The following is a 57,045-nucleotide window of genomic DNA, read 5'->3' as shown; positions in this document are numbered from 1 at the left end:
TCCGCGACCGCGAAGCTTCCGTGCGCATCTGCCCCGTGTCTGACATGAGCGACATTGCCAAGGCCGCTCAATTCAACTTCGAATTCCGTGCGGCCGACGCAGCCGCCAGCCCGCATCTGCAGCTGGCAGCCATAGTTCACGCCGGCATCCAAGGCATTGAAGAAGAACTGCCTACGCCCGATGCGACCACCGAAGATCTTTCGCTCCTCGATGCCTCTGCACTGGAAGGCCGAGGGTATGTGAGGTTGCCAACGACCCTGGCCGATGCTCTTGAACGCTTTCGGGCCAATCCAACGGTGGCCGGTTGGTTTCCGGCAGGATTTGCCGAGGTCTATTTCAAGCACAAGAAGGGCGAGCTGGCCTTCCTGGAAGGCAAGGAAAAGGACGAGATTTGCAATCTATATGAGCAGGTTTACTAGACTTCCCCTAGCTCGTACGGGAACAACATGCGTCATTGAAGCTTGATCAGATCGACCTCAAGATACTTAGCGCCATACAGCGTAACGGCCGTATCACGAAATTGGCTTTGGCGGAAAAGGTGGGGCTCTCGTCGAGCCCGCCTGGATACGGCTACGCAAGCTGGAGCAAGCAGGCATAGTCGACGGCTACCACGCGCGCATCTTTCTTCGCAGTGTCATGCCCTTCTCGACCGTGATGATGGAGGTCACGCTGGCCAACCATCGCCAGGCAAACTTCGACAACTTCGAGCGTGCGATACGCAACATCCCCGAAATCGTCACCTGCTGGGCGATTGAGGGCGGCATCGATTATTTGCTGAAGGTGGTCGCACGGGATATCGATGCCTACCAAAGGCTCGTCGATGAACTTCGGGATCTTTCCCCTGGCGCAAAAACCGCGCCATTGGGAGCATGATTGGGAAAAGCCCTTCCTCGAAGCATCCAGGCGCGGCATCTTCAGAAATACCTTTGCCGACATCGAGCCTATCGTCGGCGAACTGAGCGCTCTCGGCACCCGGTTTCGAGTTCGAGTGCTACGATATCGGTCACCTATATACCCTCGCCTATTTTCTTGAGTCCGGGCTCGTCAAGCCACCGCTGTTCATCCAGTCGGTCGTCGGCATCTTGGCGGCATCGGTGGCGAGCATGAAGCACTGTACTTCATGAAGTCGACCGCCGACCGGCTATTCGGAGACCGTTATCAGTGGTCGGTATTGGCGGCTGGCCGGCAGCAAACGCACTTGGGTACCATGGCCGCCATCATGGGCGGTCACGTTCGTGTTGGCCTTGAGGACAATCTCTGGCTGGACAAAGGAACGCTCGCCAGCCGCAACGCAGATCAGGTGAAGAAACTTTGCCGGATTCTCGCCGAACTGGGCATTGAGGTAGCCACGCCTCAAGAAGCACGAGCAATGATCGGTCTGAAGGCGCCGCGATAGATATGGAGATTGCACTTGATCGCCTCACGGCCATGCGGGAAGGTCGGCTCGCCCTGCCCCCCTTTACGACTGCTCGCAGGCCAACAGCCAGTCTCGGCAAAGGGGATGCACCGAGGGGGCCATGTCGGTGACGAACAGTTCGCCATTGCCGCCGCGCATGGCGTTGCCGCCTCGCTCGGAAGTCTCGATCGACCTGAAGAAAGGCAGCACGTCATCCCAACCCCATCCGGGATTGCCGGCTTGTCTCCAATGATCGAAGTCGTGCCGCTGGCCGCGCACGTAGACCATTGCGTTGATGGGGGAGGAGCCGCCGAGCACCTTGCCGCGTGGCCAATAGCTGCGGCGCCCGGCAAGTGCATCTTGGGGGCTGGTCTCGAATTTCCAGTTCACCTTGGAATTGTAGAAGCTATAGCCGATGGGCATGCGGATCATGAAGCGGCGGTCGCTGCCGCCAGCCTCCAATAACAGGATGCGATATTGGCCCGAACGGGTCAAACGATTAGCGAGCACACAGCCCGCCGAGCCCGCACCCACCCCAATGAAATCGAACTCGGCCACTGTCAGTCCTCTGAAACCAATTCCGTTCCTACAGGAGGCAGGCACGCCGCAAAGGAGCCATTTCAGGAAGAGTTCACAACCAATTTGAGCCCTGGGTGATAGAAGTGTCTGTCGCCTCTACGAGGATGAGCCGGAAGGACCAGGATATTTGAAGCTTTCTGGCCGTGCCGATCATGAAAGATCGAACTCCAAAATTGCGCACGTGACTGAACTTTATGGGGCAATACGCCCTTCGTCACAGGCGCATCTCATGGCGTCTCGCCGACATACGCGGTCAGCAGGCCGAGAACGCGCTCGCCGGCAATCTCCTGACGTCCGGAATTGTCGATATGGACGACGTCCGGGCCTTCGACGGAGTGCTGCTCACCTCGCATCAAACGCTGCCTCACACTCTCCAGGCTTTCGCGTCCTCGCTCGACAAGGCGCTTTGCCAGAATGTCCATGGGCGCGGTGACGTTGACGACGATGAGTTGCGGGTAGCGCAATCGCGCGTCCGCCAGGATGGCGCGAGAGCCGTTCGCCACGACGACATTGCCGCGTTCCAACCAATGATCGATCTGCGAGGGGACGCCGTAGGAAAGGCCGTGCGCCTGCCAATGAAGGGAAAAGCCGCCTTCGAGAACGCAACGGTCGAACGCCTCCTGGTCGACGGGTTCATGGTCCTCGCCAGGGCTGGCTGGCCGGCTGATGATCCGGCGCACGAAGCGGACCCGTGGATCGTCCCGGAGGCGGTCGCGCGCATAATCGATGAGGGTGTCCTTGCCCGCGCCGCTGGGGCCAACGACAAGGATAAGACGGCCAGATACCATGGGATCACCCAGCCATCTGGAGGACCGCGCCGGTCCGCAGCGGAAACTGCGAGCGGACGACGAAGTCGGCACCACGATGTTCCTGCACGAAGAGCGAGAGCGCGTCGATGTGGTAATCTTCGCCAAGATGCGGCTCGAACACCTCTTCCAGCCGCGCCTGCATTGGCGCGCGCTGGTCTTCGGGGACACGGTCGGTCAAGGTCATATGGAAGCGAAATCGCGATCGGACGTAAGGATAACCCCAGGTCACGAGATTGGTCATCTCGACGTCGTCGAGCCCACCGTTCATGCGCCGCTTGAGATCGTCTGCATCCATCGGCGCCCGGAACCGATCGAATTCCTCGACAACGCGCGATGCGAACCCGCGCAAGGACGGCAACGGCTGTGACGGGACGAGCGCGAAGAAGCCGCCGATGAGGTCGATCCGCAACGGGCCGATCGGGCATGCGGGTATGTTGGCCGCAAAGCCGCGCAGCGCCCGCTCAAGAGCTTCAACGCAGGCTCCGTCGCTGAGCCGGAACGGCGCCTTGAGCGTGGCGTGGAATCCGTATCGCCGGGGTTGCGATATCAACGCTCGCTCGCCTGCATCGGCGGAACATGCGCCCGGGGCAAAAGCGTCTCGCCCCAGCCATGTCGTCGCCGCCGCCGTCAGCGGGTGTTGCGGCGCCGGCGTATAGTAGATCGCGAAACGCGGCCGGTCCGGCGCGCCGGAAGGCATTGCGGTGGCATCTCCCGATTTCGAAGGCTCGAGGTGTTTCAAAGTGCCACCTCTTTCAGACGGTCGCGGATGAGAACGGGTCTTGCTCTTTGCGTGAGGGTCCCGTCCGACCAGATCACGCGACCGCCGCGAAGCGTGGCCCGCAGGCGCGGCATGCGCCCGCGTTCGGCAATGACCAGGTCTGCGCGCAGGCCTTGCGCGATCCGGCCACGGTCATTCAAACCGAGAGCCCTGGCGGGATTGGCGCTTGCAAGCGCAACCGAACGGGCAAGCCCGCCCTCGCCGCGATCGGCAAGCGCGATGGTGGCCGGCAGGATTGCCGAAGGATGATAATCACTGGCCAGGATATCGAGCACGCCCGCGTCATAGGCTTCACGCGCCGACAGGTTTCCGGAATAGGAAAGGCCGCGAAGCGCGTTCGGTGCCCCCATTGCGGTGGCAAGACCGAGCCGTCTCGCCTCGGCGGCCGCCTCGATCGTGATCGGAAACTCGCTGATCACCGCGCCGAGACTGTGCAGCAAGGCGACCTTCTCGACCCTGTCGTCGTCGTGCGAGGCAATGGCGACGCCGTGCCGGCGTGCCAGGTCGGCAAGCCCGGCTATGATGTGAAGCGCATCGCCTTGCCCGTCGCGGTCGGCCATGCGCTGTCTTACCAGTTCAGCCGCTTTGGCCTCGTCGATCTTGCGATCCTTGGCCAGGTGCGCGACATGCCTTTCGATGTCGCGGTATTGTCCCTGTCCAGGCGTGTGATCCATGAGCGAGACCAGGCCGAGCGCACCGGCGCCCATCAGTTTTTCGGCGATGGCAAGTGCCGAGGGGAACGTCACTTCGAACCGGGCATGGACGCGGTGATCAATCAGCAGGTCGTCCCGCATGGCCGCAAGCGCCTCGATCATCGCGGTCGTGTGCTCGACCGAGCGCAACAGCCCGTAGGTCGCAGGCGTGAAGGCGAGCGCGGCATAGGCCGTGGTGATGCCGCAGGCGGCGAGTTTCTTGTCGAGCTCGTAGATCCCGAGTTCGAGGGGCATGCGGACATTGGTGCGCGGCTCGACCTCCTTCTCGATCATGTCACCATGCATATCCACGAAGCCGGGCAGCAGCAGCCTGCCGCCGCCATCGATCTCGGCATTGTCGACCGGAGCCTCGCGGACCTCGGCGATTGTCCCTTTCTCGATCCGGACCGCACCTCGTTCGATGACACGATCTTCCAGAACGATCTCGAAATCATTCAGCCACATGGTCCGCGCCGTCCTCGATCTTGATAGCTTTCAGATGGATTTCCCGGTCGATCAGGTGTTCGACATCTTCGGGGTGATGGAAGACGCCGATCATCGCGACACCGGCGGCCTTGAGTTCGGCGAGACGTTCGACCAGCGCCTTGCGGGCGTCGCGGTCGAGCGAGGCGGTCGGCTCGTCGAGAAGCAACAGGCGTTGCGGCAGGATTAGAGCACGGGCCAAATTGACCTTCTGCTGTTCACCGCCGGAGAAGGTCGAGGGATAGGCTGCCCAGAGCTGCTTCTTGACGCCAAAGGCGGAGAGCCAACGGCGAGCCTCGACGAGTGCGGCTTGATGCGGTGTGCCGGCGAGACGCAACGGTTCCGCGACAAGTTCTTCGGCCGCGACCCTTGGCCGGGCATTGAGGAACTGGGTGACGAAGCCGATCTCGCGGCGGCGCAGGACGGCGATGTCGACGTCGGCGGCCGAGGCGAGATCGATGATGCCTTCCTTGGTGTTGTAGAAGACATGGCCGGCGCGCGGCAAATACGAGCGGTAAAGCGTTCTGAGCAGCGTCGACTTGCCGGCGCCGTTCTCGCCCTTCAGCAGGATGAACTCGCCTTCACCCAGTTCGAAGCTGATGTTCTCGAAGGCAAACAGCGTGCGTTTGAGGTGATGCATCTCGAACTGCTTCGAGAGCCCGTCGACACGAAGCACGGGGGGCATTTTTGGGATGGGAACCTGGATGTTCATGTCGATGTCCCTCAAAGCTTGGCGTGCACGAGCTGCTGGGTATAGGCGTGCTGCGGATCCTGGAAGATCTGGTCGGCAAGGCCCTGTTCGACGACGATCCCTCTCCGCATGACCATCACGCGATCGGCCATCGTGCGGATGACGCCGAGGTCGTGCGAGACCAGGACCATGGTGATCGCCCGGTCTCGCTGCAGGCGCTTCAGCGTGTCGAGCACCAGCGCCTGGACGCTGACATCAAGGCCGGTGGTCGGCTCATCGAGCAGGAGCACGGCGGGTTCCAGTGCGATGGCCTTGGCGAGCTGCACGCGCTGCTGCATGCCGCCGGACAATTCATGCGGCGTCGCGTCCATGCGTTCGATTGGAAACTCCGACGCATCGAGAGATTCACGCGCCCGATCACGCAATTCGGCGAAGTTGCGCTTGCCGGCAATCAGCAGGCGTTCGGCGACATTGCCGCTGCTGGTATGGTTCATCAAAAGGCCGAGATGCGGATTCTGGTAGACGATGCCGATATGATGCGCTCTCAGCATGCGCCGCTCGAAGCGATCAAGACTGAACAGATCGCGGTCTTCTTGGCCCGGCAGCGCTAGATGATAGGAGCCGGTGTCCGGAGTCTCCTCCAAGTTCATCATCCGAAGCAGCGTCGACTTGCCCGAGCCGGATTCGCCGACGATGCCCAACACCTCGCCGGGATAGACGGTGATGTCGACGCCGCCGAGCGCCCTGACTTCGCCGAAGTTCTTGGTGATGCCTCGCATGGTTAGCATCGGCTCGGTCAGCATCAGACGCGGCGGCTGGAGTGTCAGGCCCGCCGCGTTTGGTATGTTCAGGCCCGCCATCAATCCATCCTTCCTTGTCTGTACCAGGTCTCGCCGATGACCACCGGCTCACCTCCCGCCTTGCGGATGTGCTTGATTCCGAAGTGGCTGTCGGAGAGTTCGTAAGCGGAGGAACCGTCGTCCTGCGGTAGCTCGTTCATGAAGAAGCCGGTGACCTGGCTGCGATAGCAGGTCTTGTCCTGATGATCCTCGACCCGGTAGGGCACGTCGTCGAACACCAGCGGCTCGACCTTTGTGTACGGAGGAACGGCGTAGAGGCGCTTCTCGCGACCGGCCGACAGAATGGTCAGGTGATCGGCTTGATTAAGCTTCTTGACGTCCCAGCGCGGGATGGGGGACGGCGATATCACATAGCGGCCATTGACAAGGCTCGGGTAACTCGCCCCCTGCATGATGCGCCCGGATTTGACCAGCTGTTCGTAAAGCACGAGCCACATCTGACCGTAGTCGGCGTCGCCATGCATGTCGCGGGCTACCGACATGTCCGATTGGACGGCCCGCAGAGGTTCCGGATCAGGCACCTGCAGGACGAGCACCTGGTTCTCACGCAGCTTCTCCTCAGGGATGCGGTGGCGCGACTGGATGATCGACGCCTTACCGGTGTCTTCTGTCTCGACCGCTCCGCCCACGCGGCCGAAGAACTTGCGGATGCTGCAGGCATTGACAGAATCGTCCGCCCCCTGGTCGATGACCTTGACGACAGAGGTCGGCTTTAGGAGCGTCAGCGTTACCTGCAGGCCGCCGGTTCCCCAGCCGCGCGCCATCGGCACCTCGCGACTGGCATAAGGCACCTGGTAGCCTGGGATGGCGATTGCCTTCAGCATCTTGCGACGCAGCTCACGCTTGGCGGATTCGTCGAGGAAGCCGTAGTTGAAGGCCGCCCAGGGCTTGGTCAGTTCATTGAGTGTCACAGCGCGACCTCTTCCTTTTTGGCTGGTTCCTTGATCACCGGCTTTGAGCCGCTAGCCTCTCCATCGGCTTTGACGCGCCGATACGCATCGAGGGTCGACTGGAACGTGACGTAGTGGGGAAGCTTGAAGTGGATACAGAAGCCGGAGCTTTCGACCGGCTCGGTGTGATAAAGCACGAACTCCTCAGTCGAAGCCGCATGCGGATTTGGCTGGCTTGTGGCCCGATCCAGGATGGCCGCCGAGATCACCTTGACCTCGTTCCAACCGAAGGTGGCCGAAAATCCGAGCTCGAGGTTCTTCGACTTGGAAATGATCTCTGCCTGACTGACCCGCACACGGCCCGCGCTGAAGACCGTGCCGCGCGGGTGGCGCAACAGGACCGGGGCTTCGGCAAGACGGACTTCATTGACTGTCGGGTGGATGTCGCCGTAACCGCGTGTCGTCGCATAGCCGAGCGCCAGCGTTCCGCCCGTGTCGGCGCGCGCCAGGCTCTGCAGCTTGTGAGCGCGCGGCACCGGAAACAGCAATGGCTCGCGGGTTAGATCGGGGATCTCTTCCGGCGCGATCGTCTCGACCGGATGTTCAGCGATCAGCCCTTGCGCCTTCTGCCAGTCCGTCAGGGACGGCTGCGTGGCGGGAGCCGGCTTTGCCGCCGGGATCACAGGCTCGGGCGTGTAGTCCTCGCCGGTCAGGACGCCGACCTGTAAGAGGCGGTGCGAATAGTCTAGGGTCGGTCCCAGAATCTGACCCCCCGGAATATCCTTGAAGGCCGCCGAGATACGGCGGACCGTAAACAGGTCCGGTTGTTTCACCGGCTCGGCGATGGCAATGCGCGGCTGCGTCGTCCGGTAGGCCCTGAGAAGCAGGACTGCTTCGTAAAGATCTCCGCCGGCCTGGGCTAGTGCCAGTGCGGCAAGATCGGGTTCATAGAGCGAGGCTTCGCCCATCAGACGATCGACCAGATAAGGCAGGCTGCTGCGAATGCCTTCGACCCGATCCTTGCTGATTGTGCCGAGATCGCTGCGGAACAGACGCTCCGCCTGTTCGATGGCGTGTTCGCCGCCACGGGTTGCAACATAGGCCATCAGAGCACCTCGATTCTTGTCGAACGGGGAAGGCCGATGACGTCGTCGCCGTCGACAAGATAGACGTCAAAGCCAAGAGGGTAGCGGATTGCCTTCGCGCGCATGCGCCAGAAAGACGGATCGACGCCATCGAGCGCGATCGTCACGCTGTCCTTGATGCCAGGACCGGTCAGGCGCAGTCCTTGGCCAAAGCCGAAGCGCACCAGCGCAATCAGGGTGGCAGCCTCGTCCGGATAGGCAAGTGTGCCAATACGCAAGGACGACAGAGCAGCAACCTTGTTCTCGGTCTCGATCGTTGTGAAAACGTAGTCGGCCGCATCTATGGAGACGGCGCGGGCACCGCTGCGGGCCAAGGACTGTGCGAAATCCGGATCGTTCATCACATGAAACGAGCATTCTCGATCGAGCAGGCTTTCGGCCATCACTGCCCACCCACCGCTGGGCAGCGTGCGCACGAACCCGGGCCGCGAGAGCGCCCACATCATCTCCTCGAAGGCAGCATTGGTGCGGCTGTCGTCGACCGTAGGAACAAGGGCGAGTGTCATCAGAAGGTCTCCATCTGCACGCGTGTTGCCTCGACCTTCCTCAGCCGTTGTCGGTCGGCCTCTCGCTGATAGGCGTGTTCCGCATCCAGCAGTTCGGCGATCGAGGCGGTGTCGTGGTGGGCAGCCATCGCCGCGTCGATGACGGCAATGGCCATGGCCTGCTCGAGGTCGCGGCCGACGACCGCGCCGTAGCCTTCGACCCCGCGGCCCGGCACAGCGATATGGGCTTCGGCGACCAGCACTTCTCCAAGATGAAACGCCGTTCCTTTGACCGTGTCCTGATAGGGAAGCATCGCAAGGCCGGTCCGATTGGTGATGACCACGACCTCGCCGAGATCGTCGAGGATTCGTTCGGCGACGGCCCGGATCGACGCCGGACGGCTGGCGGCGAGTATCCGGAGTGCTTCACCGTGACTGTAGTTTGCGACGACTGCGTCGTCTGATCTCCCGTAGTCCATGAATGTCCTTCTTTCGTCATGTGGTCGCAGCCGCGCAGGTGCAAGCCGGGCGAGTGAATTGAGGTAAGCGGCCGTCTAAAGCCGAAGGTTCTCGGGCGCGGTCAGCCGGCTTGGGCCAGCGGGCGCAAAGCCTTCAATATCGTCGCACTGAAAGCTTTCGATGCGATCCGTGAGGGTTCCGAGCGACCAATCCCACCGCTACGTGCGTGGTGATTGATCGGCCGAGCCACTCCCATGGTGCCGCTCCATGCCCAACATCCAGAAGTCACCTCGGAGCCCGCTAGATCGGCTAGCACCCCGAGAGATTCCCTCTCACTTGTCAGTCTCTCGTTCGCCAAAAACTCACATAGTTTTGCGCCATCCGTTGCGCCGCTATTTCCTGTCCGATACCAATACATGGATTTTTAGCGTGCCCGCGGGCAGCAGAAAATGGCGTAATGCTCACCTAATCCGTGAGAATTACTCACCGATGAGAAACCGATGCCACGCAGTCTGCCGCCCCTTTCCTATCTCCGCCCGTTTGAAGCCACGGCGCGCCTGGGATCGGTCAAACGCGCGGCCGAAGAACTCGGTCGAACTCATGGCGCGATCTCCAAACAGCTTCAGCTCCTCCAGGAGCAACTCGGCTTTTCGCTGTTCGAAAAAGTCGGGACAGGCATTCGCCTAAATGGTCCTGGAGAAGCACTGTTTGCGACGGTGAGCCAAGCGTTCGATCTTCTCGAGGAAAGATACGGGGAACTGAAAGCAAGCCGTGACGAGATGCACGTGCACATCACCTGCAGCGCGACCTTCGCTATGGTCTGGCTCGTGCCACGTCTCGCCGAGTTTTACCGGCACCACCCTAATTGCCGGGTTCAGCTCTCGATGGGGTCAAGCTCCTACGACAGCGCGAGCCGTCACAGTCGTGACGCCATCGATCTGTCTCTGAGCTGGGACCGGCTGTCGCGACCGACCGTCGACCGAAAGGCAGTACCGCTTGGGCCGGTGTCGTTCGGCCTCGTTTCCGCCCCCGACTACCCGCTCCAGACCGAAGGCAACCGGTTCAGTTTTGCGACCCGGATTTCGCACGACCGCATGGACAAGGAATGGCTGAGCTGGCAGACCGTCACCGGCAACGAGGTGATCACCGGCTCTGAGATCCGGTTTCCCCACATGCATCTGTGCCTCGGCGCCGCGGCTGCAGGACTGGGGGTTGCGCTCACCGAACGCCGATTTGCCGTCAATGAACTTCGAAGCGGAAAGCTCGTCGAGCGGTCGCCGTTTTTGAAAATTGAAGATGGCTTTGTCGCATTGGTCAATCCCGCGCGCAAAACATCGAAGGCAACGGTCAACTTCCTAAATTGGTTGCGAGACGCATTTGCCGAAGAGCTGAATTGACGTGGGATCCTCGGCAACGGCTCCCAGGGATGGCATTCGATGGGCGCGTTCGTTCTCAGCGGGCGGGATTGAGACGCGCACGCTAAATTCGGCAACACGCGACGTAGCGTCTTCGGCAGATTGGCAATCTGAGGGGGCAAACCGGCAAGTCCCGCAAGTCTTTCTCACCGAAGCGTGCACTCCGATTTGCTGAATTGCATCGACATCGTCCGGATGTATCGATGCCCTCCGCTGCTCTGGCAGCATTGCCATATCGAGCATTGCCGCTCCGGTCGATCTCAATGCTTCAGGCGGATTGCGGGAACGATCGGGTCCGCTCGTTTTGAGGATCGATAGAAATGCGATCAGGACTCCCTGCTCAATGGTCGCGCCCCAATCGAAGACAACGATCCGGTCGGATACATCGCGTGCGAAACGCATCTCGTGCGTTACGATCAAAATCGTCACCTTCAACAGCAGTGGCTCCAGATCGGATTTCTTAATGTCGGATGAATTCGCTACGGTTCACGGCTGCCGCGAAAGGGAGCAGGTCGCCTTGTCGGATCCCGTTTGCTCTTAAGGAAACTGATGTCGCCGTCCGGCATGGAGCCGCATCGCAATAGCCGCGCCAAATCCTTGCCGCCGCCTCACCTTCAAACCCATCATTGAAGCCATCCGCCTCTGCAAGCTGGGCCGGCAGTTGGGCCGTCTTATAACCATTCCAAGCCTGCTCCATCAGATCTGCATTTTCTGTTGCATAGACGTTCTGCCGCAAGAGCTGAGATACACACATTTTCACATTAACGGGCAATAATTCACATAAACACATAAATTCTGTCATGTGACTGTCATCTGGGGATGCCACTGAATTGCCAACTTCAGCGGAGTTCCCCCATGACCAAGTTCGAACTTACAAGGCGAGACGTTCTGGCAGGCGCTGTAGCCGCTGCCGTATCGACAGCATTTATTCCGAGTGTCGGGCAAGCGGCGAACACAACTCGCAAGACGTTGCGTGTCGGAATGTCAGGCTATCCGCGGACGTTGGATCCGGTGATCGCAACCGACACCGCAATCCGGCGGATCATGCCTCAGGTTTTCGAGACATTGATCGCGCGCGAGCAGGATGCAAGCATGGCTCTGAAACCTGGCCTCGCTGAGCGCTGGGAGCGGATCGACGCGCAGTCGCTTCGCGTTTTCCTCCGCAAAGGGGTGACCTTTCACGATGGTAGCCCGCTGACCGGCGAGGATGTCGCTTTCAGCCTAGGCCGAGCTCACCTTCTGGGACCGGGCGGGTCGGGCGCCACCGAGGCCCTGGCCTTCCTTGACGGGCTTGACCATGTGGAGATTGTGGACCCGCACACAGTTCTCATTCGCACCAAAGGCCCCGATGCTCTCCTTGAGCAGCGATTGGCCTCATGGGGATCGGAGATCGTCTCAAAAGACGCCTTCACTGCGGCGGGCTCGTGGGAAAAGTGGACCGTAGCTCCGGTCGGGACCGGCCCCTATCGTTTCGTTAGCCAGAAGCTGGATGTAAATGTCGTCCTGGCTTCGTATGACGGCTACTGGGGCGGCCGCCCTGGTTTCGACGGCATCGAATACCGCATCATCCCCGAGCTCGCGGCACGCGTGAACGGACTTCTGGCTGGCGAACTCGATCTTGTAACGGACATTCCCCCCGATCAATTTGCACAAATCAGCAATCGCGGTGAACTGGAGGTGGCAGGCGGGCCTGTGCAAAACATCCGCAGCCTTGTCTTCGACAGGACCGACCCTGTCCTCAAGGATCCGCGCGTCCGCAGAGCAATGAGCCTGGCGATTGATCGCAAGTTGCTGATCGAAAGCCTGTGGAACAACATGCTTCCCATTCCGAACGGCTACCAATTACCGACCTACGGCTCAGGGTACATCGAAGACTTTCCGACGCTCGCGTACGATCCGGAGAAGGCGAAGTCGCTGCTGGCCGAAGCGGGTTATAACGGTGAGGAGATCACTTACCGGCTCCTCAACAATTACTACCCGAACCAGGTCTCCGGCGCCCAGGCGATGATCGAGATGTGGCGTGACGTCGGCTTGAATGTGAGGATCCAAATGATGGAGAACTCCGGACAGCTCAAGCAGAAGCCGGTACACGCGATCTTCGACACCTCCAACACAGCTCTGTTCCTCGATCACCTTGGCCACCCCTGGCGTGAGTATGGGCCGAACGGTGCGTGGGCTCATCTCGTCGGAATTTGGGAAAACGAAGAATATTTTGCCTTGGGGTCGAAGCTGCAGGGGACGGTCGAGCCTGAAAAGCGCCGACCGATCATTCGCCGCATGCTCGAAATCATCAATGAAGTTGACCCCCCTAGCATCATCTTACACGTATCCGGCCAATATTACGGCAAGCGAAGGGACTTGCACTGGCTGCCGGGTCAGACTCTCGATCTCAATTTCGGCCCATCCAATCCCGGGCTGATGAGGACCTGAGGCGGATGCAGGACGACCGCATAACTTCACTGGCCGAACGAGGTGCTTCCAGGCTCGGAGCTGCTCGCCACAAAAGCATTCTGGCAATGATTGCTCGTGGCGAGATTCTCGCTGTGGGCGAACTTGCGAGCCGGTTCGGCGTCTCGCAGGAAACCATTCGCCGTGACATCCGCGCTCTGGAAGATGCGGGCATGCTCAAACGCATACATGGAGGGGCGGCTCCAGCGGGGGCCGTTGACTTGACCGCGCGAAAGCCCGTCACCGAACGGTTGTCCGTTGATCGCGATGCAAAAGCGCTCGCGGCAACTGCCGCTCTGCCGCTTTTCGAAGAAGGCATGAACGTCTTCCTCGGCGGCAGTTCGACCATGTCTCTGCTTGCCGACGAGCTCGCCCGTCGGGGCCCCGCAATGACGGTGACAACCAATATGATCGACATCGCGACCACGTTATCGGCGTCTGGCCGATTTGTGGTTACGCTTCTCGGTGGAGTGGTGAATCCGATGACACATACATTGATCGGAACCGACACAATACGTGCCCTTGAAAAGCGCGTGTTCGATCTCGGTGCATGCGGCGCGAGCGCTATTGATCCGAGACACGGTTTTTTGGGTCCAACGGAATGGCATGGCGCGCTCTCTGCCACTTTGGCCGAGCGTTGCCAGCGGCTGGCCTTCGTTGCCGACGCGTCCAAGTTCGGTCGTGTGGATGCTCACATTGTGCAGCCTTTCGACAAAGTAGATGTGTTGGCTACTGACCAGGAGCCAACCGAGGATATGGTCTCCCTGTTGGAAGGATATGGTGTCGTCGTTTTACTCCCCCCGGGCGCCAAGGCCCGCGATTTCGATAACCAAAAGGCGCTGCGATGAGCTTTGCGGCGCTCGGGCCCGCCACGCAGCCGATTGTCGAGGTAGCAGGCCTCCAGGTTGTATTCGACACGAGCCCCGTCTTGCATGGGATCGATCTGACCGTTAGCCGCGGCGAGGCGGTGGGCATGGTTGGCGAAAGCGGATGCGGCAAATCTGTGACATGGCTTGCCGCCCTCGGCCTTCTGCCGAAGAACGTCGTCGTTCGCGGCAGTGTCCGCCTCGGTGGAAAGGAGCTGCTTCACGCTCCCGTAGGGGAACTTGAAGGAGTCCGCGGCAGGCGTATAGCGATGATCTTTCAGGATCCGGCAAGCGCGCTCAATCCGGTGCACAAGGTCGGCGACCAAGTGTTGGAAGCAGTCAAGCTACATCGTGGGATGGACGCAGCCGCGGCTAATCACGAAGTTCTGCGACTATTCGATCAGGTCGGCATACCTGATGCTCGGCATCGACTTGCCGTCTACCCGCACGAACTTTCCGGTGGGCAGAATCAACGTGTGATGATCGCAATGGCGCTTGCAGGCCAGCCCGATGTCCTGATCGCGGACGAACCGACGACCGCGCTCGACGTCACGATCCAGGCTCAGATCCTGGACTTGTTGCAGCAGGTCCGCCGGGATAACGGGATGGCGCTCGTGCTGATCTCGCATGATCTAGGGATTGTCGCTGAAGTCTGCGATCGCGCGCTCGTGCTATATGCTGGGCGCGTTGTCGAGGAGGCCCCGGTTGATGAGCTCTTCTCCCGTCCATCGCACCCATATACAAGAGGTCTTCTCGCTGCCCTTCCGCGCATCGATGGACCGCGACGCCCCCTTTCCACCATTCCGGGCATTGTTCCACATCCCAGTGAATTGCCCTTTGGCTGCGCCTTCGCGCCGCGGTGCAGCGAAAGCTCGCAGATTTGCACGACGACGCAGGTCAGGCTTGCAGCCATCAGCAACAATACACGCCGTAAGTCTGCCTGCTTGAATACGCCCACCCAGGGCGCCCGTCGGGCCGAGGCCGCGCCTGCATGAGCGGTGCTCCGATCATCCAAGCGAAAGGGCTTGTACGCCGCTACGTCTCCCAGCGCAGCCTGTTCGGAAAGCCGCGATTTGTGACTGCCGTGAACGGGGTTTCCCTGAGCCTCGAGCGTGGCGAAACCTTGGGCCTGGTAGGTGAATCGGGGTGTGGAAAGTCGACCACCGGCCGGCTTCTCGTTGGCCTTGAACCGGCGGATGCAGGAACAATATTCTTCGAAGAAGAACCGCTTCCCGACGCTTCCCATCTGGCGTGGAGGCGGATGAGAACCCGGATCCAGATGGTGTTTCAGGATCCGCTCGCGGCTCTGGACCGTCGATGGACAATCGGTGCGCAAGTGGGCGAACCGCTTGACATTCACGGCATCGGAACGAGGGCAGAGCGTCGCCATCGCATCAAAGCCCTTCTTGCTGATGTGGGCCTGCGTGTCGACCACGCCGACCGTTATCCTCATGAATTGTCTGGTGGGCAGCGACAGCGTGCGGTTCTTGCCCGCGCGCTTGCGTGCGATCCGCAGCTGATCGTTCTTGATGAACCGGTTTCAGCACTGGATGTGTCCATACAGGCCCAGGTCATAAACCTGTTCGGTGAAATGCAGCAGAAGCGCAGTCTGTCGATGATATTGATCAGTCACGACCTGCGTGTGGTTCGCCAGGTAAGTCACCGCATCGCCGTGATGTATCTCGGGGAGATTGTTGAGGAAGGCTTATCGGACGACGTTCTGCACGACCCGCTGCACCCCTATTCGCGAGCGCTTGTCTCCGCTGTTCCGCAGCCCGGACGAGGAGGCTCCAAAAGAATAATCTTGCAGGGAGACCCACCAAATCCCGCAGCGCGTCCGAATGGATGTGCCTTCCATCCTCGTTGCCCGATTGCCCGTTCTCTTTGCGCCGAGCATGCCCCGGCTTTACGAAAGCTCTCGGCCACGCGGAGCGTCTCCTGTCACTTTGTCGAAACGGAAACAGAGGCGCTGTGATGCTCGGGTTCATCGTAACGCGCTTAATTCGGGCGCTCCTCACGATCGTCATCATGGTCACGTTCGCCTTTGTTGTTCTGCGGGCATCAGGCGATCCAGCCCTTGCCCTGCTATCACCGGAGACGCCACCTGCGGCTGTGGAAGCCTTTCGGAAGAGCTGGGGCCTCGATCAATCACTGTGGGTACAATATCTGCGCTATCTACTGGCGATTCTGCATGGTGATCTCGGTCAATCAATGCGCGACGGACGTGCAGCGGTCGTGGTGGTAGCTGAGCGTATCCCAATAACGCTGCTCCTTACGGTACCGGCACTTTTGCTTAATATTCTACTCGGCATTCCCGCTGGCATACTGGCCGCGCTCAAGCGCGACAGTTTTGTCGATCGAGCCGTCATGGCGAGTGCGATTGCTGGGTTTACAGTGCCATCCTTTGTGCTCGGTCTCCTCTTGGTGCTCATCTTCGCCGTTGAACTCTCCTGGCTGCCCTCAGGCGGTGGTGGCGGCATTCAGCACCTGGTTTTGCCCGTGGTGACGCTTGGCGTGGGCGGGGCAGCAGTGATCTCGCGATTTACGCGCAGCGCCATGTTAGAAGTTCTCGGCGAAGCTTACATCCGCACCGGCAGTGCGAAAGGCGTGCCGTGGCACCGTGTAATCAGCTCGCATGCCTTGCCCAATGCAGCCATTCCCATCGTGACCATCGTTGGTTTCATGATCGGAAATCTTATTGCTGGTGCCGTTTTGGTTGAAAGCGTGTTTTCGTGGCCTGGGCTTGGGAGCTTGCTTGTGGTCTCCGTCATGAGCCGCGATCTCGCCGTCGTGCAGTGTATTCTGCTCTTCGTCGCGTCCGCGATGATCATCACCAATGTTGTCGTCGATCTCCTTTACGGATTGCTGGATCCGCGGCTTCGCGGCGGCACGCGCCGACGTGGAAGTGCTTGAGTGAGCCATACTGCAGCAACCGAAACTGTCCCAAGGCCAAAGGCGCGCAGCGCGCGATCGCCGGTTCCGATGGCCGTCAAACTCGCACTGTTGTGGCTCTGCTTCACTCTGATTGTGGGCATATTCGCCACCGCCCTCTCCCCTCATGACTTTACACAGCTCGACTTACGTCACCGGTTAGCACCGCCCGAGGTGCTTGGTGGCGCTTACGGGCACATCTTGGGAACTGATGAGCTCGGGCGAGACGTGCTTGCTCGTCTGCTAAGCTCGATTCGCATGAGTTTGCTTGTGGCTTTCGGCGCGACGCTGATCGGAGCTGTCCTGGGGACGACCCTGGGGTTTCTGGCCGCACATTTTCGCGGTTTCATCGAACAGGCCATTCTTGCGTGCGTTGACTTTCAGGCGAGCATGCCATTTCTCATCCTCGCATTGGCAGTGCTGGCGTTTTTCGGCAATTCATTGCCGCTCTTCATCGCTCTGCTGGGCCTGCACGGGTGGGAGCGCTATGCTCGCATCACACGGGCCCTCACGATTACCGCGAACGCCCAAGGGTATGTGACAGCAGCGCGCCAGCTCGGCGCTGGCCCCTGGCGCCTATACCTGCGCCACATTCTGCCAAACATCGCCTCGACTTTGATGGTGACGATCACCATCGCTTTTCCCGATATCATCTTGCTTGAAAGCGGATTGAGCTTTCTCGGGCTCGGTGTCCAACCCCCGCTCACGTCCTTGGGTAACATGGTTGGCTATGGAAGGGATTACCTCACCCGAGCGCCCTGGATCCTTGTGTCACCGGCGGTGGTCATTTCCCTGACGACACTTTCAATTTCACTCGTCGGCGATTGGCTACGCGATCGTCTCGACAAAACAATTTCGTGAGACCTTTACATGAATTCAGTAAATGCGGCTCGCGTCGTCCTGGTGAGCTTTGACGGTCTGCGGACCGATCTGATCAACCCTCAAACCACACCAAATCTCGTCAGGCTGCAGCGCCAGGGCGTCACGCTTGAGCGACATAGAACGATCTATCCAAGTGAGACGCGGTCCGCCATGCCCAGCTTGGTGACTGGAGCATGGCCCGGACGCCACGGCATGGTGGGGAATGCTTATCTTGACCGTAGTAGCGAACCCCCGTTCTATGCCGACACTTCTAATGACAAACTCATTGAAGCCCTGGACCGAAGCAGCGGCGGCAAACTGATCGGCGCGATTTCTCTCGGCGAAATACTGGCGGTGCATGACCGCAAACTTGCGGTCTTGGCTTCGAATTCCGCAGGCACGACCCGACTCTTCAATCATAAGGCGCGCGCTCTTAATCACTTGACGATTAACGGTCATTTCGCCTCGGTCGCAACGTCACAAGCTCTTCTAGCAAGTCTCGAAAGCCGTTTCGGCCCGCTCCCGCCTGTGCCGCCACAGGGTACACCGGACTTACAAACTCAGACATTTCTGACCTCGACGTTTCTGGAACTTGCAACACAGAAGATGGGGCCTGACGTAACAATCCTTTCGTTTGGTGAGCCGGATATTTCATCTCATTATTGTGGCACCGCCGAGCAAAGGACACTTGAGGCGCTCGCATGGACCGATCGGGAGTTCGGACGCGTCCTGGACTGGTTCGAGAGCGAAGGAAAGGCGAAGGGGGTCCATCTCATCGCCGTTTCCGATCATGGCCACATAAGCGTCCACCAGCGGGCAAACATTCATGAAGTGCTCGCGGATGCCGGATTTCACAGTGGCTGGGCCCCAGCGCCGGCCATCGATGCGCTGGTCGTTCCGGGTCAAGTTGGGGCGGTTTATCTGATGGATCCATCAGAACAGAACATCCGACGGGCAGTTGGAGCCATCATCAAAGCGCCCTGGTGTGGCCCTATCTTCACCGCCGCTCGAAATGAAGTCGAAGGCATCGCCAGCGGGAGCTTTGCGCGAAGCATGGTGAACCTTGAACATCCGCGTGCGGCCGACATCCTGTTTTCATATAGGGCCGACGACGAGATCGATGCCTTTGGGCTTGTTGGCCGCACCTGGAGCAGTGATGCACCGATAGGCCTTGGTGTTCATGGTGGGCTTCATCCAAGGGAGATGGAGGCTGTTTGCATCTTAGCCGGTGCAGCCTTCAAAACCGATGCGCAATCAAGCATCCCATCGGGCATTTGCGACGTCGCACCGACTCTTCTGGAATTGCTCGGTATTGACCGTCCGAGGTCCATGGATGGTCGATTGCTGACCGAAGTTTTTTCGTCACCGCGATACGCGGCGCCGACCACAGTTTCTGAGAACATTCACGAGGCGGAAGCGGGTAATTATCTGCAGCGGCTACGTCACGTGCATGTCGAAAACATTACTTATGTCGACTGCGCTTGGGTCTAGTGAAGTAGTATCGTTAAGTTCGAGCGAAAGATCCAGAACTAGCGGAAATGAACAAATAGGAAATAATCACAATTCCTTGTGCTCGATCAAATTCGATAACGGTTGTTCGGTGTAATAAGTGCTCTCACCACGATACCGGGAGCTGGATAGAGGATGTTAAGTTTCCATTTACTTTCAGCAGACGCTAAAGCGAGTGCCTACGAACCTAAGAAGACTAAGCGGTCGACTCGCGAGCCAATGGGGCTGCAAACCTCGGTCCTCCTTACGTTGAAGGAGTATCGCCGGCGTTCAGTAGTTTCCACCAATCACGTCATGACAAGGGTGCGAGGGCTGTGTCCCGACTGCGCGCTCTCTGACCCAGCGTTGGCCAGATTGATCTAGGAGGCGGCGATGTTGCTGACATTGATCCGTGTTCGACCCGCATTTTCCAAGGCTAAATAACCTGCGCTCCGTGGTGGTTTTGTTGCACTTAACTACACATCAGGAGCGCTAGCCCGGCCCGTCTCAGCGCTATTTCTCAACCGTGCTTTGCCTGCATTGTCTCATGACCGTTGAATCGAAAGACGCTTGGTCCACCAAACCATCGCCGAGGCAATCTGGCCCTATTCGCAGGACAAATCTGATGCGCCCGACTACTCCAAGCCCGGGAGCCTCCTAACCTGCCGCGACTCCCCTTTGGCCAAGACACCACCGACTGGCCATGGCCTCCGTAGCCATCATCACGAATGCCTGGAATGGGGCCGTCTGCAGACAGGCAGCTTTAAGCCGCTGAGGCCGTAAAATCGCCGCTGTCGATAACGCCCCTGCCTGACCCGACCGACTTCGGGAGGTCACCCGTCATCAATGGAAAGCCGCCAAACAGGCTCCGGCCGCTTTTCCACGCTTGAAAATTGCGTACGGCTTGCGCAACCAGTCTGCAGGATGGCACTTAGGCGGGATTAATAGCATGGCACTTCAAACCTCGCTCGTGACAACTGAGGACTGTTTCTGACCGCGAACGCCTCTTCCTCCAAGCTGCTGAGCAATCACCTGATATGGACGGTGCTGCGGGATCGCCGGAGTTTCGTGGTTCGTGTCGTCGAGCCCAGCGTTTACGCACCTGCCGCCCACGGCGACATCTTCGAGCAGGTCATCATGGAACTTATCAATCCGACGCCGCGTGCGATGGATGGCTATACCAGGACCAGCTTCCAAGCGGGTGCGCCCTTCGACCTGCTCACTTTCCCCGAAGCGTTCGCGCCGGCAGAGGCCTTGCTGTCGGTGTTGCAGTCGCTCAGCCAAGTTCAGACGCTTGGCTGTATTCATGTCGGGCTTCGACCGGATAGCGATGATAAGCGCCATCTCTTCTCGAACGCCGAGATCAGGTCACTCCTTGAGGCCCTGCTCGCGATCCCGGCCACCGTGCCGCAGGATCTCGCGCCTTTTCGTTCATGGTTCGAGACCCAGCCGGCAAACCTCCATTTCAACTTGGGCTGCCTGTTCACGCTGGACGTGGACGCGCGCCCACGTATTTGCATCCATCCCAAGCTGGTGCGTTCGCAGTACGAGTATAGCCCGCTTCCCGAGAGGATGATGGAGGAAGCGAACCTGTTTTCGCTAGTGACGCTGCTGCCTGCCGACAAACGCTACCTGTCAGTCACGATCCAGCCATTGATCTGCTCGGACGCCCTCAACCTCCCCACGGACCGCGCCACACCTTCGCCGCTTGCTGTGGTGAACGCTGCCGAGACACCGTTCGACAACCCGCCTGATCATATCGACGTAGTATCTGTCGTGACCCACACGCCCCAAGTCGAATATGGGCCGGCGACGACCCAGCCGCGCCCACGGGAATGGCACCTGGAATTTCGCGACGCCTTCTGCCGCGCGGCGCAAAGCGGCGAGTTGCCGCGCCATCACTTCGCGACCTTCATCCTTTCGAACTTCGAGACGCTAAACGGAGGATCGAAAGGTGGGCTGTCGGGCATTTTCCAGCCGATCGATCCGCGTGAGGAGCAATTGCACCCTGCGGTCGGCCTGAATCGCTATGGGCGCAGCAGAATTGATGGCGGGAACAATACTTGGCATCAGTTCGCGCCAGGCGAACCGAGAGACTGGCAATGGCGCGGCTATATCGCCGCGCTGACGCAGCCCCCCAAAGACGAGGCGGTGCGGGTTCTCGGCTTCAACCTCTCGAGCATGCTACGCGATTCCTCGATGTGGCGGCCGAGCCGCGCGCCAAACAGCTGTGAAATATTGCTTGGCCGCTGGAAGTCGCCGAACCACCTTGCATTCGCCGACTGGAAAGCAGGTCAACCATGATGGATCCCGACACGCTACGAATGATCAGCTTCGGTAACGACGCTCCGGCATGGATTGCGTTGAGCCATTTCCTATCCGCCGATCTAGTGCGCGAGCTCTCCGCCGCTACCATCGGCGCGACAAGTGACGGCACGATCCAACTCGGCGACTTGTGCATCGAGCAGATGTCGGGCGGCCTGCCGCACCTAGCTACCTGGACGATCCGCCTGAAGCCAGACCAGGAAGGCCTGGCGATCTATCTGCAGGATGTTCTGCGTGTCTTGACCTGGCAATCCGATGCGCGCGTCCACTATGATGACAGCCGTATCCCGGAAGCCTTTCGTGAGCGGTGCCGGACGATCGCATCTGCCTTTGAACTGGCCACCGTCGATTTCGCCTCGATCAGCTATTGGCTTGGCAATGCCGAGGGTGGATCCACTTCCCTGACAGTGATCGGAAAGGCGATCAGCCTTGTCGCCGCCCTTGGGGACCGAGCGGACCCGGCGACCATTCGAACGGCCGACGAAGCCCTTGCGCCGCTCGACCCTGCGCTGCGGATCGTCGCCACGAAGCATCTGGGCGACCTCGCGCTGTACGCGGACCGCCCGAGTCTCGCCGGCGCGCTCTATGCGACGACGCAGCGCTTGTGCGAAGGTCTTTCTGACCGGAGCTGGTCCCAGTTCGTCGAAGCCGTTGCGGACATGACGCTCCAATCGCTTGCGACCGTCTACGGCATGACGGGTTCGCTCAAAACCACCTACGCCATGCTCGGCGCGATCCAGGCGCCAGAAGCCCTTGTGACTAAGCCCTTGCTCGCGCTGAATGCAGCGCTGGCGGCAATGCATGCTGCTTATCAAAACGACGATAGGCTGTTTTCTCCGGATGTGCGCGCCTGCGTGCTCGACGCTCCGCTGCTCCAGCACTCACATGATCTCGGCGCCCCCCTCGTTCATTGGGCGAACAGGAAGTTCAGCAACGCTCATCAGCGCTTCTGGGCTGCGCTTCGCCGTCTGAATGCGCTAGGCGGCGCCACGCTTTCGACCGAAGCCATGGCGTTCTACGGGCGGTCGTTTTTCGACGAACTGTACGAGCATATCGGGCGTCATCGTCAGCCAAAGAGCTTCGATCTCGCGCTGCGGCTGGTGATCAGCAGCGGGCGCGAGGATGCCGTAGGTCCAGAAGCTAGCCGAGAGGACCTTGTCGATGCCTATGTGACACAAGAGGTGATCCGCTTGGCGACGGAAGTCGCCCAGAGGCATGCCGGCGTCCGGCGTGAGCGTCTGAATGTGCTGGTGAAGCTCTTCACCGCCTGGCTGGGCACGTTAAGCGCCGAAAAGGAGCATCTCGCGTGTCTGTTAATTGATGCCATCACAAAACTGGCTCGGGAACCGCCAGGAGATTCATTCATCCAAGGGCATAGCCTGCCGATAACAAGCCTTGTCGCAATCAAGGAAATTGCACGGAAACGCCCTGAATTTGTGCAGTGCGCCTCGCGGATCATTGCCGATGCGATCCTTGCCGGCTTTGCTGCCAAGCGATTTGACCTGACAGTAGCCGGTCTGGAAGCGGCGGTCCACTGCGCGGCAGCATTTGCTCCCGATGATCTGACCCGTCTGGCAGATGTCACTCTCACCGTTCTCGAAGACAGGCCGCCATCAGAGGGCGCCTGGCCGATCATCTCACCCGCCATCACCTTCATCGCCTGTGATGAGGTGCGTGCGCTTTGGGCGGAAAACTCAGAATTCGGATCCCGGTGCGCAAAAACGATCTTGCGACACGGTCTCGGGGACGCGACAGAAAGCACCCGTCTCCTCGCGCTGCTCGACGAGATCCTTCCTTATCTCGATGCTCCGGTTGCACAGGACGAGCGCATTCAGGAGGTCGTTCGAACGGTGCGGAACGGCGCCCTGAAGTCGAACCATTCGGGCGTCACGGGAAATATCGCAGTGCTGTTCGCCACTCCTGCGTTGGTCGGCCGAGACGGGATCGACGATGCCGTGCGCGGCCTGATTGTCTTGCTTGGAACGGCAACGACGCAGCGACACAACATTGCCATTGCGACTGCTTACCAGCCTCTCAGCACCCTAACCTACCGACTGGACACGATTGCCGAGGTCCTGTCCCTCCCCCCAAGCGACTTGGATGCGCTGCTTGACCCGATCGTGAGCGCACTTGAACAGTTCTGGCGAGTGGCTCGGCACAATGCGTTGCTCTTTGCACCCTTCGCAATCCCATATCCCACAGTGCCGAACCTCGTCACGGTACAGAATTGGGCTTTTGTGACCCTCGGCTTCGCGCGGCGGGCAGGCGTGTTCGACCGTCTCAGCAAGGTCGTCGAAGAGGCTGCGGACAACGATCAACTCGCCAGGCCGATCGCGCTGGCACAAGCTGTCCGCCTGACCGCGGGCGATCCGATTGCGCTCGATCCGGACGCAATCCGTCTGGAGCGTCGCGAGCCCTTCTATGCAGCCTTGGGCGAGCGACTGGCCTATATCGCGGCGCTACCGGCGAGCGAGGATACGACAAGGGCGGTCGCGGCTCTGGTCGAGCGGTGTCTGGTCCTTGGCCCCGACGGCCTTGACGCGGGCGTGTTCGTCATCGCGTTGCGTCAAGAGGCGATCGATCTTCCGACTGCCGCCATCAAAGGTTATCGGCAACGTCTCGAACGCCATCGCTCCTTGATGCAGGGCTTGTTCCCGCTGTTTCGAGCGCTGACAACGCAAAGTCAGTAATAATCGTCTTTCGTGGCAGGGTAGAAGCCACCGGGCGCGAACGACCGCATTCGGGATCGGTGCCGCAGACAGCGAACGACCATCTTGGAGGCGCGAAGCAGACGTTCAAGACTTTGTTAGTAGGAGGTCACTTCGGTCAACTTGCGCCATGCGCTTGACAAACTCGAAATGCCATTAGTGGCGACCGGGGGCAGTCAAGCTGCGCCGAGCCGGGGCCTGCGAGTAATATTCGGGAACCGAACCAATCCACAGAAATATTTTGTTGGTATTTTTGTTGGCTAGCGCTGCTATTGCGCGAGTCTTAACTATCTGAAACGACATCCATATTCCATTTACTTGGATTCCGCCTCTGGGCACCATCACTTATTTTAAGATTTTTCCGTCGCATTTCAATAACTTATGCGTTCACTTCGATTCCGCATTTCGCAATCCAAGTTTTCTTTTATTGGCGAACTGCCAAAGCCTCATCAAACCATAGCGAAGCTGAATTTCGCTTGGTCTCTCGTTTTGCCACAATTGAACGCGTGCTAAGCGCTGGGCCAAAACTGGTCCAACGTGAGCAGTTGTTGGTATATTTGTTGGTATCTAAGTGCCTGTTGGTATGAATTTTGGGGAATGCCAAACGCCTCGCCGAAACGTCGCCACGCTTCTCAGCCGAAGATATCCGAAATAAGGCCTGCGCTGGCAAGATAAGCAAGGCCGAGATAAGGAAGGCCGAGCGTTCCAGCCCGGGTGGCGATGGTGCCGAAGGTTATGATCAGATTCCCTTGGTTTGGATGGCTGGTCCAATATTTACGGAAGCCTTCACCGCCGTTTCCGGCGTGGTCAGCCCCTTCAATGCGCTGATGTTGGCCGGCGCGTTCATCAGTCCGCGTATGTGACCCCCGGCTTGCCGAACACCCCGTTCGCGGCCAGGCAGGGCAGCCAACCGAACTCACCTCTGCTTACCTCTCCCATTGGCGTATTCAACCCGAGCAGCGTCGTCCCATACTCAGCACAGACAGCACGGACCTCCTCGGCTGGCGTGCCGTAGGGCCAGTGCAACTCGACAGCGCGAAAGCCCACCTGAGCAGCCGCCGCTATACGCTTCAGCAGTGGCAGGTCCAGCCATAAGAAGCCCAAATTTGCCGAAAGTCTTGCCATCTACTTCAGCTTGAATAACGAGTCGACCGTGGCCTTGTCTTCGACGGGCGGGTGGCGGACGACTTCAATCTGATGACCGGCACATGGGTGCAGGCCGGCAAGCTGCGGCTCGACATGCTGGAGTCATTCGGCGGGCTGGTCCAGGACCTGGTGGTCTGCGGCCATGACCGCGTGGAGTCGGCATGCTGGTCTTCCCGCGTCCCACGCAACTGCCGGCCGCCAACAGTTCCCAGGACACCTTCGTGAACGAGGCATTGATGGCGGCCATTGCCAACCGGATGGTTCGGACGACTTTTGCTTCCCTTGTGTGTTGGGGTGCCTCAGTGAACAGCCTAAACGGCTATCACCGCCTTGATAAGCCCCGACTTTTGGTGGACCCAATGCGGGATATCGCGGAGGCTGTCGCGCAGGGTCGTGCGGTCCGTTATAAGCTTGGCCACAGGAACGGTGTCATCGTGCATTGCCGCCATGACGTGGTCAAAGTCGACTCGAAGCGCGTTGCGGCTGCCCATCAACATCATCTCGCGCTTGTGGAATTCGGGATCGGAAAAGCTGATCTCCTCCTTGATGACGCTGACCATTATCAAGGCTCCCCCATGCGCCACATAAGCGAAAGCGGCCTCTATCGACGCCCTGTTGCCGGTCGCATCAAAAACAAGGTCGAAACACTCGCCATCGGTTCGCTCCCGCACCAGGTCGGCGGGCGACAACGAAAGTCCATCGATAACGGGGAAACCGAGTTGACCTTCGGCGAAATCGAGCCTTTCCCGGCGGACGTCCATGATCGTCACTATCTGGCCGGCAATACGTGCAAATAGCGCCGTGCCGAGTCCGATAGGGCCTGCGCCGATGACCAGAGCACGTTTCCCGGCGGCAAGTTGGGAGCGCCGCACCGCGTGGGCACCGATGGCCAGGAATTCGATCGCCGCCGCATGGTCGAGCGACAATCCTCCGATCGGATAGAGATTGTCGGCAGGCACGAGCAACTCTTCACACATACCGCCGTCGCGATGAACGCCCAACACCTCGATCGATACGCAGCAATTCGGCTTGTTATCACGGCAGGCTATGCATCTGCCGCAAGCAAAATAAGGATTTACGACGACGCGTTCGCCGATGCGGATAGGGACGCCTTCCCCGATCGCAGTCACCGTGCCTGCGAGTTCATGCCCCATGACACGTGGATAGGCCAGGTAGGGATGCTTGCCTTCGAAGATGTGATAATCGGTGCCACATATACCGACATGGCTGATGCTGACCAGCGCCCATCCTGCCCCCGGCGGGCCGGGTGGGGAGCGATCTTCGAAGATCAGTTCGCCGGGTCGTCGGCAAACGAGCGCTTTCATGCGGATCACCTTCCTTTGAGTGTTCCAAAAAGAACCCGGCGGTTGAGAAGACCGCCGGGCCAAGGTGTAGGAGCTTATTCGAAGTCCTTGACGTTCTGCGGCGTCACGAGGCCAGCGCCGGTGTCCACATTGGCGTCGACGGCCTCTCCGCGGATTGCCTTGACGACAGTATCGATGCCAAGCTCGCCCATCTTTGCCGGAAATTGTGCAACGCTGGCGTCTTCCGCACCCGACTTGATCGCTTCGATTTCACCACAACAGGCGTCGAAGCCGACCAGTATGATCTTATGATTGGCCATGCCCGCATTGCTGATCGACTTGACGGCGCCTGGAATTGGCGGACCACAGGCCGAGTAGATCGCCTTGAGATCGGGATTGGCGGTGAGGATGTCTTCGGTCACCGACGTGCCAAGCTCGAGCGTGCAGTTGGTTGCGCCCTTGCCGACAACGTCGACCTTGACGTCGCCCAACCCCTGCATCATGCCGGTGACGCGGTCGTCCAGTGCCGGCACCCCGGGAACGCCCTGCAGGATACCGATCTTGTCGCCACTCTTCAGCACGGTCTTGAGGTACTCCCCGGCGATCTTGCCGCCGTTGAGGTTGTTGGTCGAGACCAGTGCTGTTTGACCTTTCCAGTTGGGAATGCTGTTGTCGACGAGAACCACCTTGATGCCGGCAGCGACCGCCTTGTCGAGCGCCGGCGCAACCGTCGGGTCGACCGGAGTGACAGCCAGGCCCTTGACGCCTTGCGTGATCATGGACTCGATCAGCGCAATCTGGCCCTCGATGTCGGTCGCGGCCTGACCCTGGCCGGTAACCAGCTCGATTTCAGGATGAGCGGCCGCGTATTTCTTGGCGGCCTGTTCCATGGTTGAATAGAACGGCACTGGGAATTTGGTGATCAGGCCGATCTTGATCTTGTCTGCTGCCGAAGCCGGCAGCGCAAACACGACCGCGATAGCGATCCCTGCAAACAGTTTTCGGTTGATTGGCATTCCATTCCTCCCTTGAATTGAGACGCCTCCCGGTGGGGAAGGCCTCAGGCATTTGAGGGCCGCAACGGTCCCCAAAATCTCGAACGGATCAGGCTCCAACGATCATGGAAACCAGCTCTTGTTTGTTGTGCCTGGTCGGCACCAGCTCGCCGACCTTGCGGCCCTGGCGAAGCACCACGGCGCGATCGGCGAGTTCGACGACATGCTCCATATTGTGAGTTATCAGGATCACGGCATTGCCCTGGTCGCGGAGCGCAGCAACCAGATTGAGCACTTGGCGTGATTCACGCAGACCGAGTGCAGCGGTCGGCTCATCCAGGATGACCACCTTGCGGGCAAATACGGTGGACCTGGCGACGGCGATGGCTTGCCTTTGTCCCCCGGACATCATGGCGACGACCGCGTCGAGCCGCGGCAGGGTGACCCTGAGGTTTGCCAGCAGGACACGGGTCTCGGCGTCCATCCTGCGCTGCTGCAGAAATCGCAAGCCGCGCGGAAGCCATTGCGGCCAGGCCAACTCGCGACCGGCAAAGAAGTTCTGTCCGGGCGTCAGATTGTCGAACAGCGCCAGATCCTGGTAGACGGTCTCGATACCGGCGAAGCGCGCATCCGCGGGGGAGCGTATCTGCGTCGGCGCACCATCCAGGACAATCGCCCCGGCATCGAGTTGGTGTACGCCGCTGATGCATTTGGTCAGCGTCGACTTGCCCGCGCCATTGTCGCCGAGCAGGCCGACGATTTCGCCTTGCCGCACTTCGATGCTGACGTCGTCCAGGGCCAGAACCGAACCGAAACGCTTGGTGGCACCGCGTACGGCCAGCACGGGTTGGTCGGCAATGGCGGCCCGATCGGCATTGGTCGCAACGGCGCTCATCACTGCCTCCCAGCCTGCATGACACGCACACGTCCTTCGAGATAGTTGCGCAGCACGTCGGACTCGACCGCGATCACGATGACCACGCCAATGACGATGAGCTGGAAGAAGACGTTGACGTTGAGCAGGTTGAGTGCGTTGCGGATGACGCCGATCATGATGGCGCCGATCAGGGCATGGCCGAGATGGCCACGGCCGCCGAGAAAACTGGCACCGCCGATAATCACCGCCGCGATCGTATCCAGTTCAAGCAGATTGCCGAACAAGGGAGAACCGGCGTCGGTGCGGCCGGCGAGTATGACCGCGCCGATGCCGGCGCACAGCCCTGAGACCACATAGACCGAGACCAGGACCCAGGACACGGGAATGCCCATGCGCAAGGCGGCGTCGGGTCGACCGCCGACGGCGTAAATCCACCGCCCCCAGACCATCGTCTTGGCCACAGTGAAAAGAACCGCGGCAACACCTGCAACGACAAAAACTGAGCCAGGCAGACCCCAGACCGCATCGCGCCCCAGCGCATCTATCGAATCCGGCATTCCAGGAATGGCGCGCCCATCGGCCAGTTGAAGCGCCAAGCCCTTGGCGATGCTCAAGGTTGCCAGGGTGATTATGAAAGGATGCGGCAGCCGCCCGAAGACGTAGAAGAGCCCGTTGATGGCGCCCACCGCCGCACCGCAGCCAACCATCACCGCGATAACCGCGATGGCGGGAGCGCCGGCATGAAAGCTGAGGGCGCCGACGACGGAAGCCAGTGCGACGTTCGATCCGACCGAAAGATCGATGCCGCGTGTGAGGATCACCAAATGCTGGCCCATTGCGACAACCGAGATGACGGCGGTCTGGCCGAGGATATTGCTGAGATTGCGCCCGGTCAGGAAATAGGGTGACAGGAAACTGAGAACGGCTATCAGCAACAGCAATATGATGACCGGGCCGGCGCCCAGCAATGCCAGTCCGAGCGCCAGGCCAGGGACGGCGCCCGGCCTCTTCGGCGCAAGCATTGAGGCTTGGCTAACAGCGGTGCTGGTGTTTTCCGTTTTGGGCAAAACCCCCTCCCCGCCCAGGCTTGCGTAAGCTTGGGGCGTCAGAACCAAGGCTGTATTTTAGCTTCCTCTTATCGATAAAAAACAAACAACTTGCCCCTTGGTCAAGTTGTTTTTTATGGATAAAGTTCATGCTAAAAAGGACAAGGTTGCTCAGAGGGAAGTCCAATGCGGACCGATACTGTCTACAAGAAGGCTTTCAACCGCGCTGTCACCATGCTGCGCGATGGACAATTGACCGGCGAATTGCCTTCCGAAAATGAGCTCAGACGGCGAGTGGGAGTAAGCCGCACGACCGTCCGAAAGGTTCTGCAAGAACTTGCTCACCGCCAACTCATCGCCGAGCGCAGCGGCGTCAGGATGGCAGGCCGCGCGGTGGAGGATAGCGACTACTATCCCGACGACGAAACCACGTCCCGAGCCAAGCACGTCGAACAGCAGTTCATGGAGTGGATGCTGCGGGGTGACACCAGACCCGGCACCAGCATCAACGAACTTGAGCTTGCGCGGCAATTCGGTGTTGCGACCAATGGAATTCGCGAGTTCCTCATTCGCTTTAGCCGATTTGGATTGCTCGAAAAAAGGCCGAATACCGGCTGGCTATTCAAGGGCTTCACCGAAGACTTCGCCCTCGAGCTGTTCGAGATCCGGGTGATGTTCGAGTTACGATCGGCGCATTTGTTTTCGAGGCAGCCTGACAACTCTCCTCTGTGGGGAAAACTCGCCGCGCTCAAGAGCGCGCATACCGAACTGCTGAAGCGGATTGAAAGCCGCTTTCACGACTTCTCCGGTCTCGACAACCGGTTTCATCGGCTCATAAACGAAGCTTCGCCGAACCGCTTTATCGACGATTTCTATGACATCATTACCTTCATTTTTCACTACCATTATCAGTGGAACAAGCGGGACGAAAAGCAGCGCAACCAAGCGGCGATCCTTGAGCATCTCGCCTATATCGACGCCCTTGAAAGCCGCGACTCCGAGCGAATTGAGCGAGCCTGCGAAGCGCATCTGGCTTCGGCAAGAGCAACGCTGATACGTTCGCTGATTGGACTTAATGAATGATGGAAACCGACCCATTGAATGGCAACGGGGTATCTCTGGAATATCTGGAGACCGAAGGTTGACACATGACAGATTCCCACCCGCGCGCTGGCCGGTATGCTTGCCATTGTTGTCGTTGACGACGGCAAGCAGTTGCTCGATCCCGTTCCGCCCATCGGCGCCCAACCCCGAACTCGGATAGATGGAGCGCAACGGTTCGATATCCGCGTGAGCTGACGGGTCGAGCATCAATGGAACTCGGTGCAACTCTGCTGCTCGGGCGCGTCTTCACCGCACGAAGCGCATGGTCGGCCGGGTCACTGCCTACGCAATTCGGGCTGAGGCGCGGCCCAGAATATCGCCACACCTTGATCGGGACGTGCCAGTCCGCGCCAGGCAGTAAGGCGCCGCTCGCCTGGCGGCCCCCTCATTCGGTGGCCATCAGCATCTTGCGCCGGCGGGAACGCCGCGACAGGTAGAAAGGCACGATGGCGACGGCCGCGGCCAGAACCCAGAGCAGGTTGCAGATGGTACTGCTGAAGAGGATAGACGGATCACCTCCGCTGATCGCCAAAGCATTGCGCAGGTTCACCTCCATCAGCCGGCCCAGTACGAAGCCGAGGATGATCGGCGCCATCTCGAAGCCCGCCTTACGCAGGAGCCAACCCACCATGCCGATGCTCATCATCAGGAAGATCGAGAAGACCGACGAGTGAGTGGAATAGACGCCGACGATCGACAGGACCAAGATGCCCGGCACGAGCAGCCAGTTAGGCACGGTCAGGACGCGAGCGAATATCTGCACGAGCGGCAGGTTGAGTGCCAGCAGGATCAGGTTGCCTACAAAGAGCGAGGCGACGAGACCGCCCACGATCTCGGGCCGTTCGGTGAGTAGCATAGGGCCCGGCTGGATGTTGTAGAGCATCAGTGCGCCAAGCATGACGGCGGTGGTGCCCGAACCGGGAACACCGAGCGTCAACATAGGCACGAAGGCGCCGCACGCCGTCGCGTTGTTGGCCGCTTCGGGGGCGGCGAGACCACGCACGTCGCCCTTGCCGAAGGTCCCTTCGGTGTCGGACAAGCGCTTGGCCGTCGTGTAGGAGATGGCGCTCGAGACCGAGGCGCCCGTACCCGGCAGAATACCGATGACGAAGCCGATGAACGAGCTGCGCAAGGTCGTGCCGGTGCACTTCACGATATCGCTCATCCGTGCGGTCATCCGACCCAGTTCGCGGATTACAGTCATGCCACGCCCTTGGTTTTCCAGGATGATCAGCGCTTCGGAGATCGAGAACAAGCCGATGACGAGCACGACGAACTCGATGCCGTCGCCAAGCTCCGGCTCGTTGAAGGTGAAGCGGTAGGCCCCAGACGTTGCGTCGAGACCGACCGTTGCCAGCATCAGACCGAGCGTGCAGCCGATGAGCGTCTTTGCAGGATAGCTGCCGACCATCGAACCCAGCGTCGCAAAGGCAAACATCATCAGCACGAAGTATTCGGCGGGACCAAAACCGATCGCCAGACCGGCCAGCAGGGGCGCGAACAGCGCCAAGCCGATGGAACCGAGTATGCCGCCCACGAAGGAGGCGATGCCGGAGAGGGCGAGTGCTTCTCCCGCGCGTCCCTGGCGTGCCATGGGATAGCCGTCCATTGCCGTCATGACGGCGCCGGCATCCCCTGGCACATTCAGCAAGATCGAGGAAATGCGGCCGCCATATTCGGCGCCGCAATAGATCGCCGCGAGCAGGATCATGGTGCTCTCCGCTGGCAGGCCCATCGTATAGGCAATGGGAAGCAGCAGGGCTATGCCGTTGATGGGGCCAATGGCTGGCAGTGCGCCGACGAGCGTACCGATGAAGCAGCCGATGAAGCCGATGAGCAGGTTCTGTCCGGTCAGAGCGACCGCAAAACCCTGCCAGAGATATTCGAGGTTCATGATTAACCTTTCCGATCCGACCTTGCCTCAGCGTCCGAAGAGCGTGCCGGACGGCAGGTAGACTTCCAGCAGGTAGGAGAAGACGACCCACCAGAGGGTGGCATGGCCGGCCGCTCCGATGAGCGCCTTACCCGGCGACGCTCCGAAGATAAGTGCGGAGCCGAGCGTTAGGACGAAAATGGAAACGGCAAAGCCTGCCGGTTCGAACAGGACGACGGAAACGACCAGGAGAACCGGCAGCGCGAGCACGCGGGCAAGCAGAGCGCCGGACGGAAACCCCTCCGCGGAGCCAGGCGAGAAGAAATACCAGACGGCAAGCAGGCCGAGCACCACGGCGAGCGCTATGGGAAAGACCCGCGGGCCTAGGGGATCGGAGGAGAAGGAGTATTCGATGACGCTTCCGCCAATACCGTAGGCGACGGCAAGCGCGAGCAGACATATGGCGGCGCTGCGGCCGATCACCTGCACGGCCCGCGGAGAGGGATGCGATTCATCAGACATGGGTATTCCTTTATTTTCCGAGACCGCGGCCGCTGTCCGCTGCCTTCCTCGCTTTCCGCCCTCGCCATCGGCATGCCGATGGCGAGGGTCGTCCGCCTTGTGTCTTGACGGGAGCCTGCGAGGGCGTCGCACTACATGCCGGCTTCCTTGGCGAGGATCTTGAAGCGGGCGACATCCGTCTTCACGCGCTCCTCGAAGTCCTTGCCAAGCAGGGTGAACTCGAACAGGCCCCGCGCTTCACGCTCCTTGGCGAATTCCGACGTTTTGGAAGCTTTCTTGAAAGCATCCACCCACCAGTCGTAATCCGCATCCGAGACGTCCTTGCCGACATAGTAGCCGCGCCAGACCGGCCAATCGATGTCGAAGCCTTGTTCATGGGCGGTCGGAACATTCGCAAGATCACCCGGCAGACGTTCCGGCGACATGACCGCAAGGATGCGGACCTTGCCGGCAACATGGTGCTTGACCATCTCCGCCGCATCGCCCGAACCGACTTTCACATGGCCGCCTTCGAGGGCGGTCAGAACCGCGCCACCGCCTTCAAGCGCGACATAGCGCATGGATTTGGGCTCCTGGCCGGCCGCCTTGGCGAGCAGTGAACCCTTCATCCAGTCCTGCGAGCCCACGGCGCCGCCACCGGCAATTGCAAAGCTAGCCGGATCGGCCTTGTAGGCCTCGACCAGTTCGCCGAGGGTCTTGTAGGGCGAATCCGCCGCGACGACGAGCACGCCATAGTCGGCGCCGAGCGCACCGAGCCAGCGCACGGCGTTCTCATCATACTGGCCGAACTTGCCCTGGGCGAGGAGCAGCGCTGATCCGGAAGACGCCGCGGTGATCACGTTGCCGTCCTTGCCGCGCTTGCCGATGACGTGGTTGTAAGCGACGGCGCCGACTCCGCCTTCCATGTAGGTGACGGCCATGGGCTTGGAAATCTGCTTCGTCTCGAGCAGAGCATTGGCCGCAAGTCGGCAGGTCAAGTCGAAGCCGCCGCCGGGCTTGGCGCCGGCAAGGCATTCCGGCTTCGTCGGTTCCGCCTGTGCGGATGCTGCAAATGCCAGAGCGGCCATCGCCGCGCCAAAAAGGGCACTGCTGAAAACTTGCTTCATAGGGTTCCTCCCACGGGATTTTGAGCGGTGGCGAGAAAATTCCGCACGCCGACTGCTACATCAGGCCATTGGGCCTGGCGTATCAGTGGACATGTCCGATTTCCTCCCCGACCGGCCCCTTCGCTCTCCACCGGGCCGGCACGATCACACTAGCCCGCGTTCCTGTCACCATCCTGTCACGCCTTTGCCGCAGCTGTGAGCGCGTCCCTTCATCAACTTGTTGGCGGCACGGACCCATGCGATCATGGCGCGTGCGTATTCTCTTGGTCGAAGACACTCATGACGTGGGCGAAGCCATTAGCCGGCGCTTTCAGCAGACGGGCCACACCGTCGACTGGGAGACCGATGGGGTTGCCGCATCCGAAATCCTGAGCTTCACCGAATACGACCTCGTCATCCTCGACGTCATGCTCCCCGGCGTCGACGGCTTCTCCATCCTCAGGAAGCTGCGCCAGTCCGGGAGCGGCGTCCCCGTCCTCGTGCTGACGGCCCGCTCCGAGGTGGACGACCGGGTCAGCGCGCTCGATCTCGGCGCCGACGACTATCTGGTCAAGCCTTTCGACTTTCGCGAGTTGGAGGCAAGGGCGCGTGTCCTTCTGCGACGGCGAAGCGGCGGCGAGCCGACCAACGTCATCATCTGCGGCGATATCAGCCTCGACCGCGCCAACCGCAATGTGATGGTAGGCAAGCGCGAGATCCAGCTTAAGCGCCGCGAGATCGTCTTGCTCGAGATCCTCGCTTCGCGCCCCGGCAAGGTCTTCAGCAAGGATGAACTGCTGGACCAGTTGTTCGGCTTCGAGGAGGCCGCGGGCGAGAACGCAATCGAACTTTATATCGGGCGCCTGCGCAAGAAACTGGAAGGCGCGCGCGCGCGGATCGTCACGCTGAGGGGCAGCGGCTATCAACTGGTCTCCGACGATGCCGCATAGAAGTTCGTTGTTCTCCCGCCTCATGCGGCGCGTCGGCGTCGTTCTGGCGCTGGGTGCGGGAACGCTCATCACCGCCGCCTGGATTTACGCGCGCGCCGCCGCCGACGATGCCTATGACCGGCTGCTCCTCGGCGCGGCCTTCCAGATGAGCGAGAGCCTCAGCGTCGCCGACGGAAATCTCCGCTTCGTCCTTCCGCCCTCGGCTTTCGAAATCCTCGGGCTCGCCAATGACGACCGCATCTTCTACAGGGTCATCGATCCTTCGGGCGCGACCCTGACCGGCTATGCCGATCTGGCCGCCAAGGCGGACCTTTCCGCGAGCCGCGCCGCCCCCATCTTCGGCGATGACGCCTATCTGGGCGCCCCGGTGCGCACCGTAACCGTGTCGCACGCCATGAGCATGCCCGAAGGGCCGGGCTGGGCCTATGTCGTCGTGGCACAGACCGTCGAGGCCCGCCATGCGCTTGCCTCGGAGCTGACGGCGCGGGCGACGATGCTGGTCGCGCTGATGAGCCTCTTTGCCGTCGCCGGGACAGCGCTGGCGGTGCGTTACTCGCTGCGACCAGTCGATGACCTCGCCGCCGCGCTCCGGCAGCGCGACCCGCAGGATCTTACACCCCTCACTGTCGCGGTGCCCGACGAACTGTCTCCCTTCGTGACGTCCATCAACTACTTCATCATCCGCCTTGACGAGCGCATTAAACTGCTGCAGCGCTACATCGCCGACAGCGCCCACCAGATCCGCACGCCGCTGACGGCGCTTTCCGCCCAGGTGAGCCTGATAGACGAGCAGAGGCTTGCGCCGGAAGATCGCCGTCACCTGAAGCGCGTTCAAAGCCGCACCATCGAACTAACCGGCTTCACTAATCAGCTTCTCAACCATGCAATGGTGATCCACCGCTTCGACTCAGTCCAGCTCGTGCCCGTCTCGCTGAACGATGTCGCACGCATGGCATTTCGCAACGCCGTCCCGATCACGGTGGATCCCGACATGATCGTCTCCTTCGAACCCGCGGATGAAGACCTCATGGCGATGGGCGACATGCTCAGCCTGCGCGAGGCGATCGTCAATGTGATCGACAATGCGCTGCGTCATGGCGCGACCGCCAGACTGGAGGTGCGTGTGCGCCAACGAGAAAATTTCGGTCGAATCGAGGTGATCGACGATGGACCAGGGATCAAGGAGGCTGATTGGCCGAATATCATCAGCCGCTTCTATTCGCGAAGCCCTGACGCGCGCGGGTCCTCGGGGCTCGGTTTCGCCATCGCGTCGGAAGTCGCGACGGTCCTGCGTGGCCAGCTCGGTTTCCGCGAGCGATCTGAAAACGAGCCGTTTTGTGTCTATCTGGAATTGCCGCTCGTGCGAGGGCAGCCATGACAGCGCACATCCGCACCCTCGCGCTCGCCGGGCTCGCCTGGCTGGTCCCGACCCTTGCCGGCGCCATCGAAGGTGAAAGCGAGACTTTTCCCGCGACAGCGAAGGAGGCGGGCCGCCTGGTCATCCACGCGGCGACGGATCTTGAGGCCATGCGGCCGCTGCTGCGCGATTTCCAGGCACTCAACCCTAACATCCGGATCGACTACGTAGACTATGTCACAAACGATCTTTTCCGCGAGGCACGGGACGCATGCAGAGCGGGGACCTCCGAGGCTGACATCCTCCTCTCCTCGTCGGTCGACCAGTTGGTTCGGCTCACCAACGACGGCTGCGCCCAACGGCACGACTCGCCTGAAACACGGAGTGTGCCAGACTGGGGGAATTGGCGGGACGAGGTTTTCGGTTTCACATTCGAACCCGTCGTGTTCGTTTACGACCGGCGCCGGGTTCCGCCCGAGGATGTGCCGAGAAGTCACGACGCGCTCCTGGAACTCCTGCGCCGCAAGCCCGACGCCTACCGCGCACGCATAGGAACCTACGATATTCAGGCTTCCGGCATCGGCTACCTTTTGGCATTCTACGATTCCCGCCAGGCGCCTACAGCAAACGGGCGACTGCTCGAAGCTCTGAGCCGCGTGGAAACCATCGTGCGCTGCTGCAACAATGAAGTGCTTGGCGAGCTTGCAGCGGGGCGGATCAGCATCGCCTACAACGTGCTCGGCTCCTACGCCTATGCGGCGGCGCTCGCCAATCCAGATCTGCGCATCGTGCTGCCCCGGGACTACGCGCTTATCCTGTCGCGGGGCGCCTTGATTCCCGCTGCTGCGGCCCATCCAGGTCTCGGTAAGCGGTTCCTCGACTATCTCCTGTCGGCTCGCGGCCGGCAGGTGGCGAAGGACGCTTCGTTCTTCTTTGCCGAGGACGCCCCCCTGCCCGTCGGGGTCGACGGACCCGAGGCATTGATGGACTCAGGGATCGGCCGCCCCATCCGCATCGGCCCGGCGCTTCTTGCCGCACAGGACGAAATCCAGCGAAGTACATTCATCGAGGATTGGCGCAGACACATCGGAGAACATCCACAGCGTTGATGCCGTGCTCTTTGAGGCCACGTACCCCAGTCGGAGCTCCCCTCTCCAGCTCGCACCTCGGCGCGCGGCAGCTTCAAAGCGACGGTAGAAGCACAGATCATGAGCGCATTTGCCCAGCGTCGATTTGCCCGCGACGTTCTCGGCAAACGACCATTTTCCATACACCACGAACGGGCCGAGTCCATTTTGACCGATGTGCTTGGCTGCGCCACCTCGGCCTGGCTCGCTGAAAACGACTTTGCTCTCATCAGGCCCTTAGCGGATTCAATTTGCTTGGTGATGTGCGATCCCTAGGGCAAACTCGCTGCCGGGGCTGCAGGAGGTGAAATGAGAGCACGTGCAGCGACGCTCGGGGATCTCGAGGATGTCTTTCATGGCCTATCCAAGCGGATGTCGGACGAATACGCGGCGGCCGGCAAGGACAGCAAGGTCGCCTACGACAATCTGATGATGAATTTGAAGGAAGGCCGGGCGCACGCGCTTGTCGAGGGCGAGAAGGCCGTGGCCATCATCGCCTGGCATGAAAACAGCGACGCCGCCGATACGCTGTTCGCCGCGCAGGACGATTTTTTCCGTGGCTCCACCGTTCGCTTCTGCAAACGGCATATCAGGCATATCCAGGCGCTCGCCGGCAACCTGCCCGTCCATTCGCGCAGCTGGCTGCAGGGGCCTGATGTCGGGCGCTGGTTCAAGATCATCGGCTATGTCGAGCAGGGCCAGGAGAACGGGGCCAGATTGTTCGCGTTGCAGCCCGCCAGGTAGAGATCGCGTCACGCCACGTAACCGCAAATCAGCACTCGGGCCGGAATAGGCCGGCAGCGCTGCGACTCCCCGCCGCAGCCGCGAAAAGGCTGCCGGCGCTGAATTCATCAACGGCACCCATCCTTCTCCGCTGACACGGCCCAAAAGGAATGGGATGGCGGCGTGCAATCCGGGCGCAGACGCCTGTTGCATTCGAGCCAGACAGCCGGAAAATCGGTGACAAGAGCGGCCGGAACGTGTTGAAGATGACGGTCAACGCGGAGAGGGACGCGCGATCGGGTTGCACTCGGCAAGTGTTGATGGTTTGTTGCCGGTCAGCGGAGAACCAGTGATGCGAGAATCCATGGGGCAAGACGAATACGGGTCGTTCGATCCGGACGACCTGCCGAATCTGAATGCGATCGGGCCGGCCATGGGCAGCGGCAACGACTTCGAGAGATACGCGGTCGCCGTGATCATCGTGTTCGGCGCCTTGATCATTGGCGGGCTGATGGCCGCGTCGATGACCTTCGGCCATCGCAACGGTTTCCTGTTCGCGCTTGGCGGCGCCACGTCGGCCTGGATTTCCGGAAACGCGCTTCTGCTGGACCGGCCGCGCATCTACGCGCTGTTCGTCGGCATCGCCGCCCTGATGCTTATCGCATCGACCATCACCCTGGTAACGTGACAGCCCTGCCGGTCTCCAGACCAAAAGCGGCTGACCCGTAGGCTCTCGATCGAAAGCCACCCCGGGTATCAATATCCGAGCGCCTCGCCCGATGCGGCGCGGCTGTCGATGGCGCCATTGTAGCGCGCGCCGCCCCCCTTCCCGATTTCCGCCAGGCTCTTGCCGCCGACGAGGATGCCGGCCGCCTGGCCCCAGGTCTGGTCGCTGAGCTCGAGGTGATAGCCCATGCCGGCCAGCAGTCTTTCTGTGTCGGGCGACAGGCCAAACGGTTCGACATAGACCGTGTCGGGCAGCCATTGGTGGTGGATGCGCGGCGCGTCGACCGCCTCCTGGATGTTCATGCCGTGATCGATGACGTTGACGATCGCTTCCAGCGTGATGGTGATGATGCGCGAGCCGCCCGGGCTGCCGATGACCATGAACGGCTTGCCGTCCTTGGCGACGATGGTCGGGCTCATCGACGACAGCGGCGTCTTCTTCGGCTGGATGGCGTTGGCCTCGCCCTGAACTAGGCCATAGAGGTTGGGCACGCCGGGCTTCTGGGTGAAGTCGTCCATCTCGTTGTTGAGCAGGATGCCGGTGCCGCCGGCGACGACGCCGGCACCGAAGGAGCCGTTCAGCGTGTAGGTGACCGCGACCGCATTGCCGTCCTTATCGATGATCGAATAGTGCGTGGTTTCCTTGGACTCGCCAAAACCCTTCGGCATCAGGGCTTGCGACACGCCGGCCCGGAACGGGTCGATCTTGTCGCGGATATCCTTGGCGTAGGCCTTGTCCAGCAGTTTGGAGACCGGGTTGTCGACAAAGTCGGGGTCGCCGAGGGCTGAATTGCGATCGATATAGGCATGGCGCATCGCCTCGACCATGACATGGACCGTCTCTGCCGAGCCGGCGCCGAGATAGGACAGTGGATAGCCCTCGAGCACGTTGAGGATTTCGCAGATGATAACGCCGCCGGAACTTGGCGGCGGCGAGGAGGTGATCTCGTAGCCGCGGTAATTGCAGGTCACGGGCTTCAGTTCGCGCACCGCGTATTGTTCGAAATCCGGCTTGGTCAGGATGCCGCCCCTGGCGCCGCTCGCCTTGACAAGGGCGTCGGCGATGGCGCCCTTGTAGAAGGCGTCGGGGCCTTTGTCGGAAATGGCCGAGAGCGAGGCGGCAAGGTCGGGCTGGACCAGCTTCTCGCCGATGCCATAGGGCTTGCCGTCGGGCTTGAGGAAGATTGCGGCCGCCGCCGGGTCCTTCGCCAGCCTTTCAGCGCTGCCGGCGAATGAGGCGGCATCACCCTGATTGAGGATGAAACCGTCCTTGGCATAGTTGATCGCCGGCGCCATCAGATCTTGCCTGGACAAGGTGCCATATTTCTGGCGGGCCATCTCGAAACCGGCCACCGACCCCGGCACGCCGACCGCCAGATAGCCATCGAGGCTGGCGCCCTTCACCGGATTGCCATCCTTGTCGAGATACATGGTCTTGGTCGCGGCAAGTGGCGCGCGTTCACGGAAATCGAGGAAGGTCGATTTGCCGTCCTTGAAGCGTATGGTCATGAAGCCGCCGCCACCGATGTTGCCGGCATTGGGGTAGACGACCGCAAGGGCATAGCCGACGGCAACCGCCGCATCGACGGCGTTGCCACCCTTCTTCAACACGTCGATGCCGACTTCTGACGCCAGATGCTGGGCCGTTACCACCATGCCGTTCTCGCCCTTGGCGGGTGCCGGCGAGGCGGTAAAAACGGTTGTGAATGGGACGAAGGTAAAGGTCAGTGAAAGACTGGCGGCGATCAGGGTCCGGCGGGTAAGATGCATGTCGGGTCTCCGGGCGTAAGGACGCTTAGGAAAGACCGTTGGGATTGGTGAGTCCAGCCAATTGTGACAGTTGGCGATCCTCGACGCCCCCTCTGGCCTGCCGGCCATCTCCCCGCAGGGGCGAGAGTGGATGTCGCCGTCGCTTTCGCCAATCACCGCCGTTGCAGGAACAGCGCCTTCGGCGAAGCTGCTGATCTCCCCCTTTGCGGGGGAGATGTCCGGCAGGACAGAGGGGGGTGCTCAAGCGCTGCCGTCGCCCGTCGGGTCGAGAGAGAAGAAGTTGACTACACAATCCCGCCGGAACCGCCGGCGACCGCCGGACGTTCCGCCGCGACCTTGGCGCGGTAGCCCGCCGCTCGATAAGCCGCGACGGGATCGACGGCACCGCCAGTCTTCAGCCGCGCCATGGCGAGAATCGGCTCGACATCGGTGCGGTAGGCCGCCTTCAGCGTCTGCGTCGCCATCAGCGCGTCATTGCTGTCCTGAAAACCTTCGAGCGCCTTGCGGTCGACCAGCAGCGCTTGCGCATAGGCGCGTTGCACCTCGACCGCCGACAGCATCAGGCTTTCGATCGGGTCGGTAACGTTGTGGCTCTGGTCAAGCATATGGACCGGGTCAAAGCCCTCAGCACCGGACAGTTCGGCATCGACAAGTTCGTTGAAGACCAGGAACAGTCGGTAGGGATCGATCGCGCCGGCGTCGAGATCGTCGTCGCCATATTTGGAATCGTTGAAGTGGAAGCCGCCGAGCTTTTTGAACTGGATCAGCCGCGACACGATCATCTCGATGTTGACGTTCGGCGCATGGTGGCCAAGGTCAACGAGGCAGAACGCCTTGTCGCCGAGTTCCGTCGCGATGATGTAGTTGGTGCCCCAGTCCTGCACGACCGTGGAATAGAAAGCCGGTTCGTACATCTTGTGTTCGGTGAACAGCTTCCAGTCGGCCGGCAGCCCGGCGTAGACTTGCCTCATGGCATCGAGATAGCGCTCGAACGCCCTGGCGAAATTGACCTGGCCGGGAAAGTTCGAGCCGTCGCCGATCCAGACCGTCAGCGCCTTGGAGCCAAGCGTCTTGCCGATCTCGATACATTCGAGATTGTGCTCGACCGCTTGCCGGCGCGTGCCGGCGTCGGCATGCGACAGCGAGCCGAATTTGTAGGATAGCGTCTGGTCCTTCGCGTCGGAGAAGGTGTTGGAGTTCATCGCATCAAAGCCGAGGCCGAAGCGCGAGGCCGCCTGCTTCAACCGGTTCGGATCGGCCTTGTCCCACGGAATGTGCAGGGACACGGTCGGTGTGGCCTGCGTCAGTTGCTGGATGACGGCGCAGTCCTCGATCTTGTCATAGATATCGCGTGGCTCGCCGGCGCCGGGGAAGCGGGCGAAGCGCGTTCCGCCGGTGCCGACGCCCCAGGACGGGATGGCCACGGCGAATTTCTCAACCTTGTCGCGGATCGCATCGATGGCGATGCCACGGCGGTCGAGGCGCTCGCCGAGCGAGGCGTAGTCGCGCTCGAGGCCGGCCCTGCGCGCGGCATTGTCCCGTTCGACGATGTCGGCGGAGATGATGGTTTCGGACACTGCTGTTCCTCCCAGAATGCGTACGGCTAGCACCGCCCCTCATCCGCCTGCCGGCACCTTCTCCCCGTGAAGAACGGGGAGAAGGAAAGCGCTCCGGCGCCGATGATCCCCCTCTCCCCGTTCTTCACGGGGAGAGGGGGAGGGTGAGGGGCAGCGCCAACTTTAACAAGTTACCGCGTAAAGCTCTGCGCGTTGCCGGCGTCGACATTGACGATGTTGCCGGTCGACTTGGCCGACATGTCGGAAGCGAAGAAATAGATCGCTTCCGCAATGTCTTCCGGAAAGACCGAGCGCTTCAGCATCGAGCGCGAGCGGTAGTGTTCCTCCAGGTCGTCCGTGGACATCTTGTAGGCGGCGGCGCGCTGTTCCTTCCACTCACCGGTCCAGATTTTCGAGCCGCGCAGCACCGCGTCCGGGTTGACGACATTGACCCGGATCTGTGCTTCCGCGCCCTCCAGCGCCAGGCAGCGGGCGAGATGAATCTCGGCTGCTTTGGCGGTGCAATAGGCGGCGGCATTGGGCGACGCGGCAAGGCCGTTCTTGGAGGCGACGAAGACGACATTGCCGCCGATCCCCTGCACCCTGAACAGCCGGAAGGCTTCCCGCGAAACCAGGAAATAACCGGTCGACAGGATATCCATGTTCTTGTTCCACAGCGCCAGCGTCGTCTCCTCGATCGGCGCCGAAGAGGCGAGACCCGCATTGGACACCAGGATGTCGATGCCGCCGAACTCGACCGCCGTCTCGGCAAAGCCGGCGACGACCTGGTCTTCCGAAGTGACGTTGATGACAACAGGCCGGACGAAATCCTTGCCATAGGCCTTGGCCAGTTCCTCATTGGCGCTGGCGAGTGCCGTTTCGTCGATGTCGGCCAGCACCACGCAGGCGCCTTCGCGCAGCAGGCGGTTGGCGGTCGCTCGGCCAATGCCGCCGGCACCGCCGGTGACCAGCGCGATCTGGCCGGCGAGCGACTTCGGCTTCGGCATGCGCTGCAGCTTCAAATCCTCGAGCAGCCAGTATTCGATGTCGAAAGCTTCCTGCGCGGGCAGACCGACATAGGAGGAGACCGTCGAGGCGCCACGCATGACGTTGATGGCATTGACGTAGAATTCGCCAGAGACGCGTGCCGTCGCCTTGTCGCCGGCGAAGGTGAACATGCCGACGCCCGGCATCAAATAGACCACAGCGTTGGGATCGCGGATGGCGGGCGAGTCCGGATGCTTGCAGCTGTCGTAATAAGCCTGGTAGCCGACCCGATAGGCGGCGACATCATCGGCGAGGCGCGCGATGACGGCATCGACATCCGGTTTCGCCGGATCGAATTCGATGACCAGCGGCCGGATCTTGGTGCGCAGGAAATGGTCCGGACATGAGGTGCCGAGTGCCGCCAGCGGGCGCAAATCCCTGGAGTTGACGAATTCGAGCACGGCGAGCGAATCGTCGAAATGGCCGAGCTTGTGGCTTTTCTCCGAAATCAGGCCGCGGATTTTCGGCATCAGTTTCGCCGCGATGGCGCGACGAGCCGAAGCGTCCAGCGACTTCACCACTTCGCCGCCGAAAATGGCGAGGCCTTCGGAGCGGCGCTCGAACCATTCGATCGCCTGGTTGATCACCGAGATCGTCGTTTCGTAGCATTCCTTGGGGGTGTCTCCCCAAGTGAACAGGCCGTGGCTTTCAAGGATGACACCCTTGGCCTGGGGATGTTCGAGGCAGAATTTCTCCAGCCAGAGGCCAAGTTCGAAGCCAGGCCGCTTCCACGGCAGCCAGCCTATCGCGTCGCCGAATATCTCTTTCGTCAGCGCTTTGGAATCCTTCGCGGCGGCAATCGCGATGATGGCATCGGGATGCATATGGTCGACAAAGGGCTTGGGCACATAGGCATGCAGCGGCGTGTCGATCGAGGCCGCGCGCGGATTGAGATTGAAGGTGCAGTGGGGGAGATATCCCACCATTTCGTCCTCGTGCTCGACGCCCCGGTAGAGGCCTTTGAGCGCACGCAGCTTGTCCATGTAGAGCGTGGCGAAACCGTCGAGCTTGATCGAAGCGCTGTCGCCGCCCGAGCCCTTGACCCAAAGCACCTCGACATTCTCGCCGGTAAGCGGATCCTTCTGCCAGATCTTCGATGACGTATTGCCGCCGCCATAGTTGGTGACGCGCTTGTCGAAACCGAGCGTGTTCGAGCGATAGACCAGAAGCTCGGGCTCGCTCATCCCCTTGGCCTTCGCATCATCCCAAAGATTGGCGAGGCGCGAGCCGGAGCGCTTGTCGAGCATGGATAGTCCTCCCTGGGGACCCAGAAAGCGCGGTCCCTTTTCGTCACGAATGTCTACGCAACAGGCTTACTTGTCAATCATGAACGATCATTATCGATCATATTGCATCGCACAATGAAATTATATGATCGGAAATGATTGACACTGTTCTTTTTGAGTGCCTAGATGGCCAGGCAGGGAGGAACCATGCACGAAAAAGAGCGCCACAGGATCATTCTGTCCGCCGTCCAGGAAAAACCCGTGGTGACGGTGCAGGAGATGGTCGACCTGACGGAGTCCTCCGAGGCGACGATCCGGCGCGATATCGCCGCGCTTCATGTGCAAAAGCGCCTGCGCCGGGTGCGCGGCGGCGCCGAGGCGATCTCGCCGCCGCAATTCATCGGCCTTGCCGGACGGCCCTTCTCAGTCAATGAAACGCTCAATGCCGCGCAGAAGCGGGCAATCGCGCGCGAAGCCGTCGAGTTGTGTCGGGACGGCGAGCCGATCATCATCAATGGCGGCACCACCACCTTCCAAATGGTGCATTTCCTGACCGGCCGCCGCATGCCGATCTTCACCAATTCATTCCCGATCGCCGAGCATCTGCTCAAGCATTCCAAGAACACGGTGATGCTGTCGGGCGGTACCATCTATCGCGAGCAGAACATCATCCTGTCGCCCTTCGATAACGACGTGACGCGCAATTTCTACGCGCGCCGCATGTTCATGGGCGCCCAGGGGCTCGGGCCGCTCGGCCTCATGGAAGGCGACCCGCTTTTGATCCAGGCGGAGCAGAAACTGATCGACCAGGCCGACGAGCTGGTGGTGCTGGTCGATTCCTCGAAGTTCCGCAAACGCTCGAGCCTGATCCTGTGTGGTCTGACGCGCATCGCCACCGTCATCACCGATGACGGCATCGAGGATCGCGAAGCCAAGATGCTGGAGGCAGCCGGTGTGACGCTGATCGTCGCCCGCAAGTCGGCAAAGGAAGAATCTTCACTGCAGGCCTGAGATCATCTCACGCCCGCAGCGACGATGGAATGCAACGCTCAAGGGAGGATATTCGATGAGCTTCTTGAAGAAATTGCTGGTAACAGCGGCCTTCTCGGCCGCCATGTTCGTGAATGCCGCCTATGCCGAGAACGTCAAGATCGCGCTGGTGGTGAAGTCGCTCGGCAACGGCTTCTTCGATGCCGCCAACAAGGGCGCCGAAGAGGCGGCCAAGGAACTCGGCGACGTCGACATCATCTACACCGGCCCGACCAAGGCCACCGCCGAGGCGCAGATCGAAGTCGTCAATTCGCTGATCGCGCAGAAGGTCAACGCCATCGCGATCTCCGCCAATGACGCCGACGCGCTGGTGCCGGTGCTGAAGAAAGCCATGGAGCGCGGCATCACCGTCATCTCCTGGGATTCGGGCGTCGCCAAGGAGGGCCGCCAGCTTCACCTCAACCCGTCCGATACCGGCCTGATCGGCGAGACCATCATCAAGCTCGCCGCCGACTATCTGCCGGAAGGAGGCGATGTCGCCATCCTGTCGGCCTCCTCGACCGCGACAAACCAGAACGCCTGGATCGAAGCTGCCAAGAAGGTGCTGCCGGAGAAGTTCCCCAAGATCAAGCTGGTCGCCACGGTCTATGGCGATGACGATTCGGCCAAGAGCACCGACGAAGCCAAGGGCCTGTTGAAGTCCTACCCGAACCTCAAGGCGATCATCGCGCCGACCACGGTCGGCGTCGTCGCCGCCGCCCAGGTCGTCACCGACGAGAACCTGATCGGCAAGGTCAATGTCACCGGCCTGGCGCTGCCGTCCGAGTTCAAGAAGTTCATCGACAATGGCGCCAGCCAGGCGGTCGCGCTGTGGAACCCGATCGATTTGGGCTACTCGGCCGTCTACCTCGCCCATGACCTGGCGGTGAAGAAGGAAGAGGCGAAGCCCGGCGCCACACTGTCGATCGGCCGCGTCGGCAAGGTCACGCTCGACGACACCAACTCGGCCGCGATGGCTCCGCCCTTCCAGTTCGATAAGAGCAACATCGAGAAGTTCTCCAAGATCTATTGATCCTGGAGCCGGTACCCTCCCCCTTGTGGGGAGGGTCGGCGAGACGGTCGTGCGAAGCAATGCCGACGAGACGGGGTGAGGGTGGCGACGTCTCCGCACATTAGGACTTTGATATGCTTGTAGACCCCCACCCCGCTCACTTTGCTCGCGACCCTCCCCACAAGGGGGAGGGTAAGGCAGCTCCTCGCCTGACGCTGTCCGGCATCTCAAAGAGCTTTCCCGGCGTGCGCGCGCTGCACAATGTCAGCCTGTCGCTCTATTCGGGCCAGGTGACGGCGCTGATCGGCGAAAACGGTGCCGGCAAGTCGACACTGGTCAAGATCATGACCGGCATCTACCAGCCCGACGAGGGCACAATCCGCATCGACGGCCAGGCCGTCACCTTGCCCAGCGCGCATGCCGCTTTCGGGCACGGCGTCACCGCGATCCATCAGGAAACCGTGCTGTTCGACGACCTTTCGGTCGCTGAAAATATCTTTCTCGGCCATGCACCGCGCTCGCGTTTCGGCACCATCGACTGGCGCACGATGCGCAAGGACGCCCGAGAAGTGCTCGACACCATGCATGCGGGCCATATCGATGCCGACGCACGGCTGAAGGACCTCGGCATCGCCAACAAGCACTTGGTTGCCGTGGCGCGTGCCATGTCGATCGACGCCCAGATCGTCATCATGGACGAGCCGACAGCCGCCCTTTCGATGAAGGAGATCGAGGAGCTGTTCCTGCTCATCGAATTCCTCAAGAGCGAAGGCAAGGCGATCCTGTTCATCAGCCACAAGTTCGACGAGATCTACCGCATCGCGGACCGCTATACGGTGTTCCGCGATGGCGAGATGGTTGGAGAAGGCCTGATCAAGGATACCGGCCAGAGCCAGATCGTGCGCATGATGGTCGGCCGCTCGGTCGACCACATCTTTCCACAGCGCAAGGCCGAGATCGGCGCGCCGGTGCTGTCCGTCTCCGGCCTGTCGCATCCGACCGAATTCAACGACATCGGCTTCGATTTGCACAAGGGCGAAATCCTCGGCTTCTATGGCCTTATCGGAGCCGGGCGCAGCGAGGTGATGCAGGCGATTTCGGGCATCACCCGCACATCGGCCGGCACGATCACGCTGGAAGGCAAGATAATCGCGCCGAAATCGGCGGCGGATTCGATCGAGGCCGGCATCGTCTACGTGCCGGAAGAACGTGGCAAGCAGGGTGTGGTGATCGGCCTGCCGATCTTCCAGAATGTCTCGCTGCCCTCGCTCACGCGCACCTCCAAATCCGGCTTGTTGCGGCTGGCGGAAGAGTTTTCGCTCGCCCGCACCTACACAGAGCGGCTGGATCTGCGCGCCTCCTCGCTCAGCCAGGATGTCGGCACGCTGTCGGGTGGCAACCAGCAGAAGGTCGTCATCGCCAAATGGCTGGCGACCGCGCCCAAGGTGATCATTCTCGACGAACCGACCAAAGGCGTCGACATCGGTTCGAAGGCCGCCGTGCACGGCTTCATGGCAGAGCTGGTGGCGCAAGGCCTGTCGGTGATCATGGTTTCGTCGGAACTGCCGGAGATTCTCGGCATGTCCGACCGCGTCGTCGTCATGCGCGAGGGTCTCCTCGCGGCGGTCTACGACAACAAGGGACTGGACGCCGAGACGCTGGTCCGGACCGCGGCGGGGATCGCGGCATGAAAGCTATCCTGAAATATCGCGAAATCTGGCTGCTCGCCGCCATCGCCGTGCTGATCGGCTTGATCTCGACCCGCTTCCCCGCCTTCGCTAACCCCGGCAATCTGCGCCAGGTGTTCAACGACACATCGATCCTGATGATCCTGGCGCTCGGCCAGATGGTGGTCATCCTGACCCGGTCGATCGACTTGTCGATGGCTTCCAACCTGTGCTTCACCGGCATGGTGGTGGCGATGCTGAACGCCGCGCACCCGGCGATCCCCATCCCCCTGCTGATCGTCATCGCGCTGGCCGTCGGGCTGGTGCTCGGCGCCATCAACGGCCTTCTGGTGTGGCGGCTGAACATCCCCTCGATCGTGGTGACACTGGGCACGTTGACCATCTATCGCGGCGCCACCTTCGTTCTGTCCGGCGGCGCCTGGGTTAATGCCGACAAGATGAGCCCGGATTTCATCGGCTTCCAGCGCGCCGCCTTCCTCGGCGTTCCCGTGCTCTCCTGGATCGCCATCCTGGTCATTGCACTGTTTTTCGTCCTGATGACGCGTACCGCGCTCGGGCGCTCGATCTACGCCATCGGCGTCAACCCGACGGCGTCGGTCTATACCGGGATCGATGTCGGGCGCACGAAATTCATCGTTTTCTGCATCTCGGGCATGATCGGCGGCCTCTCGGGCTACCTCTGGATCTCGCGCTATGTGATTGCCTCGGTCGAGGTCGCCAACGGCTATGAGCTCAACATCATCGCCGCCTGCGTCATCGGCGGCATTTCGATCGCCGGCGGCATCGGCTCAGTGGGTGGGGCGGTGCTTGGCGCCTTGTTCCTCGGCATCATCTCCAACGCGCTTCCGGTCATCAACATCTCGCCCTTCTGGCAAATGGCGATTTCGGGCAGCGCCATCATCCTGGCCGTCGTGCTCAATGCGCGCGGCGAACGCCAGCAGGGCCGCATCATCCTGAGAAAGATCGAGGCGGTATGAACAGCACTTCGCTCCGGTTGGATCGAGAGGTCAGACTGTTGCCGATCGCAACAGTCCTGTTTTCAAGGTTTGTGCCGCCCCTCATCCGCCTGCCGGCACCTTCTCCCCGTATAGTGACGGGGAGAAGGGAGAAGCTCCTGCGCTGGCGCCCCCCTCTCCCCGTCTCTATACGGGGAGAGGGTAAGGGTGAGGGGCGGCGCCAGCATTCGATCGGTTTGGCCAAATGACCGACATAACCAGGCCCCCTGCCCCGCGCCATATCCCGGACCGGCTCGACAAGCCGCTGTCCTCGGCGATCTTCTCGTGGGAAGCGCTGCTCGTCATCATCGCGGTTCTCATCTTCGCCATCAACAGCTTCGCCTCGCCGTATTTCCTCGATCCCTATTCGCTGTCGGACCTGACGTTCAATTTCACCGAAAAGGGCCTGATCGCCTTTGCCATGGCGTTGCTGATCATTTCGGGCGAGATCGACCTGTCGGTCGCGGCCATCGTCGCGCTCGCCTCGACGCTGATGGGCATGGCGGTGCAGGCAGGCGCCGCGACACCGGTTCTGGTGCTGATCGGCATCGTCGTCGGACTCGGCTGCGGCGCCTTCAATGGCTTGCTGGTGACAAGGCTCGGCCTGCCTTCCATCGTCGTCACCATCGGCACGATGAGCCTGTTTCGCGGCATCGCCTTCATCATCCTCGGCGACCAGGCCTATAAGGGCTATCCCGAGAGCTTCGCCTTCTTCGGCCAGGCCTATGTATGGTGGGTGGTGTCGTTCGAACTGGTGCTCTTCCTCACAGCGGCCGTCGTCTACTGGTTCCTGCTGCACCGGACGAGCTTCGGCCGGCGGGTCTTCGCCATCGGCAACAATCCGGTCGCGGCGCAGTTCTCCGGCGTGCGCGTCGGGCGCATCAAATTCATCCTGTTCTGCCTGACCGGACTGATGTCGGGCATCGCCTCGGTGCTGATCACCTCCCGGCTCGGCTCCACCCGACCATCGATCGCGCAGGGCTACGAGCTCGAAGTCATCACCATGGTGGTGCTGGGCGGCGTCAGCATTCTCGGCGGTGCCGGCAGCATTGCGGGCGTCGTGCTCGCCGCCTTCATCATGGGGCTGGTGACATTCGGCCTCGGTCTGCTCAACGTGCCAGGCATCGTCATGTCGATCTTCATCGGTCTGCTGCTGATCATCGTCATCGCGCTGCCGATCGTCTGGCGGCGGCTGCGCGGAGGACGCTGATGGCCGAGAAGTACGCGTTCAAGATGATGCTCAAGCCCAGCATGAAGGCCGAGTACAAGAAGCGCCATGACGAGATCTGGCCGTCGCTGGTGGCGCTGCTGAAGCAGGCCGGGGTGTCCGATTATTCGATCCATCTCGATGACGAAACCAACATCCTGTTCGGTGTGCTGTGGCGGCGGGATGGTCACGGCATGGCCGAACTGCCGAACCATCCGGTGATGCGGCGCTGGTGGGCTCATATGGCCGATATCATGGAAACCAGGCCTGACAACGAGCCGGTGGCCGTTCCACTGGAAACCGTGTTCCATATGGAATGAGCACGATACGCCACATCGCCGTCATCGACATCGGCAAGACCAATGCCAAGGTGGCGCTGGTCGATCTCGTCACCTTGAGCGAGGTCGCGCTGCGTCGCATGGCGAATGAGCCGGTGCGCCAGGCGCCCTACCCGCATCACGATGTCGAAACGCTGTGGGATTTCATCCTCGACAGCCTGGCGGGCCTCAACCGCGAGCAGCGCACCGACGCCATTTCGATCACCACCCACGGCGCGACAGGCGTGCTGGTCGACGCAGCGGGCGAACTCGTGTTGCCCGTCCTCGATTATGAGTTCGACGGTCCCGACAGACTGGCAGCGGACTATGACGCGATCCGCCCGCCCTTCGCCGAGACCGGCACGCCGCGCTTGCCGCTCGGCCTCAATCTCGGTGCGCAATTCTTCTGGCAGCAGAAGCGTTTCCCGGCGGAGTTCGCCAGGGCCACCGCGATGCTGATGTACCCGCAATATTGGGCGCTGCGGCTGACCGGCATCGCCACCAACGAGGTGACGTCGCTCGGCTGCCACACCGATCTGTGGAACCCGTGGACCGCCGATTTCTCCTCGATGGTCGACAAACTGGATTGGCGTCGGCTGATGGTGCCGGTGCGACCGGCGAAGGACCGGCTGGGGCCGATCCTGCCGGCCCTTGCCCGGCAGACCGGCCTCGACCCGCAAACGCTGGTGTTTTGCGGGCTGCATGATTCCAACGCCTCGCTGCTGCCGCATCTCCTTGCCGACACGCCACCGTTCTCGGTCGTCTCGACCGGCACCTGGGTGGTGTCGATGGCGGTGGGCGGCAAAAAGATCGCGCTCGACCCGGCGCGGGACACACTGGTCAATGTCAATGCGCTCGGCGATCCGGTGCCCTCGGCGCGCTTCATGGGTGGTCGGGAGTTCTCGCTGCTGACCGAGGACAAGCCGCAGGATTCGAGCGAAGACGACGTTGCCGCCGTGCTGGCGCGAAGGGTCTTGCTTCTGCCCTCCGCCCAGCAGGGCTCCGGGCCTTTCCCGCACCGCACCGCGCAATGGAGCAATGCGGAGAATTCCAGTCCCGGGCAGCGTTTCGCCGCGATTTCGTTCTACCTTGCGCTGATGACCGCGACCTGCCTCGACCTCATCGGCGGCGACGGTCCGACGACGGTCGAAGGGCCGTTTGCCCAAAACCGGCCTTTCATCCGCATGCTGGCGGCAGCGACAGGGCGGCCGGTCGTCGCGTCGGAGACCTCGACCGGCACCAGCATCGGCGCGGCGCTGATCGCGTCGGACGGCGCCACGGCTACGAGCAAAGGCGAGCGAACTGAGCCGCCGGCCGATGGGGATTGGGGCGACTATGCAAGGGCGTGGCAAAAGGCCGTCAGGACATAAGTTGCGGCATCGCTACCCAGCCTTGCTTGACAGGCCGGCCTCCCCCTCATTGCCTGCCGGACGTTCGTCGCTCAAAAAGCCAAGCAATTGGCTTTTCGTCCGCTGCGCGGATCACGCCTCAACTCCCCGTATTGTGACGGGGAGAAAGACGCCGCCATCGACGGTTTCGCCGATCGCCGCCGTTGCGGCGAACCCATCATGAGGGAGAAAACTGTTACCTATCTATCCGGTTCAAAGTGTTACCCATCTATCGGCTGGACACCGGCAGGGGGATGTGGGGCGGCGCCAACCTCGGCAATGATAACATTTCAGCGCGGCGCCGTCCCATAAAGCAGTCCCTGCGGATCGATCTCCGGCTTGCGGCCGGCGACGAGGTCGGAGAGGAATTTTCCGGAGCCGCAGGCCATCGTCCAGCCGAGATGACCATGGCCGGTATCGAGATAGAGGTTGCGGTATTTCGCCTGGCCGAAGACGGGCACCGAATTCGGCATCATCGGTCTCAGGCCTGCCCAAAGCAGCGCCTTCTTCTCGTCGAACGCGCCCGGGAACAGATCCTTGCCGGTGTTCAGGATGGAGCTGAAATCGCTCGGCTTGAAGCCGCGGTCGAAGCCGGTGAACTCCGCGGTGGACGACATGCGCAAGCGGTTGCCGAGCCGCGAATAGCCGATGAGCCTGTCCTCGTCGGCGCCGCCCATGGTCGGTCCTTTGTTCTCGTCCTCGAGCGGGACGGTCACGGTATAGCCCTTCACCGGATAGACAGGCAGATCGATGCCGTAACGACGGCCGAGCAGGCCGCTTTCCGGCCCCATCGAGATCACGACGGCGTCGCCCGTGACAGGGCCGGCCGACGTCATGACGGCGCGCACGGTGTCGCCCTCGATGTCGAGGCCCTGAACGGTCGTTCCGAACAGGAATTTGACGCCGAGCTTATCGGCTGCATAGGCGGCGAGCTTGTCGGCGAGTTGTTTGGAATCGCCGGTCTGGTCGATCGGGGAGTAGACACCGCCGGCGATCTTTTCCTTGACACCGGCCAGCCCCGGCTCCAGTTCGACCAGCCGGTCGCGGCCGACGATCTCGATCGGCAGGCCGTGCTCGCCGAGATAGCGGTAGTTGTCAGTGCCCGTGTCCAGGCTCTTCTGCGTGCGGAAGAAGTACAGGATACCCCGCTTGCGCTCGTCGTAGTGGATGCCGGTGGTCTCCGAGAGGGCGTTGATGCAATCGCGCGAATAGAGCGCGAGCCGCAGCTTGACGCTGGTGTTGGCGCGCATGCGCGCCACGGTGCATTCGCGCAGAAAGCGCAGGCTCCAGGCATAAAAATAAGGATCGAGACTCAGCCTGACCTTGATACCGAGATCATGATTCCAGAGCCCCCGCAGGAAGGTCTTCAGCGCAGAAGGCGAGGCCCAGGCGGTGGCGTCGCCTGGCGAGACCAAACCTGCGTTCGAGCGGCTGGTGCCGCGCGCCGCCGCTTCATGGCGCTCGATCACCGTCACGTCGTGGCCGTCGCTTGCCAGGTAATAGGCGGCGGCCGTGCCAACGACGCCGGCTCCGAGCACCAAAATCTTCATGCGCCTCCCCAAAGATCATGCCGGCGGAAGCTTCCGCGCACCGCCTCCCGATGAGCCTCAATACCGCGTATGAATGCGCCCCGCGAGCCCTTGGCCCAACAGCTCCCCGCGCATGCCCCCGAACCGGAGTTCGGAACGGATCACGCGCAAAATCATCAGGTGTGCGGCGTCCTTGGCGCGTCCAAAAGGAGGGCTGTGGTTCAGCCCCGCGCGGAGTTCTTGCCGGTCAGGATGCGTTCCCAGGCGAGCGCATCCTTGACGATCTGGTCGAGATCATCGCGTTGCGGCGTCCAGCCGAGTTCCGCGCGGGCAAGATCCGAATTGGCGACCACGGCAGCGGCGTCGCCGGGACGCCGGTCGCCCATTCTCACCTCGAAATCCCGGCCGAAGGCGCGGCGCGCGCTGTCGATCACCTCGAGCACCGAATAGCCATGGCTGTAGCCGCAATTGGCAACGAGGCTTTGTCCCCCGGCGCGCAGCCGCTGCAGGGCCAGCCGGTGCGCGGCGGCCAGATCGCTGACATGGATATAGTCGCGCATGCAGGTGCCGTCAGGCGTCGGATAATCGGTGCCGAAGACCTGCATGAACGGACGCTTGCCGAGCGCGGTTTCGCAAGCGACCTTGATGAGGTGGGTGGCGCCAGGGGTAGACTGGCCGGTGCGGCCCTTCGGGTCGGCGCCGGCAACGTTGAAGTAGCGCAGCGCGGTATAGCGCAGGCCGTGCGCCTGGCCAGCATCGCGCAGCATCCATTCGCTCATCAGCTTGGACAGACCATAGGGCGATTCCGGCGCCAGGCGGGCATCCTCGCGCACCGGTTCCAGCCCGGCGCCGCCATAGACGGCGGCTGTCGAGGAAAAGATGAAATTCGGCACGCCTTCGCGCACGGCGGTCTCGATCAGCGTGCGTGTCTTGCAGGTGTTGTTCTCGTAATAAGCGAGCGGATCGGCGACGGATTCGGGGACCACGATCGAGCCGGCGAAATGGATGATCGCGTCGACCTTGTTGTCCCGGATGATCGAGCCTACCAATTCCCTGTCGGCGACATCACCGACGACCAGCTTTGCTTCTGGCGCAACCGCCCATTCGAAGCCGGTGGAAAGCCGGTCGAGAACGACCACGCTCTCGCCGGCATCCAGCAATTCCCAGACCATGTGGCTGCCGATGTAGCCGGCACCACCTGTCACCAAAACCGTCATCCCAAGTCCTCGCTTACCCAAGATTTATCGGAAACTGTCTCAAACACCGCCTTACTGGAAAGCCTGCCGGATGGCCATTAGAACCCTTGGTAACCGGCGTTCACTTGATGTGGCATCGTGCTGAAACAAACGTGATCCACAGAGCGTATCGTGAATGGAGAATAGGCCACGATCCGCCCTCGTTAGGAACAGGTGCGGGGCGTGGCATTTTGACCAAAATGGCCCGGTGGACGACCAATCGGCCAATGATTATGATCCCGCGCAAAATTGGGAAGTCGACATGAATTACCAGCGGTTCTTCGAAGAAGCGATCGACCAACTCCATGCCGAGCGTCGCTACCGCGTCTTCGCCGACCTCGAGCGTATCGCGGGCAAGTTTCCGCGCGCCATCTGGCGCTCCAACGGCCGCGCCGAGGAAATCACCGTCTGGTGTTCCAATGACTATCTCGGTATGGGCCAGCACGCCGACGTCATCGCCGCGTTCCAGAACGCGGCCGGCAAGATGGGCTCGGGCGCCGGCGGCACCCGCAACATTTCGGGCACCTCCAACCCGCTGGTCGAGCTCGAGCATGAGCTTGCCGACCTGCACGGCAAGGAAGCGGCCCTGGTATTCACCTCCGGCTTCGTCTCCAACGAAGCGTCGATCTCGACCATCGCGCGGCTCTTGCCCAATTGCCTGATCATCTCGGACGAGTTGAACCATGCCTCGATGATCGAGGGCGTGCGGCGCTCGGGCGCCGAGAAGAAGATCTTCCGCCACAATGACGTCGCGCATCTGGAAAGCCTACTGCAGGCGGCGGGGCGCGAACGCGCCAAGCTGATCGTCTTCGAAAGCGTCTATTCGATGGATGGCGACATCGCGCCGATCAGAGAGATCGTCGAGCTCGCCGAGCGCTACAACGCCATGACCTATATCGACGAGGTCCATGCCGTGGGCATGTACGGCCCACGCGGCGGCGGCATCACCGAGCGCGAGGGGCTGGCCGATCGCATCGACGTCATCGAAGGCACGCTCGCCAAGGCGTTCGGCACGCTGGGCGGCTACATCACCGGCACCAGTGCCGTCATCGACGCGGTGCGCTCCTATGCGCCGGGCTTCATCTTCACCACGGCGCTGCCGCCGGCGATCGCCGCCGCGGCCACCACCTCGATCCGCCATCTCAAGCAATCGCAGACCGAGCGCGAGGCCCAGCAGCAGCAGGCGAGCCGCACCAAGCAGATCCTGTCGGCCGCCGGCCTGCCGGTGATGGACTCTCCGACCCACATCGTGCCGCTGCTGGTAGGCGATCCGGAGCTGTGCAAGATGGCCAGCGACCGCCTGCTCGGCGTCCACGGCCTCTACATCCAGCCAATCAACTATCCGACCGTGCCGCGCGGCACGGAGCGGCTACGCATCACGCCAACGCCGTTCCATTCGGACGCGCTGATCGCCGAACTGCAGGACGCGCTGGTCGAGACCTGGGATGCACTCGGCATTCCCTACGGCTCGGCGGGACGGCCCTCGGTCGCCAAAAGCGACCGCATCATTCCGCTGCTGGTGCCCAAGTCGGGCGGCTGAAAGCCGTCATCCAGAAAGTGCCGTGGTTCTGCAATGCTGCGTCGCTTGCAAGTCACGGAATGGATCCTAGGGTTTCCGCTACGTCGCTTCGCTCCTGCTCCACCCTAGGATGACGAAGACCGGGGTGTTTTTTGGCCAAATCGCGGAAGCAGCAGATTGGCCTCGTAAACCTTGGCGACTGGCCGCAAGCTACTCGTCCCTTCGTCATCCTAGCGCGTAGCAAGGAGCGAAGCGACGCGGCGCAGACCCTAGGGTGTTTGATCCCGAGCTTTAATGGTGCGATATTTTCTTCCGACTGGAAGGATGCGTTATGGGACAAGTTCTGCACGGCCGCGCCACGACGACAGAGGCAATCCGTCGAG

The 57,045-nt window shown here is 61.2% G+C and carries 53 protein-coding genes and 2 pseudogenes (2 of these 55 running past the window's edge); 31 read left to right on the top strand and 24 right to left on the bottom strand.

Annotated elements, in window-relative coordinates; translation table 11 throughout:
• The 3 genes and pseudogenes from FJW03_RS28805 to FJW03_RS28795 form a co-directional block, all read left to right on the top strand.
• A protein-coding gene (locus tag FJW03_RS28805) for a glutamine synthetase family protein (protein ID WP_140766404.1) crosses the window boundary here: on the top strand, nt 1-419 show its end. It extends 892 nt beyond the left edge of the window; the window shows 419 of its 1,311 coding nt (coding positions 893-1,311); the start codon falls outside the window, past its left edge; the stop codon is at nt 417-419.
• A gap of 35 nt (nt 420-454) precedes the next feature.
• Nucleotides 455-846 (top strand): annotated as a pseudogene (locus FJW03_RS28800) (Lrp/AsnC family transcriptional regulator); the annotation flags it as partial.
• 152 nt (nt 847-998) lie between these two features.
• Nucleotides 999-1,396, top strand: a pseudogene (locus FJW03_RS28795) (3-keto-5-aminohexanoate cleavage protein).
• Between the two features lie 63 nt (nt 1,397-1,459).
• Here FJW03_RS28795 and FJW03_RS28790 read toward each other — a convergent pair.
• From FJW03_RS28790 to phnG, 10 genes are all read right to left on the bottom strand, one after another.
• Nucleotides 1,460-1,954: a GMC family oxidoreductase gene (locus FJW03_RS28790; protein WP_140766365.1), complete on the bottom strand. Its 495-nt coding sequence runs from the start codon at nt 1,952-1,954 to the stop codon at nt 1,460-1,462.
• A 248-nt stretch (nt 1,955-2,202) separates the two neighbouring features.
• The gene (gene phnN / locus FJW03_RS28785) at nt 2,203-2,763 is read right to left on the bottom strand and encodes a phosphonate metabolism protein/1,5-bisphosphokinase (PRPP-forming) PhnN (protein ID WP_140766366.1); all 561 of its coding nucleotides are present in this window, start codon (nt 2,761-2,763) and stop codon (nt 2,203-2,205) included.
• 4 nt (nt 2,764-2,767) lie between these two features.
• The gene (locus FJW03_RS28780) at nt 2,768-3,481 is read right to left on the bottom strand and encodes a DUF1045 domain-containing protein (RefSeq protein ID WP_140766367.1); all 714 of its coding nucleotides are present in this window, start codon (nt 3,479-3,481) and stop codon (nt 2,768-2,770) included.
• Nucleotides 3,482-3,519: 38 nt separating this feature from the next.
• Nucleotides 3,520-4,719 carry an alpha-D-ribose 1-methylphosphonate 5-triphosphate diphosphatase gene (locus FJW03_RS28775; protein WP_140766368.1) on the bottom strand — a complete coding sequence of 400 codons (1,200 nt, stop codon included), beginning with the start codon at nt 4,717-4,719 and terminating at the stop codon, nt 3,520-3,522.
• Nucleotides 4,706-5,449 (bottom strand): phosphonate C-P lyase system protein PhnL, encoded by a 744-nt coding sequence (locus tag FJW03_RS28770; protein ID WP_226890491.1) that lies wholly within the window; start codon nt 5,447-5,449, stop codon nt 4,706-4,708. The genes FJW03_RS28775 and FJW03_RS28770 overlap by 14 nt, the downstream gene beginning before the upstream one ends.
• A gap of 11 nt (nt 5,450-5,460) precedes the next feature.
• Nucleotides 5,461-6,288, bottom strand: coding sequence for an ATP-binding cassette domain-containing protein (locus tag FJW03_RS28765; protein ID WP_140766369.1), 828 nt, complete (start codon nt 6,286-6,288; stop codon nt 5,461-5,463).
• Nucleotides 6,288-7,199, bottom strand: coding sequence for an alpha-D-ribose 1-methylphosphonate 5-phosphate C-P-lyase PhnJ (locus FJW03_RS28760; RefSeq protein ID WP_140766370.1), 912 nt, complete (start codon nt 7,197-7,199; stop codon nt 6,288-6,290). Before FJW03_RS28760 ends, FJW03_RS28765 begins: the two co-directional genes overlap by 1 nt.
• Nucleotides 7,196-8,284: a carbon-phosphorus lyase complex subunit PhnI gene (locus tag FJW03_RS28755; protein WP_140766371.1), complete on the bottom strand. Its 1,089-nt coding sequence runs from the start codon at nt 8,282-8,284 to the stop codon at nt 7,196-7,198. The genes FJW03_RS28760 and FJW03_RS28755 overlap by 4 nt, the downstream gene beginning before the upstream one ends.
• Nucleotides 8,284-8,829 carry a phosphonate C-P lyase system protein PhnH gene (gene phnH, locus FJW03_RS28750; RefSeq protein WP_140766372.1) on the bottom strand — a complete coding sequence of 182 codons (546 nt, stop codon included), beginning with the start codon at nt 8,827-8,829 and terminating at the stop codon, nt 8,284-8,286. The genes FJW03_RS28755 and phnH overlap by 1 nt, the downstream gene beginning before the upstream one ends.
• On the bottom strand, nt 8,829-9,287 hold the full coding sequence (phnG, locus tag FJW03_RS28745) for a phosphonate C-P lyase system protein PhnG (protein WP_140766373.1): 459 nt from the start codon (nt 9,285-9,287) through the stop codon (nt 8,829-8,831). The genes phnH and phnG overlap by 1 nt, the downstream gene beginning before the upstream one ends.
• A 480-nt stretch (nt 9,288-9,767) precedes the next feature.
• Between phnG and FJW03_RS28740 the strand changes: the two genes are divergently transcribed.
• On the top strand, nt 9,768-10,664 hold the full coding sequence (locus FJW03_RS28740; RefSeq protein WP_140766374.1) for a LysR family transcriptional regulator: 897 nt from the start codon (nt 9,768-9,770) through the stop codon (nt 10,662-10,664).
• Here FJW03_RS28740 and FJW03_RS28735 read toward each other — a convergent pair.
• Both FJW03_RS28735 and FJW03_RS28730 read right to left on the bottom strand, forming a co-directional pair.
• Entirely contained in the window at nt 10,623-11,117 is a 495-nt protein-coding gene (locus FJW03_RS28735) for a hypothetical protein (protein WP_140766375.1), read from the bottom strand. The genes FJW03_RS28740 and FJW03_RS28735 overlap by 42 nt on opposite strands.
• A gap of 25 nt (nt 11,118-11,142) precedes the next feature.
• Nucleotides 11,143-11,484, bottom strand: coding sequence for a hypothetical protein (locus FJW03_RS28730; protein ID WP_140766376.1), 342 nt, complete (start codon nt 11,482-11,484; stop codon nt 11,143-11,145).
• A 53-nt stretch (nt 11,485-11,537) separates the two neighbouring features.
• Here FJW03_RS28730 and FJW03_RS28725 point away from each other — a divergent pair, with 53 nt between their 5' ends.
• The 11 genes from FJW03_RS28725 (at nt 11,538) to FJW03_RS28675 (ending at nt 25,680) form a co-directional block, all read left to right on the top strand.
• A complete protein-coding gene (locus tag FJW03_RS28725) occupies nt 11,538-13,112 on the top strand; it encodes an ABC transporter substrate-binding protein (RefSeq protein WP_140766377.1) in 1,575 nt (524 codons plus the stop codon).
• A 5-nt stretch (nt 13,113-13,117) separates the two neighbouring features.
• The gene (locus FJW03_RS28720) at nt 13,118-13,978 is read left to right on the top strand and encodes a DeoR/GlpR family DNA-binding transcription regulator (RefSeq protein ID WP_140766378.1); all 861 of its coding nucleotides are present in this window, start codon (nt 13,118-13,120) and stop codon (nt 13,976-13,978) included.
• Nucleotides 13,975-14,991, top strand: coding sequence for an ABC transporter ATP-binding protein (locus FJW03_RS28715; RefSeq protein WP_140766379.1), 1,017 nt, complete (start codon nt 13,975-13,977; stop codon nt 14,989-14,991). Before FJW03_RS28720 ends, FJW03_RS28715 begins: the two co-directional genes overlap by 4 nt.
• A complete protein-coding gene (locus FJW03_RS28710; RefSeq protein ID WP_140766380.1) occupies nt 14,988-15,971 on the top strand; it encodes an ABC transporter ATP-binding protein in 984 nt (327 codons plus the stop codon). Before FJW03_RS28715 ends, FJW03_RS28710 begins: the two co-directional genes overlap by 4 nt.
• Complete coding sequence (locus FJW03_RS28705) at nt 15,971-16,909, top strand: ABC transporter permease (RefSeq protein WP_181173324.1); 939 nt, start codon at nt 15,971-15,973, stop codon at nt 16,907-16,909. Before FJW03_RS28710 ends, FJW03_RS28705 begins: the two co-directional genes overlap by 1 nt.
• A gap of 69 nt (nt 16,910-16,978) precedes the next feature.
• The gene (locus FJW03_RS28700) at nt 16,979-17,788 is read left to right on the top strand and encodes an ABC transporter permease (protein ID WP_140766382.1); all 810 of its coding nucleotides are present in this window, start codon (nt 16,979-16,981) and stop codon (nt 17,786-17,788) included.
• Between the two features lie 9 nt (nt 17,789-17,797).
• Entirely contained in the window at nt 17,798-19,279 is a 1,482-nt protein-coding gene (locus FJW03_RS28695) for an alkaline phosphatase family protein (protein WP_140766383.1), read from the top strand.
• 1,065 nt (nt 19,280-20,344) lie between these two features.
• Entirely contained in the window at nt 20,345-21,580 is a 1,236-nt protein-coding gene (locus tag FJW03_RS28690) for a hypothetical protein (protein WP_140766384.1), read from the top strand.
• Nucleotides 21,577-24,291, top strand: coding sequence for a hypothetical protein (locus FJW03_RS28685; RefSeq protein ID WP_140766385.1), 2,715 nt, complete (start codon nt 21,577-21,579; stop codon nt 24,289-24,291). The genes FJW03_RS28690 and FJW03_RS28685 overlap by 4 nt, the downstream gene beginning before the upstream one ends.
• Nucleotides 24,292-24,899: 608 nt before the next feature.
• Nucleotides 24,900-25,172, top strand: coding sequence for a hypothetical protein (locus tag FJW03_RS28680; protein WP_140766386.1), 273 nt, complete (start codon nt 24,900-24,902; stop codon nt 25,170-25,172).
• Nucleotides 25,173-25,485: 313 nt separating this feature from the next.
• Nucleotides 25,486-25,680, top strand: a complete 195-nt coding sequence (locus tag FJW03_RS28675) for a hypothetical protein (RefSeq protein WP_226890490.1) — start codon at nt 25,486-25,488, stop codon at nt 25,678-25,680.
• A gap of 86 nt (nt 25,681-25,766) precedes the next feature.
• Here the strand turns inward: FJW03_RS28675 and FJW03_RS28670 are convergent, their stop codons facing one another.
• From FJW03_RS28670 to FJW03_RS28655, 4 genes are all read right to left on the bottom strand, one after another.
• The gene (locus FJW03_RS28670; RefSeq protein WP_140696718.1) at nt 25,767-26,780 is read right to left on the bottom strand and encodes a zinc-binding alcohol dehydrogenase family protein; all 1,014 of its coding nucleotides are present in this window, start codon (nt 26,778-26,780) and stop codon (nt 25,767-25,769) included.
• Nucleotides 26,781-26,854: 74 nt separating this feature from the next.
• Nucleotides 26,855-27,775 (bottom strand): sugar ABC transporter substrate-binding protein, encoded by a 921-nt coding sequence (locus tag FJW03_RS28665; RefSeq protein WP_140610332.1) that lies wholly within the window; start codon nt 27,773-27,775, stop codon nt 26,855-26,857.
• An 88-nt stretch (nt 27,776-27,863) separates the two neighbouring features.
• On the bottom strand, nt 27,864-28,649 hold the full coding sequence (locus FJW03_RS28660) for an ATP-binding cassette domain-containing protein (protein ID WP_140696721.1): 786 nt from the start codon (nt 28,647-28,649) through the stop codon (nt 27,864-27,866).
• Nucleotides 28,649-29,716: an ABC transporter permease gene (locus FJW03_RS28655; RefSeq protein ID WP_413466518.1), complete on the bottom strand. Its 1,068-nt coding sequence runs from the start codon at nt 29,714-29,716 to the stop codon at nt 28,649-28,651. The genes FJW03_RS28660 and FJW03_RS28655 overlap by 1 nt, the downstream gene beginning before the upstream one ends.
• A gap of 147 nt (nt 29,717-29,863) precedes the next feature.
• Here FJW03_RS28655 and FJW03_RS28650 point away from each other — a divergent pair, with 147 nt between their 5' ends.
• Nucleotides 29,864-30,760 carry a GntR family transcriptional regulator gene (locus tag FJW03_RS28650; protein WP_140766388.1) on the top strand — a complete coding sequence of 299 codons (897 nt, stop codon included), beginning with the start codon at nt 29,864-29,866 and terminating at the stop codon, nt 30,758-30,760.
• A gap of 406 nt (nt 30,761-31,166) precedes the next feature.
• Here FJW03_RS28650 and FJW03_RS28645 read toward each other — a convergent pair whose 3' ends face one another.
• The 3 genes from FJW03_RS28645 to FJW03_RS28635 form a co-directional block, all read right to left on the bottom strand.
• Entirely contained in the window at nt 31,167-32,675 is a 1,509-nt protein-coding gene (locus tag FJW03_RS28645; protein WP_140766389.1) for a tripartite tricarboxylate transporter permease, read from the bottom strand.
• A gap of 27 nt (nt 32,676-32,702) precedes the next feature.
• Nucleotides 32,703-33,176 (bottom strand): tripartite tricarboxylate transporter TctB family protein, encoded by a 474-nt coding sequence (locus FJW03_RS28640; RefSeq protein ID WP_140766390.1) that lies wholly within the window; start codon nt 33,174-33,176, stop codon nt 32,703-32,705.
• Between the two features lie 131 nt (nt 33,177-33,307).
• Entirely contained in the window at nt 33,308-34,282 is a 975-nt protein-coding gene (locus FJW03_RS28635) for a Bug family tripartite tricarboxylate transporter substrate binding protein (protein WP_140766391.1), read from the bottom strand.
• A 251-nt stretch (nt 34,283-34,533) separates the two neighbouring features.
• Between FJW03_RS28635 and FJW03_RS28630 the strand changes: the two genes are divergently transcribed.
• The 6 genes from FJW03_RS28630 (at nt 34,534) to FJW03_RS28605 (ending at nt 39,106) form a co-directional block, all read left to right on the top strand.
• Nucleotides 34,534-35,211 carry a response regulator transcription factor gene (locus FJW03_RS28630; protein WP_140696730.1) on the top strand — a complete coding sequence of 226 codons (678 nt, stop codon included), beginning with the start codon at nt 34,534-34,536 and terminating at the stop codon, nt 35,209-35,211.
• Between the two features lie 7 nt (nt 35,212-35,218).
• A complete protein-coding gene (locus FJW03_RS28625; RefSeq protein ID WP_226890489.1) occupies nt 35,219-36,589 on the top strand; it encodes a sensor histidine kinase in 1,371 nt (456 codons plus the stop codon).
• Nucleotides 36,586-37,677, top strand: a complete 1,092-nt coding sequence (locus tag FJW03_RS28620; RefSeq protein WP_140610339.1) for an ABC transporter substrate-binding protein — start codon at nt 36,586-36,588, stop codon at nt 37,675-37,677. Before FJW03_RS28625 ends, FJW03_RS28620 begins: the two co-directional genes overlap by 4 nt.
• A gap of 99 nt (nt 37,678-37,776) precedes the next feature.
• Nucleotides 37,777-37,971 (top strand): hypothetical protein, encoded by a 195-nt coding sequence (locus FJW03_RS28615; RefSeq protein WP_140696738.1) that lies wholly within the window; start codon nt 37,777-37,779, stop codon nt 37,969-37,971.
• Between the two features lie 33 nt (nt 37,972-38,004).
• Nucleotides 38,005-38,439 carry a hypothetical protein gene (locus FJW03_RS28610; RefSeq protein WP_140610341.1) on the top strand — a complete coding sequence of 145 codons (435 nt, stop codon included), beginning with the start codon at nt 38,005-38,007 and terminating at the stop codon, nt 38,437-38,439.
• A gap of 331 nt (nt 38,440-38,770) precedes the next feature.
• Nucleotides 38,771-39,106, top strand: coding sequence for a hypothetical protein (locus tag FJW03_RS28605; protein WP_140610342.1), 336 nt, complete (start codon nt 38,771-38,773; stop codon nt 39,104-39,106).
• A 68-nt stretch (nt 39,107-39,174) separates the two neighbouring features.
• Here FJW03_RS28605 and ggt read toward each other — a convergent pair whose 3' ends face one another.
• From ggt to FJW03_RS28590, 3 genes are all read right to left on the bottom strand, one after another.
• The gene (gene ggt / locus FJW03_RS28600) at nt 39,175-40,914 is read right to left on the bottom strand and encodes a gamma-glutamyltransferase (RefSeq protein WP_140766393.1); all 1,740 of its coding nucleotides are present in this window, start codon (nt 40,912-40,914) and stop codon (nt 39,175-39,177) included.
• Nucleotides 40,915-41,198: 284 nt separating this feature from the next.
• The gene (gene rhaI / locus FJW03_RS28595; RefSeq protein ID WP_140766394.1) at nt 41,199-42,491 is read right to left on the bottom strand and encodes an L-rhamnose catabolism isomerase; all 1,293 of its coding nucleotides are present in this window, start codon (nt 42,489-42,491) and stop codon (nt 41,199-41,201) included.
• Nucleotides 42,492-42,661: 170 nt separating this feature from the next.
• The gene (locus FJW03_RS28590) at nt 42,662-44,764 is read right to left on the bottom strand and encodes a bifunctional rhamnulose-1-phosphate aldolase/short-chain dehydrogenase (RefSeq protein ID WP_140766395.1); all 2,103 of its coding nucleotides are present in this window, start codon (nt 44,762-44,764) and stop codon (nt 42,662-42,664) included.
• 186 nt (nt 44,765-44,950) lie between these two features.
• On the opposite strand from FJW03_RS28590, the gene FJW03_RS28585 reads away from it, so the two are divergent.
• The 7 genes from FJW03_RS28585 (at nt 44,951) to FJW03_RS28555 (ending at nt 52,361) form a co-directional block, all read left to right on the top strand.
• Complete coding sequence (locus FJW03_RS28585) at nt 44,951-45,754, top strand: DeoR/GlpR family DNA-binding transcription regulator (protein ID WP_140610347.1); 804 nt, start codon at nt 44,951-44,953, stop codon at nt 45,752-45,754.
• A gap of 55 nt (nt 45,755-45,809) precedes the next feature.
• Nucleotides 45,810-46,805 carry a rhamnose ABC transporter substrate-binding protein gene (gene rhaS / locus FJW03_RS28580; protein WP_140610348.1) on the top strand — a complete coding sequence of 332 codons (996 nt, stop codon included), beginning with the start codon at nt 45,810-45,812 and terminating at the stop codon, nt 46,803-46,805.
• Between the two features lie 113 nt (nt 46,806-46,918).
• Nucleotides 46,919-48,475 carry a sugar ABC transporter ATP-binding protein gene (locus FJW03_RS28575; protein WP_226890488.1) on the top strand — a complete coding sequence of 519 codons (1,557 nt, stop codon included), beginning with the start codon at nt 46,919-46,921 and terminating at the stop codon, nt 48,473-48,475.
• A complete protein-coding gene (locus FJW03_RS28570; protein ID WP_140766396.1) occupies nt 48,472-49,449 on the top strand; it encodes an ABC transporter permease in 978 nt (325 codons plus the stop codon). Before FJW03_RS28575 ends, FJW03_RS28570 begins: the two co-directional genes overlap by 4 nt.
• A 223-nt stretch (nt 49,450-49,672) precedes the next feature.
• Nucleotides 49,673-50,677, top strand: coding sequence for an ABC transporter permease (locus FJW03_RS28565; protein ID WP_140766397.1), 1,005 nt, complete (start codon nt 49,673-49,675; stop codon nt 50,675-50,677).
• Complete coding sequence (gene rhaM / locus FJW03_RS28560; RefSeq protein WP_140766398.1) at nt 50,677-50,994, top strand: L-rhamnose mutarotase; 318 nt, start codon at nt 50,677-50,679, stop codon at nt 50,992-50,994. Before FJW03_RS28565 ends, rhaM begins: the two co-directional genes overlap by 1 nt.
• Nucleotides 50,991-52,361 (top strand): FGGY-family carbohydrate kinase, encoded by a 1,371-nt coding sequence (locus FJW03_RS28555; protein WP_140766399.1) that lies wholly within the window; start codon nt 50,991-50,993, stop codon nt 52,359-52,361. Before rhaM ends, FJW03_RS28555 begins: the two co-directional genes overlap by 4 nt.
• 308 nt (nt 52,362-52,669) lie before the next feature.
• Here FJW03_RS28555 and FJW03_RS28550 read toward each other — a convergent pair whose 3' ends face one another.
• Together FJW03_RS28550 and galE are read right to left on the bottom strand one after the other, a co-directional pair.
• Nucleotides 52,670-53,929 (bottom strand): D-amino acid dehydrogenase, encoded by a 1,260-nt coding sequence (locus tag FJW03_RS28550; protein WP_140766400.1) that lies wholly within the window; start codon nt 53,927-53,929, stop codon nt 52,670-52,672.
• 200 nt (nt 53,930-54,129) lie between these two features.
• On the bottom strand, nt 54,130-55,125 hold the full coding sequence (gene galE, locus FJW03_RS28545; RefSeq protein WP_140766401.1) for a UDP-glucose 4-epimerase GalE: 996 nt from the start codon (nt 55,123-55,125) through the stop codon (nt 54,130-54,132).
• A 280-nt stretch (nt 55,126-55,405) separates the two neighbouring features.
• Here galE and hemA point away from each other — a divergent pair, with 280 nt between their 5' ends.
• Nucleotides 55,406-56,683: a 5-aminolevulinate synthase gene (gene hemA / locus FJW03_RS28540; RefSeq protein ID WP_140766402.1), complete on the top strand. Its 1,278-nt coding sequence runs from the start codon at nt 55,406-55,408 to the stop codon at nt 56,681-56,683.
• A 310-nt stretch (nt 56,684-56,993) separates the two neighbouring features.
• On the top strand, nt 56,994-57,045 hold the 5' end (the start) of the coding sequence (locus FJW03_RS28535; protein WP_140613602.1) for an IS481 family transposase. Its footprint extends 899 nt past the window's final position; the window shows 52 of its 951 coding nt (coding positions 1-52); the start codon lies at nt 56,994-56,996; the stop codon falls past the right edge of the window.

Source organism: Mesorhizobium sp. B4-1-4, assembly GCF_006439395.2.
Classification (GTDB): domain Bacteria; phylum Pseudomonadota; class Alphaproteobacteria; order Rhizobiales; family Rhizobiaceae; genus Mesorhizobium.
This window is presented reverse-complemented; position numbering and strand designations above follow the sequence as displayed.

What these genes read in the sequence shown, in the direction of transcription:
- FJW03_RS28635 (WP_140766391.1), bottom strand. Translation starts at nt 34,282, where the DNA reads ATGAAGCAAGTTTTCAGCAGTGCCCTTTTTGGCGCGGCGATGGCCGCT.
- FJW03_RS28755 (WP_140766371.1), bottom strand. Translation starts at nt 8,284, where the DNA reads ATGGCCTATGTTGCAACCCGTGGCGGCGAACACGCCATCGAACAGGCG.
- FJW03_RS28670 (WP_140696718.1), bottom strand. Translation starts at nt 26,780, where the DNA reads ATGAAAGCGCTCGTTTGCCGACGACCCGGCGAACTGATCTTCGAAGAT.
- FJW03_RS28620 (WP_140610339.1), top strand. Translation starts at nt 36,586, where the DNA reads ATGACAGCGCACATCCGCACCCTCGCGCTCGCCGGGCTCGCCTGGCTG.
- FJW03_RS28725 (WP_140766377.1), top strand. Translation starts at nt 11,538, where the DNA reads ATGACCAAGTTCGAACTTACAAGGCGAGACGTTCTGGCAGGCGCTGTA.
- FJW03_RS28710 (WP_140766380.1), top strand. Translation starts at nt 14,988, where the DNA reads ATGAGCGGTGCTCCGATCATCCAAGCGAAAGGGCTTGTACGCCGCTAC.
- FJW03_RS28640 (WP_140766390.1), bottom strand. Translation starts at nt 33,176, where the DNA reads ATGTCTGATGAATCGCATCCCTCTCCGCGGGCCGTGCAGGTGATCGGC.
- FJW03_RS28590 (WP_140766395.1), bottom strand. Translation starts at nt 44,764, where the DNA reads ATGCTCGACAAGCGCTCCGGCTCGCGCCTCGCCAATCTTTGGGATGAT.
- FJW03_RS28705 (WP_181173324.1), top strand. Translation starts at nt 15,971, where the DNA reads ATGCTCGGGTTCATCGTAACGCGCTTAATTCGGGCGCTCCTCACGATC.
- phnH (WP_140766372.1), bottom strand. Translation starts at nt 8,829, where the DNA reads ATGACACTCGCCCTTGTTCCTACGGTCGACGACAGCCGCACCAATGCT.
- FJW03_RS28575 (WP_226890488.1), top strand. Translation starts at nt 46,919, where the DNA reads ATGCTTGTAGACCCCCACCCCGCTCACTTTGCTCGCGACCCTCCCCAC.
- FJW03_RS28685 (WP_140766385.1), top strand. Translation starts at nt 21,577, where the DNA reads ATGATGGATCCCGACACGCTACGAATGATCAGCTTCGGTAACGACGCT.
- FJW03_RS28665 (WP_140610332.1), bottom strand. Translation starts at nt 27,775, where the DNA reads ATGCCAATCAACCGAAAACTGTTTGCAGGGATCGCTATCGCGGTCGTG.
- FJW03_RS28695 (WP_140766383.1), top strand. Translation starts at nt 17,798, where the DNA reads ATGAATTCAGTAAATGCGGCTCGCGTCGTCCTGGTGAGCTTTGACGGT.
- phnG (WP_140766373.1), bottom strand. Translation starts at nt 9,287, where the DNA reads ATGGACTACGGGAGATCAGACGACGCAGTCGTCGCAAACTACAGTCAC.
- FJW03_RS28660 (WP_140696721.1), bottom strand. Translation starts at nt 28,649, where the DNA reads ATGAGCGCCGTTGCGACCAATGCCGATCGGGCCGCCATTGCCGACCAA.
- FJW03_RS28565 (WP_140766397.1), top strand. Translation starts at nt 49,673, where the DNA reads ATGACCGACATAACCAGGCCCCCTGCCCCGCGCCATATCCCGGACCGG.
- hemA (WP_140766402.1), top strand. Translation starts at nt 55,406, where the DNA reads ATGAATTACCAGCGGTTCTTCGAAGAAGCGATCGACCAACTCCATGCC.
- galE (WP_140766401.1), bottom strand. Translation starts at nt 55,125, where the DNA reads ATGACGGTTTTGGTGACAGGTGGTGCCGGCTACATCGGCAGCCACATG.
- FJW03_RS28550 (WP_140766400.1), bottom strand. Translation starts at nt 53,929, where the DNA reads ATGAAGATTTTGGTGCTCGGAGCCGGCGTCGTTGGCACGGCCGCCGCC.
- FJW03_RS28555 (WP_140766399.1), top strand. Translation starts at nt 50,991, where the DNA reads ATGAGCACGATACGCCACATCGCCGTCATCGACATCGGCAAGACCAAT.
- FJW03_RS28730 (WP_140766376.1), bottom strand. Translation starts at nt 11,484, where the DNA reads ATGACAGAATTTATGTGTTTATGTGAATTATTGCCCGTTAATGTGAAA.
- rhaS (WP_140610348.1), top strand. Translation starts at nt 45,810, where the DNA reads ATGAGCTTCTTGAAGAAATTGCTGGTAACAGCGGCCTTCTCGGCCGCC.
- FJW03_RS28585 (WP_140610347.1), top strand. Translation starts at nt 44,951, where the DNA reads ATGCACGAAAAAGAGCGCCACAGGATCATTCTGTCCGCCGTCCAGGAA.
- FJW03_RS28780 (WP_140766367.1), bottom strand. Translation starts at nt 3,481, where the DNA reads ATGCCTTCCGGCGCGCCGGACCGGCCGCGTTTCGCGATCTACTATACG.
- FJW03_RS28775 (WP_140766368.1), bottom strand. Translation starts at nt 4,719, where the DNA reads ATGTGGCTGAATGATTTCGAGATCGTTCTGGAAGATCGTGTCATCGAA.
- FJW03_RS28770 (WP_226890491.1), bottom strand. Translation starts at nt 5,449, where the DNA reads ATGAACATCCAGGTTCCCATCCCAAAAATGCCCCCCGTGCTTCGTGTC.
- FJW03_RS28615 (WP_140696738.1), top strand. Translation starts at nt 37,777, where the DNA reads ATGAGCGCATTTGCCCAGCGTCGATTTGCCCGCGACGTTCTCGGCAAA.
- rhaM (WP_140766398.1), top strand. Translation starts at nt 50,677, where the DNA reads ATGGCCGAGAAGTACGCGTTCAAGATGATGCTCAAGCCCAGCATGAAG.
- ggt (WP_140766393.1), bottom strand. Translation starts at nt 40,914, where the DNA reads ATGCATCTTACCCGCCGGACCCTGATCGCCGCCAGTCTTTCACTGACC.
- FJW03_RS28700 (WP_140766382.1), top strand. Translation starts at nt 16,979, where the DNA reads ATGGCCGTCAAACTCGCACTGTTGTGGCTCTGCTTCACTCTGATTGTG.
- FJW03_RS28650 (WP_140766388.1), top strand. Translation starts at nt 29,864, where the DNA reads ATGCGGACCGATACTGTCTACAAGAAGGCTTTCAACCGCGCTGTCACC.
- phnN (WP_140766366.1), bottom strand. Translation starts at nt 2,763, where the DNA reads ATGGTATCTGGCCGTCTTATCCTTGTCGTTGGCCCCAGCGGCGCGGGC.
- FJW03_RS28610 (WP_140610341.1), top strand. Translation starts at nt 38,005, where the DNA reads ATGAGAGCACGTGCAGCGACGCTCGGGGATCTCGAGGATGTCTTTCAT.
- FJW03_RS28765 (WP_140766369.1), bottom strand. Translation starts at nt 6,288, where the DNA reads ATGGCGGGCCTGAACATACCAAACGCGGCGGGCCTGACACTCCAGCCG.
- FJW03_RS28605 (WP_140610342.1), top strand. Translation starts at nt 38,771, where the DNA reads ATGCGAGAATCCATGGGGCAAGACGAATACGGGTCGTTCGATCCGGAC.
- FJW03_RS28645 (WP_140766389.1), bottom strand. Translation starts at nt 32,675, where the DNA reads ATGAACCTCGAATATCTCTGGCAGGGTTTTGCGGTCGCTCTGACCGGA.
- FJW03_RS28715 (WP_140766379.1), top strand. Translation starts at nt 13,975, where the DNA reads ATGAGCTTTGCGGCGCTCGGGCCCGCCACGCAGCCGATTGTCGAGGTA.
- FJW03_RS28740 (WP_140766374.1), top strand. Translation starts at nt 9,768, where the DNA reads ATGCCACGCAGTCTGCCGCCCCTTTCCTATCTCCGCCCGTTTGAAGCC.
- FJW03_RS28720 (WP_140766378.1), top strand. Translation starts at nt 13,118, where the DNA reads ATGCAGGACGACCGCATAACTTCACTGGCCGAACGAGGTGCTTCCAGG.
- FJW03_RS28570 (WP_140766396.1), top strand. Translation starts at nt 48,472, where the DNA reads ATGAAAGCTATCCTGAAATATCGCGAAATCTGGCTGCTCGCCGCCATC.